At 75.0% G+C, this 56,387-nt stretch carries 52 protein-coding genes (2 of these 52 cut by a window edge); 24 read left to right on the top strand and 28 right to left on the bottom strand.

Annotated features, from left to right (window positions below; translation table 11 throughout):
• From GA0070610_RS19350 to GA0070610_RS19370, 5 genes are all read left to right on the top strand, one after another.
• On the top strand, positions 1-17 hold the end of the coding sequence (locus tag GA0070610_RS19350; RefSeq protein ID WP_089001340.1) for a spermidine synthase. Its footprint begins 841 nt before the window's first position; the window shows 17 of its 858 coding nt (coding positions 842-858); its start codon lies beyond the left edge, outside the window; its stop codon occupies positions 15-17.
• Between the two features lie 108 nt (positions 18-125).
• Positions 126-824, top strand: coding sequence for a sigma-70 family RNA polymerase sigma factor (locus tag GA0070610_RS19355; protein ID WP_089001341.1), 699 nt, complete (start codon positions 126-128; stop codon positions 822-824).
• The gene (locus GA0070610_RS19360; RefSeq protein ID WP_089001342.1) at positions 821-1,600 is read left to right on the top strand and encodes an anti-sigma factor family protein; all 780 of its coding nucleotides are present in this window, start codon (positions 821-823) and stop codon (positions 1,598-1,600) included. Before GA0070610_RS19355 ends, GA0070610_RS19360 begins: the two co-directional genes overlap by 4 nt.
• Positions 1,601-1,811: 211 nt before the next feature.
• Entirely contained in the window at positions 1,812-2,432 is a 621-nt protein-coding gene (locus tag GA0070610_RS19365; protein WP_089001343.1) for a hypothetical protein, read from the top strand.
• Positions 2,433-2,583: 151 nt separating this feature from the next.
• Positions 2,584-3,504, top strand: a complete 921-nt coding sequence (locus GA0070610_RS19370; RefSeq protein ID WP_089003614.1) for a DNA-3-methyladenine glycosylase family protein — start codon at positions 2,584-2,586, stop codon at positions 3,502-3,504.
• 20 nt (positions 3,505-3,524) lie between these two features.
• Here the strand turns inward: GA0070610_RS19370 and GA0070610_RS19375 are convergent, their stop codons facing one another.
• Positions 3,525-4,028, bottom strand: coding sequence for a DUF1990 family protein (locus tag GA0070610_RS19375; protein ID WP_172896555.1), 504 nt, complete (start codon positions 4,026-4,028; stop codon positions 3,525-3,527).
• 85 nt (positions 4,029-4,113) lie between these two features.
• Here GA0070610_RS19375 and GA0070610_RS19380 point away from each other — a divergent pair, with 85 nt between their 5' ends.
• Positions 4,114-4,605, top strand: a complete 492-nt coding sequence (locus GA0070610_RS19380) for a GNAT family N-acetyltransferase (protein WP_392567333.1) — start codon at positions 4,114-4,116, stop codon at positions 4,603-4,605.
• Here GA0070610_RS19380 and GA0070610_RS19385 read toward each other — a convergent pair.
• Together GA0070610_RS19385 and GA0070610_RS19390 are read right to left on the bottom strand one after the other, a co-directional pair.
• Positions 4,580-5,002 (bottom strand): SRPBCC family protein, encoded by a 423-nt coding sequence (locus GA0070610_RS19385; RefSeq protein WP_089001346.1) that lies wholly within the window; start codon positions 5,000-5,002, stop codon positions 4,580-4,582. The genes GA0070610_RS19380 and GA0070610_RS19385 overlap by 26 nt on opposite strands.
• A 146-nt stretch (positions 5,003-5,148) precedes the next feature.
• Positions 5,149-5,361: a hypothetical protein gene (locus tag GA0070610_RS19390; RefSeq protein WP_089001347.1), complete on the bottom strand. Its 213-nt coding sequence runs from the start codon at positions 5,359-5,361 to the stop codon at positions 5,149-5,151.
• A gap of 135 nt (positions 5,362-5,496) precedes the next feature.
• Between GA0070610_RS19390 and GA0070610_RS19395 the strand changes: the two genes are divergently transcribed.
• Both GA0070610_RS19395 and GA0070610_RS19400 read left to right on the top strand, forming a co-directional pair.
• On the top strand, positions 5,497-6,609 hold the full coding sequence (locus GA0070610_RS19395) for an ATP-dependent DNA ligase (RefSeq protein WP_089003615.1): 1,113 nt from the start codon (positions 5,497-5,499) through the stop codon (positions 6,607-6,609).
• A gap of 33 nt (positions 6,610-6,642) precedes the next feature.
• Complete coding sequence (locus GA0070610_RS19400) at positions 6,643-8,232, top strand: alpha/beta hydrolase (protein WP_089001348.1); 1,590 nt, start codon at positions 6,643-6,645, stop codon at positions 8,230-8,232.
• On the opposite strand, the gene GA0070610_RS19405 is transcribed toward GA0070610_RS19400, so the two are convergent.
• A complete protein-coding gene (locus GA0070610_RS19405) occupies positions 8,159-8,671 on the bottom strand; it encodes an ion channel (RefSeq protein ID WP_089001349.1) in 513 nt (170 codons plus the stop codon). The genes GA0070610_RS19400 and GA0070610_RS19405 overlap by 74 nt on opposite strands.
• Positions 8,672-8,745: 74 nt before the next feature.
• On the opposite strand from GA0070610_RS19405, the gene GA0070610_RS19410 reads away from it, so the two are divergent.
• Positions 8,746-9,198, top strand: coding sequence for a GNAT family N-acetyltransferase (locus tag GA0070610_RS19410; protein WP_089001350.1), 453 nt, complete (start codon positions 8,746-8,748; stop codon positions 9,196-9,198).
• Positions 9,199-9,333: 135 nt separating this feature from the next.
• Here the strand turns inward: GA0070610_RS19410 and GA0070610_RS19415 are convergent, their stop codons facing one another.
• The 4 genes from GA0070610_RS19415 to GA0070610_RS19430 form a co-directional block, all read right to left on the bottom strand.
• A complete protein-coding gene (locus GA0070610_RS19415; RefSeq protein ID WP_089003616.1) occupies positions 9,334-10,047 on the bottom strand; it encodes an ABC transporter ATP-binding protein in 714 nt (237 codons plus the stop codon).
• Positions 10,048-10,112: 65 nt separating this feature from the next.
• Positions 10,113-11,111, bottom strand: a complete 999-nt coding sequence (locus GA0070610_RS19420) for an ABC transporter ATP-binding protein (protein ID WP_089001351.1) — start codon at positions 11,109-11,111, stop codon at positions 10,113-10,115.
• 2 nt (positions 11,112-11,113) lie between these two features.
• On the bottom strand, positions 11,114-13,822 hold the full coding sequence (locus tag GA0070610_RS19425; protein WP_172896556.1) for an ABC transporter permease: 2,709 nt from the start codon (positions 13,820-13,822) through the stop codon (positions 11,114-11,116).
• 40 nt (positions 13,823-13,862) lie between these two features.
• Positions 13,863-17,054 carry an ABC transporter permease gene (locus GA0070610_RS19430; protein ID WP_089001352.1) on the bottom strand — a complete coding sequence of 1,064 codons (3,192 nt, stop codon included), beginning with the start codon at positions 17,052-17,054 and terminating at the stop codon, positions 13,863-13,865.
• 169 nt (positions 17,055-17,223) lie between these two features.
• Here GA0070610_RS19430 and GA0070610_RS19435 point away from each other — a divergent pair, with 169 nt between their 5' ends.
• The gene (locus GA0070610_RS19435) at positions 17,224-17,517 is read left to right on the top strand and encodes a hypothetical protein (RefSeq protein WP_089001353.1); all 294 of its coding nucleotides are present in this window, start codon (positions 17,224-17,226) and stop codon (positions 17,515-17,517) included.
• A gap of 69 nt (positions 17,518-17,586) precedes the next feature.
• Here GA0070610_RS19435 and ligD read toward each other — a convergent pair whose 3' ends face one another.
• Positions 17,587-18,612, bottom strand: a complete 1,026-nt coding sequence (ligD, locus tag GA0070610_RS19440) for a non-homologous end-joining DNA ligase (RefSeq protein ID WP_089001354.1) — start codon at positions 18,610-18,612, stop codon at positions 17,587-17,589.
• A gap of 47 nt (positions 18,613-18,659) precedes the next feature.
• On the opposite strand from ligD, the gene msrB reads away from it, so the two are divergent.
• Entirely contained in the window at positions 18,660-19,073 is a 414-nt protein-coding gene (gene msrB / locus GA0070610_RS19445) for a peptide-methionine (R)-S-oxide reductase MsrB (RefSeq protein ID WP_089001355.1), read from the top strand.
• A 53-nt stretch (positions 19,074-19,126) separates the two neighbouring features.
• On the opposite strand, the gene GA0070610_RS19450 is transcribed toward msrB, so the two are convergent.
• The 3 genes from GA0070610_RS19450 to GA0070610_RS19460 form a co-directional block, all read right to left on the bottom strand.
• The gene (locus GA0070610_RS19450) at positions 19,127-19,696 is read right to left on the bottom strand and encodes a DUF305 domain-containing protein (protein ID WP_089001356.1); all 570 of its coding nucleotides are present in this window, start codon (positions 19,694-19,696) and stop codon (positions 19,127-19,129) included.
• A 68-nt stretch (positions 19,697-19,764) separates the two neighbouring features.
• On the bottom strand, positions 19,765-20,511 hold the full coding sequence (locus tag GA0070610_RS19455) for a lytic polysaccharide monooxygenase (RefSeq protein ID WP_089001357.1): 747 nt from the start codon (positions 20,509-20,511) through the stop codon (positions 19,765-19,767).
• Positions 20,512-20,631: 120 nt separating this feature from the next.
• Positions 20,632-20,907 (bottom strand): isoamylase early set domain-containing protein, encoded by a 276-nt coding sequence (locus tag GA0070610_RS19460; RefSeq protein WP_089001358.1) that lies wholly within the window; start codon positions 20,905-20,907, stop codon positions 20,632-20,634.
• Between the two features lie 161 nt (positions 20,908-21,068).
• Here GA0070610_RS19460 and GA0070610_RS19465 point away from each other — a divergent pair, with 161 nt between their 5' ends.
• The 3 genes from GA0070610_RS19465 (at position 21,069) to GA0070610_RS19475 (ending at position 23,054) form a co-directional block, all read left to right on the top strand.
• Entirely contained in the window at positions 21,069-21,329 is a 261-nt protein-coding gene (locus GA0070610_RS19465; protein WP_089001359.1) for a Prokaryotic metallothionein, read from the top strand.
• A gap of 64 nt (positions 21,330-21,393) precedes the next feature.
• Positions 21,394-21,852 carry a GNAT family N-acetyltransferase gene (locus GA0070610_RS19470; protein ID WP_089001360.1) on the top strand — a complete coding sequence of 153 codons (459 nt, stop codon included), beginning with the start codon at positions 21,394-21,396 and terminating at the stop codon, positions 21,850-21,852.
• Between the two features lie 110 nt (positions 21,853-21,962).
• Positions 21,963-23,054: a lytic polysaccharide monooxygenase auxiliary activity family 9 protein gene (locus GA0070610_RS19475; protein WP_089001361.1), complete on the top strand. Its 1,092-nt coding sequence runs from the start codon at positions 21,963-21,965 to the stop codon at positions 23,052-23,054.
• Positions 23,055-23,123: 69 nt separating this feature from the next.
• On the opposite strand, the gene hemQ is transcribed toward GA0070610_RS19475, so the two are convergent.
• From hemQ to hemE, 3 genes are read right to left on the bottom strand one after another with little or no spacing between them, the layout of a single operon-like run.
• On the bottom strand, positions 23,124-23,825 hold the full coding sequence (gene hemQ, locus GA0070610_RS19480; protein WP_089001362.1) for a hydrogen peroxide-dependent heme synthase: 702 nt from the start codon (positions 23,823-23,825) through the stop codon (positions 23,124-23,126).
• A complete protein-coding gene (hemG, locus tag GA0070610_RS19485; RefSeq protein WP_089001363.1) occupies positions 23,822-25,231 on the bottom strand; it encodes a protoporphyrinogen oxidase in 1,410 nt (469 codons plus the stop codon). Before hemG ends, hemQ begins: the two co-directional genes overlap by 4 nt.
• 5 nt (positions 25,232-25,236) lie before the next feature.
• Positions 25,237-26,334 carry a uroporphyrinogen decarboxylase gene (gene hemE, locus GA0070610_RS19490; RefSeq protein WP_089001364.1) on the bottom strand — a complete coding sequence of 366 codons (1,098 nt, stop codon included), beginning with the start codon at positions 26,332-26,334 and terminating at the stop codon, positions 25,237-25,239.
• A 180-nt stretch (positions 26,335-26,514) separates the two neighbouring features.
• Here hemE and GA0070610_RS19495 point away from each other — a divergent pair, with 180 nt between their 5' ends.
• Positions 26,515-27,087, top strand: coding sequence for a DUF3000 domain-containing protein (locus GA0070610_RS19495; RefSeq protein WP_089001365.1), 573 nt, complete (start codon positions 26,515-26,517; stop codon positions 27,085-27,087).
• 17 nt (positions 27,088-27,104) lie between these two features.
• Here GA0070610_RS19495 and GA0070610_RS19500 read toward each other — a convergent pair whose 3' ends face one another.
• A complete protein-coding gene (locus GA0070610_RS19500) occupies positions 27,105-27,944 on the bottom strand; it encodes a hypothetical protein (RefSeq protein ID WP_089001366.1) in 840 nt (279 codons plus the stop codon).
• A 75-nt stretch (positions 27,945-28,019) separates the two neighbouring features.
• The gene (locus tag GA0070610_RS19505) at positions 28,020-29,216 is read right to left on the bottom strand and encodes a S1C family serine protease (protein ID WP_089001367.1); all 1,197 of its coding nucleotides are present in this window, start codon (positions 29,214-29,216) and stop codon (positions 28,020-28,022) included.
• A gap of 206 nt (positions 29,217-29,422) precedes the next feature.
• Between GA0070610_RS19505 and GA0070610_RS19510 the strand changes: the two genes are divergently transcribed.
• The 4 genes from GA0070610_RS19510 (at position 29,423) to GA0070610_RS19525 (ending at position 35,434) form a co-directional block, all read left to right on the top strand.
• Positions 29,423-30,751, top strand: coding sequence for a ribonuclease D (locus GA0070610_RS19510; RefSeq protein ID WP_089001368.1), 1,329 nt, complete (start codon positions 29,423-29,425; stop codon positions 30,749-30,751).
• A gap of 244 nt (positions 30,752-30,995) precedes the next feature.
• Complete coding sequence (locus GA0070610_RS19515; RefSeq protein ID WP_089001369.1) at positions 30,996-32,192, top strand: thiolase family protein; 1,197 nt, start codon at positions 30,996-30,998, stop codon at positions 32,190-32,192.
• Positions 32,189-34,258, top strand: a complete 2,070-nt coding sequence (locus tag GA0070610_RS19520) for a 3-hydroxyacyl-CoA dehydrogenase NAD-binding domain-containing protein (RefSeq protein WP_089001370.1) — start codon at positions 32,189-32,191, stop codon at positions 34,256-34,258. Before GA0070610_RS19515 ends, GA0070610_RS19520 begins: the two co-directional genes overlap by 4 nt.
• Before the next feature lie 159 nt (positions 34,259-34,417).
• Complete coding sequence (locus GA0070610_RS19525; RefSeq protein ID WP_157747188.1) at positions 34,418-35,434, top strand: hypothetical protein; 1,017 nt, start codon at positions 34,418-34,420, stop codon at positions 35,432-35,434.
• A gap of 53 nt (positions 35,435-35,487) precedes the next feature.
• Here GA0070610_RS19525 and GA0070610_RS19530 read toward each other — a convergent pair whose 3' ends face one another.
• The 4 genes from GA0070610_RS19530 to GA0070610_RS19545 all read right to left on the bottom strand — a co-directional run bounded on the left by GA0070610_RS19530 (position 35,488) and on the right by GA0070610_RS19545 (position 38,458).
• A complete protein-coding gene (locus GA0070610_RS19530; protein ID WP_089001372.1) occupies positions 35,488-35,874 on the bottom strand; it encodes a VOC family protein in 387 nt (128 codons plus the stop codon).
• Positions 35,871-36,278: a VOC family protein gene (locus GA0070610_RS19535; protein ID WP_089001373.1), complete on the bottom strand. Its 408-nt coding sequence runs from the start codon at positions 36,276-36,278 to the stop codon at positions 35,871-35,873. Before GA0070610_RS19535 ends, GA0070610_RS19530 begins: the two co-directional genes overlap by 4 nt.
• Before the next feature lie 208 nt (positions 36,279-36,486).
• A complete protein-coding gene (locus GA0070610_RS19540; RefSeq protein ID WP_089003618.1) occupies positions 36,487-37,656 on the bottom strand; it encodes a sensor histidine kinase in 1,170 nt (389 codons plus the stop codon).
• Positions 37,657-37,789: 133 nt separating this feature from the next.
• Positions 37,790-38,458, bottom strand: coding sequence for a response regulator transcription factor (locus GA0070610_RS19545; protein ID WP_089001374.1), 669 nt, complete (start codon positions 38,456-38,458; stop codon positions 37,790-37,792).
• A gap of 151 nt (positions 38,459-38,609) precedes the next feature.
• On the opposite strand from GA0070610_RS19545, the gene GA0070610_RS19550 reads away from it, so the two are divergent.
• A complete protein-coding gene (locus tag GA0070610_RS19550; RefSeq protein WP_231925743.1) occupies positions 38,610-39,818 on the top strand; it encodes a peptidase C39 family protein in 1,209 nt (402 codons plus the stop codon).
• A 40-nt stretch (positions 39,819-39,858) separates the two neighbouring features.
• On the opposite strand, the gene GA0070610_RS19555 is transcribed toward GA0070610_RS19550, so the two are convergent.
• A complete protein-coding gene (locus GA0070610_RS19555; RefSeq protein ID WP_089001376.1) occupies positions 39,859-41,145 on the bottom strand; it encodes an outer membrane protein assembly factor BamB family protein in 1,287 nt (428 codons plus the stop codon).
• A gap of 106 nt (positions 41,146-41,251) precedes the next feature.
• On the opposite strand from GA0070610_RS19555, the gene GA0070610_RS19560 reads away from it, so the two are divergent.
• Positions 41,252-43,123, top strand: a complete 1,872-nt coding sequence (locus GA0070610_RS19560) for a hypothetical protein (protein ID WP_089001377.1) — start codon at positions 41,252-41,254, stop codon at positions 43,121-43,123.
• Positions 43,124-43,132: 9 nt separating this feature from the next.
• On the opposite strand, the gene GA0070610_RS19565 is transcribed toward GA0070610_RS19560, so the two are convergent.
• On the bottom strand, positions 43,133-44,950 hold the full coding sequence (locus GA0070610_RS19565) for a hypothetical protein (protein ID WP_231925744.1): 1,818 nt from the start codon (positions 44,948-44,950) through the stop codon (positions 43,133-43,135).
• On the bottom strand, positions 44,950-46,899 hold the full coding sequence (locus tag GA0070610_RS19570) for a glycosyltransferase family protein (protein WP_089001378.1): 1,950 nt from the start codon (positions 46,897-46,899) through the stop codon (positions 44,950-44,952). The genes GA0070610_RS19565 and GA0070610_RS19570 overlap by 1 nt, the downstream gene beginning before the upstream one ends.
• Positions 46,900-47,088: 189 nt before the next feature.
• Between GA0070610_RS19570 and GA0070610_RS19575 the strand changes: the two genes are divergently transcribed.
• Complete coding sequence (locus tag GA0070610_RS19575; RefSeq protein ID WP_089001379.1) at positions 47,089-48,282, top strand: hypothetical protein; 1,194 nt, start codon at positions 47,089-47,091, stop codon at positions 48,280-48,282.
• A 69-nt stretch (positions 48,283-48,351) separates the two neighbouring features.
• Here GA0070610_RS19575 and dxs read toward each other — a convergent pair whose 3' ends face one another.
• The 4 genes from dxs to GA0070610_RS19595 form a co-directional block, all read right to left on the bottom strand.
• The gene (dxs, locus tag GA0070610_RS19580; RefSeq protein WP_089001380.1) at positions 48,352-50,304 is read right to left on the bottom strand and encodes a 1-deoxy-D-xylulose-5-phosphate synthase; all 1,953 of its coding nucleotides are present in this window, start codon (positions 50,302-50,304) and stop codon (positions 48,352-48,354) included.
• Positions 50,305-50,421: 117 nt separating this feature from the next.
• Positions 50,422-51,591, bottom strand: coding sequence for an anhydro-N-acetylmuramic acid kinase (locus GA0070610_RS19585; RefSeq protein ID WP_089001381.1), 1,170 nt, complete (start codon positions 51,589-51,591; stop codon positions 50,422-50,424).
• A 9-nt stretch (positions 51,592-51,600) separates the two neighbouring features.
• Complete coding sequence (locus GA0070610_RS19590; RefSeq protein ID WP_089001382.1) at positions 51,601-52,854, bottom strand: class I SAM-dependent RNA methyltransferase; 1,254 nt, start codon at positions 52,852-52,854, stop codon at positions 51,601-51,603.
• Complete coding sequence (locus tag GA0070610_RS19595; RefSeq protein ID WP_089001383.1) at positions 52,851-54,926, bottom strand: APC family permease; 2,076 nt, start codon at positions 54,924-54,926, stop codon at positions 52,851-52,853. The genes GA0070610_RS19590 and GA0070610_RS19595 overlap by 4 nt, the downstream gene beginning before the upstream one ends.
• A 162-nt stretch (positions 54,927-55,088) precedes the next feature.
• On the opposite strand from GA0070610_RS19595, the gene GA0070610_RS19600 reads away from it, so the two are divergent.
• Positions 55,089-55,754: a potassium channel family protein gene (locus GA0070610_RS19600; protein ID WP_089001384.1), complete on the top strand. Its 666-nt coding sequence runs from the start codon at positions 55,089-55,091 to the stop codon at positions 55,752-55,754.
• A 2-nt stretch (positions 55,755-55,756) separates the two neighbouring features.
• Positions 55,757-56,387, top strand: partial view of a potassium channel family protein gene (locus tag GA0070610_RS19605; protein WP_089001385.1) — the 5' portion only. 59 nt of this gene lie beyond the right edge of the window; 631 of the gene's 690 nt are visible here — the first part of the coding sequence; the start codon lies at positions 55,757-55,759; its stop codon lies off the right edge, out of view.

The following is a 56,387-nucleotide window of genomic DNA, read 5'->3' on the forward strand; positions in this document are numbered from 1 at the left end:
TCTCCGTGGGTCGGTGAGCGGAATCTTTTCCGCGCGCCGTTGATCCGTTCGCCCCGTGGCCGCGTACCACCGGGCGGCCGTGCCCGCGGGGCACGGCCGATGTCATCGGACACCCGGAGGTCTGCATGCATGCGGTGGCGGCGGCCGGTTGGCCCGGCGACGGGGCGCGGGGGGACTGGATGTCCGCGCGGTCCCAGTCCCGGCCGGGCACGGCGGCACGCCGGGTCGACGCCCGCGAGGCGCCTCGCCAGAATGGGCCGGTGACGCCGAGATCCGCCCCCGGACGCCACCAGGCGGCACCGTCCACCGAGGCGGGTCACTCGGACCGGCTGATCCGGCTGCTCTACGCCGAGCACGCCGGGCCGTTGCTGGCGTTCGTCATGCGGCTCACCGGCGGCGACCGGCAGCGGGCGGAGGACATCGTCCAGGAGACGCTGCTGCGGGCGTGGCGCAACGCGCACCGGCTCGGCGCGCAGGGGCAGGGCTCGCTGCGGCCGTGGCTGGTCACGGTGGCCCGCCGCATCGCCATCGACGAGCACCGCAGCGAGCAGGCCCGGCCGGCCGAGACGTACGACCGGGACCTGACCGCGTTCGCCGAGGCGGACAGCACCGACCGGGTCCTGCGCACGATGACGGTGGCGGACGCGCTGCGTACGCTGAGCCAGTCGCACCGGGAGATCCTGGTGGCCACGTACTTCCGGGGTCGGACGGTGCCGGAGGCGGCCGAGGAGCTGCGCCTGCCGCTCGGCACCGCGAAGTCGCGGGTCTACTACGCGCTGCGCGCGCTGCGCACGGCTCTGCAGGAACGGGGGGTGACGGAATGAGCCGGGCGGACCACATGGACGTCGCGGCGTACGCGCTCGGCGTGCTGGACGAGCACGACACGCAGCGGTTCGAGGAGCACCTCGCCGCCTGCTGGGCGTGCGCCGCCGAGCTGGAGACGATGGTGCCCGTCGTCGGCCTGCTCTCCGACATCGACGGCGAGACGATGGCCGCGCTGGAGCAGACCCGGACCGATCCGGCCCTGCTGGACCGGACGCTGGTCGCGGTCCGCGCCCACCGGCGGCGCAACCGGGTCCGGCAGCTGCTGGCCACGGCCGCCGCGGTGCTGGTCCTGGGCGGGCTGACGGGGCTCGGTTTCGCCCGGATCGCCGGTGACGGCGCGCCCGAGGTGGTGGCCGAGCCGACCGCGACCGCGCTGGTCGCTCCGCCGACGGCCAGCCGCTCCAGCGACCCGAACGACCCGGACATCGGCGGTACGCTGCCGGAGGGCGACCCGGTCAACGTCGTCGACCCGACCACCGGCGTCGAGGCGACGTTCTTCGTCGTGTCGAAGGACTTCGGCACGGGCGTGGACTTCATCCTCGCGAAGCTGCCCGGGCCCCGGACGTGCCGGCTCGTCGTGGTGCGGCAGAACAACAGCACCGAGGTGATCTCCAGCTGGTCGGTGCCCGGCACCGGGTACGGCACCAACGCGCGCGCCGACAAGCTGAGCCTGTCGGCGTCGACGTCGACGCGCCTCGGCGACATCAAGCAGATCCAGGTGCAGTCGGTGGACGCCGGCGGGGTGGCGAGCCCGCTGGTCACGGTGCAGCTGTAGCGACCGCCACGACGACCGGCGCCGGCCAGCACGACGACCGGCGCCGGTCCCGCGTGCCGTCGCGGCACGAGGAACTGCCCTCGTGGCGGGAAACGGATTTCCGGCCCGTTCGGTTCAACAGTTTCCGGTGACATCGACCACGATCGCGCGTTCAACCTTGACAACGCCCCCTCCGTATCAATCGGTGAACCGCCATAACCGAGGAGGGCACGTGGCACAGATGAAGCGAACCGTCATCGTCGCGAGCGCGATGGTCGCATTGACGGCCTGCGCTCCCGCGGGTTACGAGGGGGCGAACTCGGGCGCGGCCGAGCCGGTCGCCGTGACCGCCGCCGAGCCCAGCGCGGCCGTCGAGCCCGAGGCGTCGCCGTCCCCCACCGCCGCGCCGTCCGACGCGGAGCTGACCGACGAGCTCAACGGCAGGAAGGTCGCCCGGATGGGCAGCGTGGTCACCGACCAGGACGGTTGGATCCTCTACCGCTTCGACAAGGACACCAACGACCCGCCCTCGTCGAACTGCGTCGACAAGTGCGCCCAGGTGTGGCCGCCGGCGCTGACCGACGGCGCCCCGGACCTCAACGGCGTCTCCGACGACAAGGTCGGCACCGTCACCCGGCAGGACGGCACCCGGCAGATCACCCTCGACGGCTGGCCGCTCTACCGCTACGTCGGCGACAAGAAGCCCGGCCAGTGGAAGGGCCAGGGCGTCGGGGGCACCTGGTTCGTGGTCGCCCCGGACGGCAAGAAGAACCTGAGCTGCCTGCCGACGGGCACCCCGAAGCCGGTCGCCCCGCCGACGGACGAGAAGGCCGACTCGAACTACTCGTACTGACCTGCACGGGACCCGGTCGCGGCCTCGGCGGGGCGCGACCGGTCCCCGTGCCGCGCGGTCGACGCGGTGGACCGGCCGGGCCGCCGGTGACGAGGCAGGACGCGTCGGCCGTGTCGCCGGTCACGGGGCCGGGACGTGACAGCATGTGCGGGTGACCGGGACCGAACCCACCGCGCGTCGGGAGCTGCGCCCGCCCACCGGGTACCGGCTGGCCGCCTCGGTGCGGGCGCTGACCTTCAGCCCGTACGACCCCTGCGCGCGCGTCGCGGCCGGCACCTTCTGGTGGGCCACCCGGACCCCGGAGGGGCCGGCCACCCTCGCCCTGCGGCCGTCGGGTGGCGCCCTGCTGGCCGAGGGCTACGGCCCGGGGGCCGACCGGGTGGTGCAGCGGGCGGACGCGATCGCGGGGCTGCGCGACGACGTCAGCGGGTTCGCGGCGCTCGCCGCGACCCACCCCGTGGTGGCGCGGCTCGCGGCCCAGCACCGGGGGCTGCGGATGCCGGCCACCGGGCAGGTCTTCCCCCGGCTGCTGCGGGCGGTCTTCGAGCAGAAGGTCACCGGCAAGGAGGCGTACCGCGCGTACGCGGCGACGATGCGGCACTTCGCCGAGGCGGCACCCGGGCCGATGCAGCCGCTGCTGCTCCCGCCGGACCCGGCGGCGGTGGCCGCCACCCCGTACTGGGTGTTCCACCCGTTCGGCGTGGAGCAGCGCCGGGCCGAGACGCTGCGCCGTGCGGCGGCCGTCGCGGACCGGCTGGAGCGCTGCGCGGACTCCGCCGAGGCCACCCGCCGGCTCACCGCCATCGCCGGCATCGGAGCCTGGACGGCCGCCGAGGTGGTGCGGATCGCGTACGGGGACCCGGACGCGGTCAGCGTCGGCGACTTCCACGTGCCGAACACGGTGGCGTGGGCGCTGGCGGGCGAGCCGCGCGGCGACGACGCCCGGATGCTGGCCCTGCTGGAGCCGTTCCGGGGTCACCGGGGGCGGGTCTGCGTACTGCTGGCGGCCGGTGGCGTCCAGGCGCCGAAGTACGGTCCACGGATGCCGATCCGCTCCTTCGCCCGCTTCTGAGGCGGGACGGCGGCGCGGGGTCAGCGCCGGGCGCAGAGCCGGCGCAGGGTGCGCCCGAGCCACCAGGCGTACGCCCGCTGGAAGGCCCGACCGGCGGGCCCGGCGGCGCGCATGACCCAGCGGTCCGGCCGGCTGAACGCGAGCACCTCGAACCAGACGTGGCCGGCGGCGTCGCGGCTGACCACGAACGCCTCCTCGCCGCGCGCCGGATGCCCGGGCAGCGTGCCGTAGCCGAAGCCGACCCGCCGCCCGTCCTCGACGGCCCAGACCACCTGGCAGGGCGCGGCCAGCCGCAGCGGGCCGACGCCCAGACCGGAGACCACCCGGACCCCGGGCGCGGCCCGCTCGGCGTCGGCGTCCATCCGGATGCCGGCCGCCCGGTGCAGCCGCCAGCCGAGCACGGCGTCCCCGGCGGTGGCGAAGCAGGAGTCGGGCAGCCGGACCCGGTGCCGCACGTGCCGCCAGCCGGGCGGCAGCTCGCCGGTCTCGGTGGCGCCCACGTGCGGATAGGTCAGTGCCGGCACGACGTACCCCCACGACTCGACGGAACCACCGCCAGCGTACGGGCGGTGCGGGCGGCCCGGTGGCCTGTGGTTGGCTGTCGAGGTGATCACCGAGCCGCGCATCGCCCCCGCCGACGTCGCCGACGCCGGCGAGATCCTCACCGTGCAGCGCGCCGCGTTCCTCACCGAGGCACAGCACTACGCGGACCCGTTCCTGCCCCCGCTGACCGAGACCCTGGACGAGGTGCGGGCCGCGCTGGCGGGGCCGGCGACGGTGCTCACCGCCCGGCTCGGCGACCGGTTGGTCGGTTCCGTCCGGGCGCACGTCGACGGCGACACCGCGCACGTGGGTCGGCTCTCCGTCGCCCCCGACCAGCAGGGCCGGGGCGTCGGCGGGCGGCTGCTGCGCGCCGTGGAGGCGGCCTGTGCCGCCCGGGTACGCCGCTTCGCGCTCCTCACGGGCGCCGACAGCGCACAGAACCTGCGGCTGTACCAGCGGCACGGCTACCGGGTCGTCGGGCACCGGCCGGACGCGAACGGCATCCGGCTCGCCCTGCTGGAGAAGACGCGGGTCAGTCCCGCTCGCAGCGACGCCTGAGCCCGTCGGCCTCCTGTCGCAGGTAGCGGCGCATCAGGTCGCCGTAGAGCCAGCCGACGGGCCCGGCCAGCGGCCCGGTCTGCGTGATGGCCAGCTCGACGCGGCTGCGCCCGCCGGGCAGCGGCAGCACCCGGTGCTCGCCGAGGGTGCGCACCCCCGGGCTGCCCGACACCCAGGAGAACGACCGCCCCTCCGTCAGCTCGGTGACCCGCCACACCGCCGGTCGCAGCTTCGGCTGCTCCAGCCGGGCGGTGGCGCCCACCGCGAGCGGCCCGGCCTCCCCCCGTCGCGCCCGGCGCACCGAGGGCGTCCACTCCGGCCACCGCTCGACGTCCACCAGCACCGCCCAGACCCGTCCGGCCTCGGCGGCCACCTCCGTACCGGCCTCGAACCGCATCGTGCCCCCTCCCCGTGGCGGCGCCCGACCGGCACCCGCTGCCCGTCCCGACGACGCTGCCCCACCGATCGTGACAGCGGCGGGCACCGGCCGGCGTGCCGGGCCGGCGGATCGCCGGGTGTCCGCCGGGCTCGCCCGCCGCCGGGTCAGGCGGCCTCGCGCAGGTCGGCCAGCCCGAGGGGGGTACGCCGGCGCAGCAGCTCCGCCAGCTCTTCGACGGAGCCGACCTCGCCGAGCACGTCCTTGCCCCCGCCGAACTGGCGGGGGTAGCGGCGCACCAGGCGGTACCGGTAGCGGCCCCGGATCAGCTCGACGCTCACCCGCCACCGCCCGCAGCACCCGCAGACCCACTCCGACACCCCGCGAAAGTAGCTCTGAGCTGCGGTTTCCTGATTCGCCCGGTGCGGCACGAGCGGTGCGGTGCGGGACACGCCGCCCACGTACCGACCGTGATCTGCCTCACCACTGTCGGTGTGGTCTGGTTGACTGTCGCCGTGAAGCTGCCGATCAGTCCGCCGGTCGAGCCGATGCTGGCCAAGAGTGTCCCGCGGGTCCCCACCGCGCCCGGGATGACCTACGAGCCGAAGTGGGACGGCTTCCGGTGCATCGTGTTCCGCGACGGCGACGAGGTGGAGCTGGCCAGCCGGGGCGGCAAGTCCATGACCCGCTACTTCCCCGAGGTGGTCGAGCAGGCCCGCCGCCAGCTGCCCGAGCGGTGCGCGGTCGACGGCGAGCTGATCGTCATCCGGCGCGACGGCCCGGGCGGGCAGCCCCGGCTCGACTTCGAGCTGCTGGCCCAGCGCGTGCACCCGGCCGCGTCGCGGGTGAAGCTGCTGGCCGAGACCACGCCGGCCGACTTCGTCGCCTTCGACCTGCTCGCCCTCGACGACGAGACGCTGCTCGGCGAGCCCTATCCCCGGCGTCGGGCCCGGTTGGAGTCGGCGCTGGCCGGGGTCCGCCCGCCGGTGCACGTCACCCAGGTCACGACCGACGTCGACACCGCGCACCGCTGGTTCGACGTCTTCGAGGGCGCCGGCCTGGACGGCCTGATCGCCAAGCCGGCCGACCTGCCCTACGAGCCGGGCAAGCGGCTCATGTTCAAGGTCAAGCACGCCCGTACGGCCGACGTGGTGGTGGCCGGCTTCCGCTGGCACAAGTCGGGCCCCGTGATCGGTTCGCTCCTGCTCGGCCTCTACGACGACGACGGGGTCCTGCACCACGTCGGGGTGAGCGCCTCGTTCACCATGGCCCGCCGGGCGGAGCTGCTGGAGGAGCTGGAGCCCTACCGCGAGGTGGGCGCCGACCACCCGTGGGTGCACGGCGACCACGAACGCGGCCAGCGCCTCCCCGGCGGGGTGAGCCGCTGGACAGGCACCCGCAACCTCGAGTGGGAACCGCTGCGCCCCGAGTTGGTGGTCGAGGTCGGCTACGACGCCATGGAGGGCGACCGGTTCCGGCACACCGCCCGGTTCGTCCGCTGGCGGCCCGACCGTGATCCCCGCTCCTGCCGCTACGACCAGCTCGACCGGCCCGTACGGTTCGATGTGGACCAGGTGCTGCGCGGCGATCCCACGGCGACCGTGGGGCCCGCCACCGGTCCGGCGTAGCCTGGCCGTCGACCCGACCACGGAGGCTCGCTCGTGACCCGCACCCCCGCCCGGACCCGCCGGTTCCGGCTCACCCTCGCCGGGCTGGCCGCCGCCGCGCTGGTCGCGGCCGGTTGCACCCTGCCGGCGATCGCACCCCGGACGGAGGCCGGCGGCGAGGCCGCCGCGCCCGGCACCGCGCCCACCTGGCGGGCCTGTCCCGAGGTGGCCGAGGAGCTGGTCGGGCGCGGTGCGTCGAACATGCGCTACGAGTGCGCGCGGATCAAGGTGCCCCGCAACTGGGGCACGGGCGCGGCCGGCGGGGCGACCGCCGGCCCGGGCGCCGGGCAGACCTTCGAGATCGCGCTGCTGCGGGCCCGGTCGACCAAGCAGCGCGACCGGATCGGCTCGCTGGTCGTCAACCCGGGCGGGCCGGGCGGCTCCGGCGTGGACACCGCCGTCTACCTCTCCTTCGGCCCGGCGTTCGGCGGTCTGCCCGCCTCGATCACCGACCGGTTCGACATCGTCGGCTTCGACCCGCGCGGGGTGTCCCGCTCCAGCCCGGTGGAGTGCATCCCCGACAAGGACCTCGACGCCAGCTTCGGCTACGACCCCGACCCGCGCAGCCAGGAGTCGTTCGACGGGTTCGTGGCGCTCAGCCAACGGATCGGGCGTGGCTGCGGCGACCGTTACGGCGACCAGCTGCCGCTCTACGGCACCGAGCAGGCCGCCCGCGACATGGACGCGGTCCGCGCCGCCGTCGGCGACGACAAGCTGACCTACCTCGGCTACTCCTACGGCACCCTGCTCGGCGCCACCTACGCCCAGCTCTACCCGCAGCGGGTGCGGGCGCTGGTCCTCGACGGCGCGGTCGACCCCCGGCAGGGCCTGGTCGCCGGCTCGGAGGGCCAGGCCAAGGGCTTCGAGCGGGCCTTCGGCAACTTCACCACCTGGTGCGCGGCCAACGCCGGGCGCTGCCCGATCGCCCCGGACGCCCGGGCCGCGGTCACCTCGGCGATCGACAAGGCGCGGGTGTCGCCGGTACGCGGGGACGACGGCCGGGAGGCCACCGCGGGCTGGGTCTTCTACGCGATCATCTCGTCGCTCTACACCGAGTCGGGGTGGCAGGAGCTGGCCGGCGCCATCGACAAGCTGGAGGGCGGCGACCCGGCAGACGTGTTCCGCCTCGCCGACGCGTACGCCGACCGGGACTCCGACGGGCGCTACTCGAACATGTTCGACGCCAACCTGGCGGTCAACTGCGCCGACGAGGAGGAGAAGCCGAGCCACGAGCGGATCCGGCAGCTCCAGTCGCAGTGGCGGGCGAAGTACCCGCTGTTCGGGCCGGCCCTGGCCGTCGGCCTGCTCTCCTGCACCGAGTGGCCCGGCGGTCGCGACCCGTACCCGACGGGCCCGGCCACCGGGGCGCCGCCGATCCTGGTGGTGGGCACCACGGGCGATCCCGCGACGCCGTACGAGCAGACCCCGGCGCTGGCCGCGATGCTGGGCGTGGGCCGGGTGCTCACCTGGGAGGGCGAGGGGCACACCGCGTACCCGCAGACCTCCTGCATCACCGAGGCCGTCGACGCCTATCTGATCGACCTGACCGTGCCCAGGGAGGGGCTGCGCTGCCCGGCCCGCTGACCGGCCGCTCCGGCGGCAGGTCGGGCAGGTCGATGCCCTGCCGGGCGGCGATCTCCTCCAGCAGCGCCCGCATCCGGCGTACGTCGGCCTTGAGCTGCTCCTGCTCCTCGTGCTCGAAGGCGTCGTCGTCGACGATGAGCTGGCTGGCGAAGTGCGCCGTGATCAACGGGATGACCAGCAGCACCATGGTGGAGATGAGCAGCGCGGCGAGGGTGCGGCCCTGCCAGCTCACGGGTGAGATGTCGCCGTAGCCGACGGTGGACGCCGTCACCACCGCCCACCAGACGGCGTCCGCCGGGCTGCGGTTCTCCACGCGGCCGTAGATCACGCCGGCCACCACGATCATCAAAAGGTACGAGATGATCAGCGTCCGGGGCGAGTTGGCGAACCAGACCAGCCCCCGGTAGATCAGCCGGAACGGCAGCAGCAGGGCGTCCATGGACAGTCATGTTGCCTGGCCCGGGCAAGCGCCGCCCGTCCATCGGTCCGGCTCGCTGTGCCACGCTGGGCGGCATGAGTGATGTGATCTTCCGCGAGGCCGTCCGGGCCGACCTGCCGGCCGTGGTCGCCCTGCTCGCCGACGACGTGCTCGGCAGGACCCGCGACTTCACGGAGGTCGACGCCGCGTACGAGAAGGCGTTCGCCGACATCGACGCCGACCCGCGCAACCAGCTGATCGTGGCCGACGCGGACGGCGAGTTGCTCGGCTGCATGCAGCTCACCTACATCCCCGGCCTGGGCCGGCACGGCGCCGAGCGACAGTTGATCGAGGCGGTCCGGGTCCGCTCCGACCTGCGCGGGCGGGGCGTCGGCGGGCAGATGATCAACTGGGCGATCGACCAGGCGAAGCAGCGTGGTTGCGCCCTGGTCCAGCTCACCACCGACAAGACCCGCCACGACGCCCACCGCTTCTACCTCAACCTGGGCTTCCTCCCCACCCACGAGGGCCTGAAGCTCCCCCTCTGACATCCCACCCCACCACCTGCCCCGCCCCGCCCCGCAGCGTCGATGATGCAGTTGCGGCGCCCCGCATAGGGACGCGGCGGCTCGAACCCCCACCACGACTGCATGATCCACCTCGCTGGGGGGGGTGGGGTGGGGCTAGGTGGGGAGGAGGTGGCCGTCGCGGAGGGTGAGGACGCGGTCGGCGAGGTCGATCAGGGCCGGATCGTGGGTGGCGACCAGCGCGGTCATGCCCCGGGCGTGCACCACCGCCCGGAGCAGGTCCATGATCGACCGGCCCGTCTCGGAGTCGAGCTGACCGGTGGGCTCGTCGGCGATCAGCAGGTCCGGCTCGTTGGCCAGGGCCCGCGCCACCGCCACCCGCTGCTGCTGCCCGCCGGAGAGCTCGTACGGGCGCTGGCCCGCGTGCCCGCCGAGGCCGACCAGCTCCAGCAGCACCGCCACGCGCTCCTCCCGCTCGGCCGCCGGGACCCGCGCCAACCGCAGCGGTACGCCCACGTTCTCGGCGGCGGACAGGATCGGCACCAGTCCGAACGTCTGGAACACGAAGCCGACGGTGCCCCGGCGAAGCTCCAGCAGCTCCTTCTCGCCGGCGCCGGTGACGTCGTGCCCGGCCACCACCACCCGGCCCGAGTCGGGGCGGTCCAGCCCGCCGACCAGGTTCAGCAGGGTCGTCTTGCCCGCCCCGGAGCGGCCCCGCACCGCGACCAGCTCGCCCCGCCCGGCGGAGAACGAGACGTCCCGTACGGCATGCACGGCGTGCTCGCCCCGACCGAACGTGCGGTTGACCCCCTCGGCCCGGACCACCTCGTCGGTGACCGTGGCACCCGCCGCCCCACCGGCACTCCCCATGCCAGCCGCCCGGTTGGCACCGCCCACGCCCGCCGCCGTTCCGGCCGGTCGTCCGTCCCGTTCGCTCACTGCCCCGCCTCCCGCTCCTCCTGCGCCCGGTCGCCCGGCCGCACCTCCACGTGGTCCGGCTCCAGGTTGAGCCGCACCCGGTCGCGCAGCGACAACGCGTCCACGAACGGCGCCGGCAGCTGCAACCGGCCGCTGCGGTCCAGCACGGCGTACTCCTCGCTGACCAGTTCGGTGCTGCCGTCCGCGCCGATGCGCGCGGTCCGGCGTACCTCGGAGGCGGTCCGGCCGTCGCGGATCGCGACGGTCCGGCGGACCTGGGTGGCCACGGCGTGGTCGTGGGTGACCACCACGATCGTGACGCCGAGTTCGGCGTTGATGGTGCGCAGCGCCCCGAAGACCTCGGCCCCGGTCGCCTCGTCCAACTCGCCGGTCGGCTCGTCGGCGAAGAGCACCTCGGGGTCGTTCGCCACGGCCACCGCGACCGCGCAGCGCTGCTGCTCGCCGCCGCTGAGCTGCCCGGGCCGCCGGTCGGCGCAGTAGCCGACCCCGATAAGGTCGAGCAGTTCCCGGGCCCGCTCGCGGTGGGCCCGCCGGCCGCCCCGCCGCCCGGCCAGCCGCATCGGCAGCTCGACGTTCTCCAGCGCGGTCAGGTACGGCAGCAGGTTGCGGCCGGTCTGCTGCCAGACGAAGCCGACCATGCTCCGCCGGTAGCTCAGTCGCCGCCGCGCGGAGAGGTTGAGCAGGTCGTACTCGCCGACGCGGGCGATGCCGGCGGTGGGCGTGTCCAGCCCGGAGAGGATGTTCAGCAGCGTCGACTTTCCGGACCCGGAGGCGCCCACGATCGCCACCAGCTCGCCCCGGTCGATGACCAGGTCGAGCCCTTGCAGGGCGACCACCTCCACCCCCTCGGTCTTGAAGATCCGCACCAGCCCGTCGCAGACGATGTGCCCGCGCAGCCGGTCCCGGCCGCCGGCCCGCTCCGCCGCCCGCTGGGCGGCCCGCTGTTGCAGGGTGGCGAGGTCCGGCGCGGCGGTGCTCTCCGCGGTAGCGGTCATGGTCAGTTCTCCTCTCCGAGCCGGAGCACCTCGCCGAGGCGCATCCGACGGTTGTTCAGGGCCTCGACGGCGACCGCGAAGCCGAGGGCGAGCGCCCCGAGGGCGACGACGGCGGCCACCAGGCCGGGCTCGAACGCCACCCGGACCTGGACGCCGTCGGTGAAGGCGGACAGTCCGAGCACCGGGTTGAGCAGCAGCGGCAGGGCCGTGCCGACCAGCGCTCCGGTCAGCACCGAGACGCCCACCAGTGGCGCCAGCTCCACCAGCAGCAGCCCGCGCCACTGACGTCGGGACAACCCGAGGGTGCGCAGCCGGGACAGCACCTGGCCACGTTCGCGGGCGCCGGCGAGCACCGTGAAGGCGATCGCGAGCAGCCCCAGCGCCGTCCCGCCGGCCGCGCCGGCGGTGAAGCCGAAGGCGAGTACGCCGTTCGCGCCGCCCTCGCCCACCTGGCGGCGGGTGTCCGCGTACGTCAGCACCTCCACGCCGCGCGGGGGCTCCCGGCCGGCGACCGTCCCGCCCGTCTGGAAGCGGGACTGTCCCGCGTCGCCGGCCCGGCGCAGCGCCTCGGCGTCCAGGTCGTCGCCGGCCACCAGGAAGCCGGTCGGCACGGCGGCGTAGTCGCGGCGGGGCAGGGCCTGCCAGGGCAGGACGACGAACCGGGCGCTGTCGGCGCGCAACAGCGGGAAGCTCTCCGCCCGCTCGGCCACCCGGAACTCGTACCGCTGGCCCTGGGCGCTGACGAAGGCGGAGCCGGTCAGGCCGGCGTCGGCCAGTTCGGCGGCGACCGTCGGGGAGACCACGGCGGGCAACGGGCCGGTGCCGCCGGCGGGGGCGAGCAGCGCCGCCGGCACCGTCATGTCGACGTCGGCCTCCCGGGCCATCCGGGCCAGGGCCGGGCCGTCGACCATGAGCACGGTCACCCCGCCGAGCCGGGTCTCGGTGCCGATCGCGTCCTTCGCGAGGCGCTGGCCGGCCTCGCGCAGCACCGGGCTCGCGGCGCGTACCCCCGGCAGCCGCTCCAGTTCGGCGCCCGTGTCCGCGGCGATGCGCTCCCCCAGGATCAGGGCGTCGGCCGGCACCACCCGGCTGGCGGCCCGGTCCCGGCTCGCCTCGATCGCGGCGGCCGTCACCGCGCAGAACGCCGCCGTCGCGATGGCGAGCACGACGACCACCAGCGGTACGGCGACGACCGACCGGCCGGCCCGCGCGGTGCCCAGGAACGCGACGCTGCCCCGGGCGCGGGCCGCGAGCCGGCTGACCAGCCGCAGCGGCCACGGGTACACCCGCATCGCGACCAGCGCCGCGGCGACGGCCAGCAGCACCGGCACCGAGACCAGCAGCGGGTCGACCTCGCCGGGGGTGAGGCCGCGGCGGCGCAGCAGCACGACCGCGAGGCCCGCGAGGACCAGCAGTCCCGCCTCCACCGTGAGCCGGCGCGCGGAGGGGCGCGCGCGGACCAGGTCGCGCCGCCCGCCGCCGGTGGACGCCGCGAGGGTGGCCACGGGCAGCGCCGCCGCCACCAGGACGGCCGCGGCGAGGGCGTACCACCGGGTCTCCCCCGGCGCCCCGGGGACGAGGCCGCCGACCAGCCAGCCGAGTACGGCGGCGGGCGGCACCACGAGCAGCGCCTCCGCCAGGCTGCGGCCCGCGCTCGTGGTTCTCGCCCCGCCCCGGGCGCGCAGCAGGGTGAACTCCGCCCGGCGCCGGCGCACCAGCAGCCCGGCGGCCAGCACGACGAGCCCGGCCAGCGTGGCCAGTACGCCCGCCGCGATCACCCCGAGCACCGTCCGGGCGCTGTCCACCTCGGCGGAGAACTGCCGCAGCGGGATGTCCAGCCCCTGGACGATGTCGCGGCCCGCCGCCTCCCGGGTCATCTGCTGGAGGCCATCGATCACCTGGTCCAGCTCGCGGATGTCGATGCCGTCGGCGCCCAGGCGGTAGCGCCAGCTGAACGCCAGCGGCCAGCCGGCGACGGCCTGACGGTTCAGCGCGCCGGCGTCGACGACCCCGACGGCGATGAAGGGATCGCCGTCCCAGGGCGGCTCGCCGATCCGCAGCAGCGGCGGCAGCCCGTCCCAGATCCCGTCGGAGTCGTCGCGGGGCTCGAAGAGACCGACCACGTGGACTGGGGCGCGGGGCGGGGCAGCGGGCGAGACGGGTCCCGGCGCGGCGAGGGTGAGCCGGCTGCCGACCCGCAGGTTCAGCTCGCGGGCCACGCGGGAGGCCAGCGCCACCTGCACCGGCTGGCCCTTCGGCGCGTCGGCCGGCCAGCGCCCCTCGACCAGCGTGCCGGCCTCCTCCATCCCGGGTACGGCCCGCAGACCGAGGTCGACCAGGAGGTTCTTCGCCGCCAGGTCCGGACCGACCACCCGGCTGGGCCTGGTCTCCGCGGTGAACCACCGCCGTTCGACCATCCGGCGTACGACCGGCGGCATCCCGGCCTCCACCGTCGCAAGGTCGCCCTGGCGCGCGGCCACCGGGGAGCCGCCCTCGCTCGTCGGAACGAGCGGGCCGGTCGAGTACGTCACGTCCCGCTGCTGCGGCGGCACGGCGTCCAGGTGCGTCCGCAGGCCCTCCTGGGCGTGCCCGTTGACGATCCTGGGCACCCCGCTGATCACCAGCGTGGTGACCAGCGTCAGGGTCGCGAGGAGCAGGAACTGCCCCCCGTACGCCCGCACCCGGCGCGCGACCGCCCCGATGCTCACCACGCCCCGACTCCGATCCCGCTCGTCCCTACGCTCCACCCGGTCACCGGTCTCCCCCGATCCGCAGCTGCGCCACGGCCACCCGCTGCCGGATGCCGAGGGCGATGAACGCGCTGAAGGCGAGTGCCGCCAGCAGCAGGCCGAGCGCGGTCAGGCCGATGGGCAGCCAGGGCAGCACGAAGGCGGCCTCCGGCACCGGCCGGCCGGCGGACGGCGTGAGGATGACCAGCGGGGCCATGGTCGCGCCGACCGCGGCACCCAGCAGCAGGCCCACGCCGACGCCGATCCCGGCCAGGAAGGTCTGCTCGGCCAGCAGCGCCCGGGCCAGCAGCCGAGGGCTGGCGCCGAGCGTGTGCAGCACGGCGAACTCCCCCAGCCGGTGCCGGGCGGTCGCCCAGACGTCGACGATCAGCCCGACGAGGGCCAGCAGCACCGATCCGAGCGCGGCGGCGAGCAGCCCGGTGCGGGCCCCCTGCCAGTACGGGTCGTCGGCGGCCCGCTCCGCCACCTCCCGCCGGTCGAGCAGCGTGGTGCCGGCCAACCCGGCCGCCGCGCGGGCCGCCTCGGCGTGGCCGTCGCCGTCGGTGCTCAGCCACCAATCCGCGACCGGTCGGACGCCGCCTCGGTCCCGGATCAGCCACTGCGCCGCCGCCGGCAGGTCCAGCAGCACGCCCGCGCCGGCCGTGGACGGCACCTCGTCCAGCTCGCCGACCAGCGTGACCGGCACCGTCGCGCCGGACAGCACGAGGTCGACCGTGTCGCCGGTGCGCAGGCTCAACGCGTCGCGCACGGCCGGGGTCATCAGCGCCGGCACCGGCCGGTTCTCGCCGGCCGGCACCACGGCGAACCGGCTCGGCGGCTGGAACGCGAACCGGCCGCCCGCCCGGTAGTCGACCTCCCGCTCGGCGCTCAGGCCGGTGGTCGTGACCGCCGCACCGGCCGCCTCGCCCTGCCCGTCGACGGCCGCCCAATCGCCGTCCAGCGACGCCGGCCGGGCCGCGCCGTCGGCGCCGACCAGCCGCAGGTCCGACAGCTCCACGCGGTACGCCCGCCCACGCGCGCTCCCGCCGTCGACCTCGAAGCCGGCCAGTCGCACGGGGCCCTCCCCGTCGGGAACGGCGACCGTGAACGGCGCCGGCCGCCCGTCGCTGCCGCTGCTGCCCGCCGGCAGCCGGAAGGCCTGCCCGTCCGCCCGGGTCAGCAGCACCCAGAGGCCGATCTGGTGCGGCGTCACGGCGGCGCGCACGGGCGTACGCACCGTGCCGGTGAGCGATCGGGTGCCGGCGGGCAGCTCCAGGCCGGTCGGCGCGGCGCGCGCCCGGGCCAGCCGGTCCAGCAGCGCCGGGGCCGGCTCGTCGGCCAGCCGTTCGTTGAGCCGAAGCACACCGGCCGCGCTCGCGGCGTCGAGGCTCACCACCGTCGTCGGCAGGTCGCCGCGGCCGAGGCGGATCTCGTCCCGCCAGGCCGGCAGCGCCGCGCCGACGCCGGGCAGCGCGCCGAGCTGGGCGGCCCGCCCGTCCGGTGCCGCGCCGGTGCGCTCGACCACCCGCAGGTCGGCACCGACGCTGTGGTCGGCCTGGTCGGCCTGCGACCGTTCGCCGGTGGTCACCAGCGACCAGGCCAGGGTGCTGCCGCCGACGGCGAGGGCGAGCAGCAGCACCGGGCCGGCGTGCGGGCGCCGGCCCGCCTGCCACATGCCGAACATGGTCGCGGTCCACGGTTTGCGGTCGACGAACCGCTCGGCGAAGCGGGTCGCGGGCGGCAGCAGCCGCAACGCCACGACCGCGCCGGCCAGCACGCCCAGCGTCGGCGCGGCGACCAGCAGCGGGTCCACCCCGAGCCGGCCGGCCGCCCCGGCGACCGGCGACGAGTACTGGCGCAGCTGGGTCCAGGCCAGCACCGCGAAGCCGACCAGCACCAGGTCGACGCTGGCGCGTTGCACGCTCGCGGCGCGGGTGGGACGGGACCGGGCCGCCATGTCGGCGACGTACGTGCCGGCCCCCCGCAGCGTCGGGACGACCATCGCCACCAGGCAGCCGGCGGCGGTGGCGGCAGCGGCGGCCCAGACGAGCGTGGTGTTGCCGGGGGAGAGCGTCAGCGGCGCGGCGCCGCCGGTGCCCACGTGCCGCAGCGCCTCGCCGGCGATCAGGGGTCCCAGCACGCCGGCGGGCAGGACGACCAGGGCGGCCTCCCGGGCCGCCAGGCCGGCGAGTTGCCGCCGCGCGGCGCCCCGGGCCCGCAGCAGGGCGGTCTGGCTGCGCCGGTCCTCGTGCAGCAGGGCGGCGACCAGCACCAGCGCGTACCCGCCGAGGACGACGATCAGCAGCAGCGGGGTGGCCAGCGAGGAGCGGCCCACCAGGTCGGCCCGGGTGACCCGGTCGAGGAGCCGGTCGACGGCCGTGACGGTCTGCCCGGAGGAGCCCAGCCCGGCGGCCTCGGGCACCTCGGCGAGGGCCGTGTCCAGCGCCTGCCGCACGTCGGGCAGCCGACCGGCGCCCGCCACCGCCACGAGGTCCGGCTCCACGATCCAGGACGCCGAGACCGGGCCCGGGTAGGTGGCGACGAAGTCCGCCGGGTCCAGCACGAACGGCCCGTACGAGGTGTCGGCCTCGACGGCGCCGGCCCCCACTCCCGGCGCCAGCCGCCAGTACGCCTCGGCGGGGTCGCGGGGCCGCCAGGTGCCGACGAGAACGACCCTGCTGGCCTCGTCGGAGCGACGGTCCAGCATCGGCACCTGGTCGCCGACGGCCATCCCGAGCACGGCGGCCACCTTCTCGGGCAGCGTGACCTGCAACGGCGTGGCTCCCGGGGCGGGCCAGGCGCCGCTGGTCAGCTCGGCGTGGGCGGCCAGGTCGTCGAGGGTCGCCAGGCTGGCGAAGACCGGGTCGTCGCCGTCGCGGACGACGGAACCGAGGTCGCCGGTCAGCTCGCGGCCACCGCCGTACCGGGCGGCCCCGACGGTGATCGGCACCCCGCCGAGACGGGCGGCGAACCCGTCGCGGATCGCCCGGTCCCTGGTGGCGAACTCGGCGGCGTCCCGGCCGCCCGTGCCGCTCACCAGGAGGCTGCGCTCCTCGAACGACGCGCCGCTGAGCAGGGCGCGCTGGCCCGCCTCGACCGCCCGCCGGTTGTAGTCGGACAGGCCGGTGACCAGTGCGACCGCCACCAGGGCCGCGACCACCGCGGCGAGCAGCAGCCCGCGTGCCTCGCGGGCCCGCCTCCACACCAGCTTCATCCGACGCCCTCCCCTGGCCCGGGGTCGGGCCGACGATCAGGGAGAGCGGCGACGGGCCGGGAAAGGTTCGCGCCCGTTACTTGATCGTTATCCGGGCGCGTGGCAGGGTCGCCGCGCGGGCGGACCGGGCGACGGCGGCGCGGTGGTGTGGATGTGCTTCCATCACCGGATGGAGATCACCCTCGCCCTCCTGATGGTTGTCGTCGTCGCGCTGCTGGCCGCCCAGTTGCCGGGCAGGACCGAGCAGGCGCGGACCGCGTACCGGCTGGCCGAGATCGAGCGCCGGCTCCGGCTGGTGATGGACCACCTGGGCGTGGTGGACCCCTCGCCCGTGCCGCCGGAGGTGCAGCAGCACCTGGCCCGGGGCGACAGGATCAAGGCGATCGCCGCGTACCGCAAGGCGACCGGCGCGGACCTGCTCTCGGCGAAGCAGGCGGTGGAGGCGTACGAGGGCCGGCGGTGACGGCGCGTGCCACCGGGCGGGTGGCGCCGGGCGGGCGTCGGGTGACGACGCCGTGCCGGGGCGCGGCGGTCAGCGGGGGCGGTCGCGGTCCTTCGAGGGCTGCACGCGCTTCGGCTCGCCGGGCATCTTCGGGTGGTCCGGCGGGTAGGGCATGTCGCCCTGGCCGGCGGCGGCGTCCCGGTCGGCCCACTCCAGCAGCGGGGTGATGTCCCACCCGGTGTCGTCGATGCCGGCGTGCGGGTCGCCGCACTCGGCCAGCCGGGCCGGGACGGTGCGCAGGTCGAAGTCGTCGGGGTCGACGTCGGGCAGCTCGTCCCAGGTGACGGGGGTGGACACGGTGGCCCGGGCGTTGGCCCGCAGCGAGTACGCGCAGGCGATCGTGCGGTCGCGGGCCATCTGGTTGTAGTCGACGAAGACGCGCTCGCCCCGCTGCTCCTTCCACCAGGCGGTGGTCACCAGCTCCGGCCGGCGCCGCTCCAGCTCGCGGGCCAGCGCGATGGTGGCCCGCCGCACCTCGGTGAACGTCCAGCGCGGCGCGATGCGCAGGTAGACGTGCACGCCCCGGCCGCCGGAGGTCTTCGGCCAGCCGGTGACGCCCAGCTCGTCGAGCAGCCCCCGCAGCTCACCGGCGGCGGTCGCCGCGTCGGCGAAGTCCGTGCCGGGCTGCGGGTCGAGGTCGATGCGCAGCTCGTCGGGGCGGTCGACGTCGGCGGCGCGCACCGGCCACGGGTGGAACACGATGGTGCCCATCTGGGCGGCCCACGCCACGTGGGCCAGGTCGGCCGGGCAGAGCTCGGCGGCGCTGCGACCGCTCGGGAAGCTGATGGTGGCGGTGCGCACCCACGGCGGCACGCCCCGCGCGGGCACCCGCTTCTGGAAGAACGCCTCACCCTCGACGCCCTCGGGGAAGCGCTGCAACGTGGTCGGTCGATCGCGCAGCGCGCGCATGATGCCGTCGCCCACCGCGAGGTAGTAGTGGAAGACGTCGCCCTTGGTGAAGCCGCGCTGCGGGAAGATCACCCGGTCGGGGCTGGTCAGCCGGACGTCGCGCCCGGCCACCTCGATCTGCTCGGCTGCGGCCTTCGTGCCACCCATTGCGCGACCATATGCCACACCCCCGACGTCCGACGTACCGTTGGCGGGTGAGTCTTGACGAGAGTGAACTGCCCCGTACCGAGGAAGAGTGGCGGGTCCGGCTCAGCCCGGAGGAGTTCCGGGTGCTGCGGGAGGCCGGCACCGAGCGCCCGTGGACGGGCGAGTACGTCGACACGAAGACACCGGGCACCTACCACTGCCGGGCGTGCGGCGCGCAGCTCTACCCCAGCGACACGAAGTTCGACTCGCACTGCGGGTGGCCCAGCTTCGACGACGCCATCCCGGGTGCGGTCAAGGAGATCGAGGACCGCAGCCTGGGGATGAGCCGCACCGAGATCCGCTGCGCCCGCTGCGACAGCCATCTCGGGCACGTGTTCCGGGGCGAGGGCTTCACCCCGAAGGACACCCGGCACTGCGTCAACTCCGTCTCCATCCGCCTGGAGCCGCGCACCGACGCCTGAGGACGTACGCCCCGGGTGTCCCCGGCGGGCGGCCGGGCCGCCGCCCGCCGGGGTCACGGCCGGGCCGGCGTCAGCCCGGCCATCAGCGAGACCTCGGCCGTACGCGAGCGTTCGACGCGCCCGGCGAGGTCGCGTACGCGCGGATCGGCGCCGACCGTCTGCTGCGCCCGGGCCAGGTCGGCGGCCGCCTCCTGGTGCGGGGCGAGCAGGTCGAGCAGGACGCGGTCGACCTCCCCGTCCGGGGCGGTCCGCAGGCGTGCCATGTCCTCGGCCGCGATCCCGTGCCCGTCGTGGTCGTGCCGACGGGCGGCCTCGGCGGCCTCCGGCCCGGCGTCGCGCAGCCAGCCGCGCATCGTGGCGAGTTCGTCGGTCTCGGTGACCTCGATGGCGGCGACGAGGGTGCGCAGCTTCCGGTCGGTGATCCGGTCGCGGCTGATCCGCACCATCTCCAGCGTCTGCTCGGTGTGCGCCGCCAGCGTGGCGAGGAAGACCACGTCGAGGCCGTTCAGCCCGGTCCCGGCGCTCGCCGCGGGACCCGTCGGCGCGGGGGCGGGCGGCGCCGGGGCGCAGGCGGGGACCAGCAGCAGGGCGGTGAGCAGGACGACCGTGCGCAGCCGTCGCATGGCGTACTCCGATCCACAGAGGGGTGACGGGTGCGGCGGGCGCCGGTGGGCGGGCCGCACCCGTGCGGTCAGACCTGGGTCCAGAGCGCCGGCACGTACGGCGGTTCCCAGCCGGGGATCGCGGTGTGCGCCTGCCGGCAGCGGTACGTCAGCCCGCCGTAGGTGACCCGGTCCCCGACCTGGTAGGCCCGGCCCGCCGTCCAGCTGCCGCCCGGGGCGGGCGGGGTGGTCGGGGCGGCGGTGGGGGTCGGGGTGGGCGACGGGGCCGGCGGCGTCGGGCTCGCGGTGGGCGACGGGTTGCCGCCCCCGCCGACCTGGAGGTCGACGCAGGAGTAGAACGCGTTGGCGGTGTCGGCGATGTTCCACACGGCGAGGACCTTCTGCCGCCCGGAGTAGCCGCCCAGGTCGACGGTGTGCGAGACGCTCGCCCCGGGCTGCTGCCCGCCGCCGCTGAAGACGGCCACCCGGGTCCCGCCGATGAAGTACTCCCAGTTGCTGGTGGCGTGCCGGGCGGTGTTGGTCCAGGTGAAGGTGACGGAGCTGCCGACCGAGGTGGCGGGCCAGCCCCGGCTGTCGTCGTTCAGCACGGCGAACTGGTCGATCCCCGCGTGGCAGCTGCGCAGCCCCTTGGGCCCCTCGACGCTCTGCGGCTCGTACTTGATCTGCCCGCAGTCGGGGACCCGGCCCTGCGCGCAGAGCGCCTGGCGGCTCGGCGGGCCGGAGACGTAGCCGTGGGCCTGGGCGGGCGCCGCGACGGCCAGTGCGGAGACGACGGCGCCCGTCGCCACGAGCGGGATCGTGATTCTTCGGCGCATGGTGGCAGCTCCTTCGGACTTAAGCCTGGTGAGGTGCCCTCCAACATAAATTAAACCTTGTTAACAGTAAAGACTCCTGTCGATAGGAACATCGAACCAAGCGAGCAGTAGCGTGACCGGTCAGAGCAACAGCAGGCTGCCCCGCTCGTCCACCCGGTCGGCGGACTCGTCGTCCAGCCACACCCCGCCGGTGGCGAGGTAGCGGAAGCGGTGCTCCCCCGGGCCGAGCCGCACCGTGACCGTCCGGGTGCCGTCGCGGCGTGGGACGAGCTCGTGCCGCCCCGGCTCCCAGCCGTTGAAGGAGCCCACCACGCTGACCGGGCCGGGCGGGGCGTCGCGGGGCAGGCTGAAGGTCACCCGCACCTGGTTGCCGAAGAGCTTGTTCCGCTTGATCATGTCGTGTTCCTCCGGGGTCGTACGCGGTCACCGGGTACAACGCCCGACACGCCGGGGGCGACACGCCGCCGGACCCGGGTGACCTGGGCGGTTTCGCCCGTCCGGCGACGCGCGGTGCCGCAGGCTGGGACAAAGGTGTCCGCGTTTCGGGGGGTTCTGTCGTGGCGACGTGCGAGGTCTGCGGTAACGAGTACTGGATGGCGTTCGAGGTGCGGACCGTCAGCGGCGACGTGCACACCTTCGACTGTTTCGAGTGCGCCGCGCACAAGTTGGCGCCGATCTGCGAGCACTGCCAGGTCAAGATCGTCGGGCACGGGGTGGAGGTGTCCGGCCGGTTCTTCTGCTGCGCGCACTGCGCCCGCGCCGAGGAGGGCACCCAGGGCGCCGAGATCCGCGACGCGGTCGGCGCCCGCCCCGCCTGAGCGCGGAACCGGGTCGGACGACGGCCGGGGCGGCGGGCCCGGGGGCGCGGCCTACCATCGCAAAGTGCCGCAGACCCCCGTGACGAGGGCCGCCTCGTTCGCCGACCTCGACACCCGCACCTTCCACGACCTGCTCCGGCTCCGGATCGACGTGTTCGTGGTGGAGCAGGAGTGCCCGTACCCGGAACTCGACGGACGCGACGTCGAGCCGGGGACCCGGCACCTCTGGCTCGACGACGGCGGCGCGCCCCTGGCGTACCTGCGGATCCTCGCCGACCCGGGCGGCGTGGCGCGGATCGGTCGGGTGGTGGTGGCGCCGCGGGCGCGCGGCGGCGGCCACGCGGGCCGACTGATGGCCGCGGCGCTGGAGCTGGTCGGCGACCGGCCCTGCGTGCTGGAGGCCCAGTCCCACCTGGTCGGCCTCTACGCCCGTCACGGCTTCGCCGTCGCCGGCCCCGAGTACGTCGAGGACGGCATCCCGCACACCCCCATGCGACGCGAAGGCATTGACCAGAGCCGATAGATATGGGAGCCTCCGGGCAGAGCCGTCGCGGAAGCCACGCAGCGCGCACGGGAGGGGCAACTCCCGCGCCGTCCGGGCGTCGTCGTCCGACCTCTCCCCCCGGGGGCTCCATGTCCACTCAACTTCGATCATCCCGCCTGGCGTGGCTGCTCGCCGTCGCGGCGACCGCCGTGCTGCTGCTGACCACCGCCCTGGCCAACCCCGTGTCGGCGCACGGCTCCGTGGTGGACCCGGCGTCACGCAACTACGGCTGCTGGCAGCGCTGGGGCAGCGACTTCCAGAATCCCCGGATGGCCACCGAGGACCCGATGTGCTGGCAGGCCTGGCAGGCCAACCCGAACGCCATGTGGAACTGGAACGGCCTGTTCCGCGAGGGCGTCGCCGGCAACCACCAGGCCGCCATCCCCAACGGGCAGCTCTGCTCCGGCGGCCGCACCGAGGGCGGCCGCTACAACGCCCTCGACACGGTCGGCGCCTGGAAGACCGCCCCGGTCTCCAGCAACTTCCGGGTCCGCCTGTACGACCAGGCCAGTCACGGCGCCGACTACATCCGGGTGTACGTGACGAAGCAGGGCTTCGACGCGCTCACCGAGCCGCTGGGCTGGGACGACCTGGAACTGGTCGGCCAGATCGGCAACACCCCGGCGTCGGGGTGGAAGCCGGAGCCCACCGGCGTGTCCATCGAGATCCCGGCGAACGCGCCGGGACGGACGGGGCGGCACGTCGTCTACACCATCTGGCAGGCCAGCCACCTGGACCAGTCGTACTACCTGTGCAGCGACGTCGACTTCTCCGGCGGGCCGACCACCCCGCCACCGACGACGCCGCCGCCGACCACTCCCCCGCCCACGACCCCGCCGCCCACCACCCCGCCGCCGCCGACGACCCCGCCGCCGGCCGGGGCCTGCACGGCCGCCTACCGGGTCGTCGGGCAGTGGGGCGGAGGCTTCCAGGGTGAGGTGACGGTGACCGCCGGCGGCGGCGCCGTCAAGGGCTGGTCCGTGACCTGGACCTACGCCGACGGCCAGCAGGTCACGTCGGCGTGGAACGCGACCGTGACCACCAGCGGCACGCGGGTCGTCGCCCGCAACTCGGCCCACAACGGGGCGCTGGCCCCCGGGGCGAGCACCACCTTCGGGTTCCTCGGCTCGTGGTCCGGCACCAACGGCACCCCGACGCCCACCTGCACGACCGTCGTCTGATCCGCACCGGGACCCCGGCCGGGGTCGCGTCCCACTCCCTCCGGGACGCGACCCCGGCCGGCCCGCGCGTCAGACCAGGCAGTTGACGATGTCGGCGACCGACCGACGGCGGCCGGTGTAGAACGGGATCTCCTCCCGGACGTGCCGGCGGGCGCCGGAGCCCCGCAGGTCGCGCATCAGGTCGACGATGCGGTGCAGCTCGTCGGCCTCGAACGCCAGCATCCACTCGTAGTCGCCGAGCGCGAACGAGGCGACCGTGTTGGCCCGCACGTCCGGGTAGCCGCGGGCCATCTTGCCGTGCTCGGCGAGCAGTTCGCGCCGCTCGGCGTCCGGCAGCAGGTACCACTCGTAGGAGCGGACGAACGGGTAGACGCAGACGTACGGGCGCGCCTCCTCGCCGGCCAGGAACGCCGGGATGTGGCTCTTGTTGAACTCCGCCGGCCGGTGCAGGGCCATCTGCGACCAGACCGGCGTGAGCGCCCGGCCCAGCGTGGTGCGACGGAACCGCAGGTACGCGTCCTGGAGGTCGTCGCTGGAGGCGGAGTGCCACCAGATCATCAGGTCGGCGTCGGCGCGCAGCCCCGAGACGTCGTACGTGCCGCGCACCACCACGTCCTTGCCGGCCAGCTCCGCGAAGAGGGCCTCGACCTCGCCGGTGACGTTCTCACGCAGCGACGGCAGCGGGCTGCTGGCCCGGTACACCGACCACATCGTGTAGCGGATGCTGTCGTTGAGTTCCCGCAGCCGGGCCGCGTTGGTCTGCTCGGTCATGTCCCCGATCCTCCCAGTGCTGTGATGATCTCCTCGGCTGCCGTCTCGCCGGAGCGGACGCACACCGGGATGCCGACCCCGTCGTACCCGGCGCCGGCCAGGACCAGCGTCGGATGGCCCGCCCGCAGCGCCGCCCGCGCGGCGGCCACCCGGTCGCCGTGGCCCGGGGTGTACTGCGGCAGCGACCCGCCCCAGCGCTGCACGTGGCCGGCGACCGGCGCGGGCAGCGGCACGCCGAGCACCGCCGACAGCTCCCGGTGCACGGTGGCGGCCAGGTCCTCGTCGGTGCGCTGCACCTGCCGTTCCTCGCCGTAGCGGCCCACGGAGGCGCGGACCAGCGCCAGCCCGTCGGTGCGGCGCAGGTGGCCCCACTTGGTGGTGAAGAAGGTCGACGCCTTGATCAGCAGGCCCTCGGTGCTCGGCACCAGGAAGCCGGACAGCTCCGGCAGCTCCGGCTCGGGCAGCGCCAGGGTGACCAGCGCGACGCTGGCGTAGTCCAGCCCGCCGACGCCTTCGGCCACCCGCGGCACCCAGCCGGCGAGCAGCCGGGCCGCCGGGCGGGCCGGCACGGCCAGCACCACGGCGTCGACGTCGACCAGCTCCGCGTCCCGGGTGGAGCCGACGGTCAACCGCCACCCGGGGCCGGCCGGCGTCAGCTCGCGGACCGCCGCGCCCCGCCGGACCGCCGCCCCGCTGGCCGCCGCCGCGGCCTCGACCAGGGTGCTGAGCCCGCCGGCCAGGGTGCCGAAGACCGGCGCCCCGGGCGCGCGGGGGGCCGCCGCCTGCGCGGCGCGCACCGCGCCGACCAGGGTGTGTTCCACCCGGGCGGCCCGGGCCAGCGCCGGCATCGTGGTCACCAGGGACAGGTTGTCGGCCCGGCCGGCGTAGACGCCGCCGAGCATCGGGTCGACCAGCCGGTCGACCACCTCGTCGCCGAACCGGGCCCGCACCAGCGCGCCGACGGAGACGTCGTCGTCCGCGCCGAGCAGCGGGCGGCCGGCGTCGGGGTCGGCGTCCGCCGCCGGGCGCGCCACCGTGGTCACCCGCTCCAGGTCCCCGGGTACGCCCACCAGCGTGCCGCCCGGGATCGGGCGCAGCCCGCCGTCGACGACGAGCGCGGCCTGCCCGACGGTGGGGTGCACGATCCGCTCGCCGAGGCCGAGCCGGCGGACCAGGGCCACGGCGGCGGACTCGCCCCCGGCCGGGTCGCGCATCAGGAACGACTCGGCGCCGAACTCCACCGGTGAGCCGGCCAGCTCGCCGGTGCGCAGCTTGCCGCCGAGCCGACCGGACTGCTCGTACACCGTGATCTCGGTGCCGGCGGGGGCCCGCTCGCGCAACCGGACCGCGGCGGCCAGCCCGGCGATCCCGCCGCCGACCACCGCCACCCGCCACGGCGCCCGCATGCCGCTCAGCCCCGGTCGCCCGACTGGGCGGACAGCTCGTGCACCAGGGCGACCACCCGGGTCAGCACGTCGGGGTCGGTCTCCGGCAGCACCCCGTGCCCCAGGTTGAACACGTGCCCGGGGGCGGCCCGGCCCTGCTCCAGGATCCGCCGCACCTCGGCCTCGACGACCGGCCACGGCGCGAACAGCACACACGGGTCGAGGTTGCCCTGCACCGCCCGGTCCGGCCCGATCCGCCCGGTCGCCACGTCCAGCGGCGTACGCCAGTCGACGCCCACCACGTCGGCGCCGGCCTCGCCCATCGCGGTGAGCAGCTCGCCGGTGCCCACGCCGAAGTGGATCCGGGGCACGCCCGCGTCGGCCAGCCCGGCCAGCACGCCCGCCGAGTGCGGCAGCACGAAGCGGCGGTAGTCGGCCTCCGACAGCGCGCCGGCCCACGAGTCGAACAGCTGCACGGCGGAGACCCCGGCGGCCACCTGGACCCGCAGGAACGCCAGCGTCACCTCGGCCAGCCGGCCGCAGAGCGCGTGCCACAGCTCCGGCTGGCCGTACATGAGGGCCTTGGTCTTCGCGTGGGTACGCGACGGCCCGCCCTCGACCAGGTAGCTGGCCAGCGTGAACGGCGCCCCGGCGAACCCGATCAGCGGGGTGTCGCCCAGCTCGGCGACGAGCATCCGCACCGCCTCGTCCACGTAGGAGACGTCGTCGCGGGTGATCGGTCGGATCCGTTCCACGTCGGTCAGGGTGCGTACGGGCTCGGCGACCACCGGGCCGGTGCCGGGCACGATGTCGAGGTCCACCCCGGCGGCGGCGACCGGCACCACGATGTCGCTGAAGAGGATCGCGGCGTCCACCGCGTGCCGGCGTACCGGCTGGAGGGTGATCTCGGTGACCAGGTCGGGGCGGCGGCAGGACTCCAGCATCCCCACGTTGGCCCTGATCGCACGGTACTCCGGCAGCGACCGGCCGGCCTGGCGCATGAACCAGACGGGGGTGTGCGGGCCGGGCTGGCGACGACAGGCCCGGACGAAGGGCGAGTCGGCCGGACCGCCGGGACGGGGGTCTTCGTCTCGGGCGTCGGCGCCCGTCGTCGTGGTGCTCATCGCGGCCATCGTGCCACGCGGGACGCGGCCGGCAGCGGGCACTGCCGCCTTTTGTGACCCGGTCGGCCCGTTGGGGAGCGGGTATCGAGGGACCCCTGTCCCAGACGGTAGGGGTCGCGGCGTGGGCGGCCTCGGCGCGCCTCTCGGGCGGGCGGGCGGCTTGCGGCATAGGCTGCCGGCATGGCCCCCCCGATCGCGCTTCCGGAGACCTTCGCCCGCGCGGTCACCGGGCTGCGGTCCGCGGCGCCCCGGTCGGAGATCGTGCTGGAGGAGGTCGGCGCCCCGCAGCGACTCGCCCCGTACGCCTTCGCGCTCTCCGCCACCGTCGGACGCGACGGCGACGAGGTGGCCTCCGGGCGGCTGATCCTGCTGCACGATCCGGCCGGCCACGAGGCGTGGCAGGGCACCCTGCGGCTGGTCACCTACGTGACGGCGGAGCTGGAGGTCGACCTGGCCGCCGATCCGCTGCTGCCGGGGGTGGGCTGGACGTGGCTGACCGACGCCCTGGAGGCGCAGGACGCGCGGCACCGGGCGATCGGCGGCACGATCACGCAGACCCTGTCGACCCGGTTCGGTGACCTGGCCGGCCCGCCGGCGGCCGGCGACATCGAGATCCGCGCCTCCTGGACGCCGGTCGACGACGACCTCGGCCCGCACCTGCTGGCGTGGTGCGCGCTGCTGGCCTCCACCGCCGGGCTTCCCCCGCCCGGGGTGACCGCGCTGCCGGAGCGTCGCCCCGCCGGCGCGGCCTGACCCCGGTTCGGGTCACCTCACAGATACTTCTCGGCCTCGTTGCAGACCTTGTCCATGCCCTGGATGGCCTTGTCGTAGGCCGGCTTGTTGCCGTTCGCCGCCGCGGCGAGCGCGGTGGTGAGCTTGTCGAGGCAGCTCGCGATGACCTTCTTCTGCCGGGCCTGCTCGTCCCGGTCGTTGCGGGTGCCCGTGAGGTCCTGCTCGGTGTCGCCGAGCTTGTCCCGGACCGCCTGGAGATCGGTCTTGAGCTTCTCGATCTCCTTGCCGTTCGCCGCGATGGTGCCGTCGCGCTGGCTGACCTCGCTGGCCATCTTCTTCTCGGTCCGGTCCAGCTCGTTCGTGGTCGACACGAACAGGCCGGTCATCACCCCGCCCAGGACGAAGAGCAGCCCGGCCACGACCGCCAGGATCAGCACCTTGTGGCTCTTGCCGGGGCCACCTGGCGCGGGGGCGCCGAAGGGCGGGGCGGAGCCGGGCGGCGTGGACATCGGCTGCCCGAAGGCCGGACCGGAGGCCGGGGGGACCGACATCGGCTGCCCGAAGGCCGGCCCGCCGGAGGCCTGCCCGGCGTGGGGCGACGCGCTGCCGGGGCCGTAGCCGGGCGACGCCGGCGGCGCGGACTGCGGGTAGCCAGAGGGCCCGGCCGGCGGCGCGGACTGCGGGTAGCCGGCGGACGGGGCCGGGTTGTACTGCTGCGGGGGCGCGGCGTACTGCTGGCCGGCGTCCGGCTGTTCGGGCGAGTACTGGCGCGGGCTGCCGTAGGTGGTGCCGTGCGGGGCGCCGCCCGACGGCGGCTGACCGGGCGCGGCCGGCGGGTACGGCGGGTAGCCCTCCGGCCCGGTCGGTGGCTGGGACATTCGTTCTTCCTCCACGTGTGCTGGTCCGGGGGCGTGCTCCGCCGGGCCGAGGGGGTGGGTCGGACGCTGACGGGGTCAGCAGATCTTGAAGCCGTCGCAGGCCACCTTGATGGGTACGGCGAGGCCGATCCCCTCGGCGTTACGGGCCTTGGCGGTGGCGATGCCGACGACCTGCTTGCTGCCGTTGATGACCGGGCCGCCGGAGTTGCCGGGATTGATCGGGGCGTCGAACTGGATGACCGGGCCCTCGCCGCCGCCGGCCTGACGGAAGGCGCTCACGACGCCGGTGGTGACGCTGTCCTCCAGGCCGAGCGGCGCGCCGACGACCACGATCTGCTGCCCGGACTTCACGGCGGCGGGCGCCGCGACCAGGCCGGTGAACTTGCCGTTGGTGCGCAGGTGGGCCACGTCGTTCGCCTCGTCGACCCGGACGATGGTCGCCGGGAAGCGCTGGTCGGTGCGCTCCAGGAAGACCTCGCGCTCGCCGGTCTGCCAGAGCGCGTCCACCACGTGGTAGTTGGTGAACAGGTTGGTGCCCCCGCCCGCGGCCGGCTTGCCGATCGCGAACGCGGTGCCGGTGGAGTTGCCGGCCCGGACCCGGAACACGCTGGGCAGCACGGCGCTGGCGACGGCCTCCGGGTTGAACGCGGCGCCGGCCTGCTTCTCCAGCGCCCCCGCCCGGGACTCCAGGCCGTCGAGCCGGGTGCTGTCGGCCGCCTGCCCCGCCGCCACCTTGCTGTCGGTGTCGCCCAGCCGGTTCGAGAGGCGGTTGATCTGGTACGCCTGCACGCCCGTCACCACGGCGAGCAGGCCGGCGAGCACGAGCGCGGCGACGGTGAGCCCGCGCCCCCTCGTCGCCGGGGCGGGGTACGGCTGGCCCGGTCCGGGACCCTGGGGGTGGCCCGGGGCGGCGACGCCCGACGGCACCGACCCGGACGCGGGGGGCCAGGCGGGCCCCGGCGGGTTCCCGGGCGGCGTCGACGGGCCCGGGATCGTGGACGGCGCGCCGCCCTGCCGCCAGCCACCGGCGGCGGGCGTGGCGGCCGGGGCGGGCGCGTTGGCCGGAGCCGCGCCCCACTGGCCCGGCTGTGCCGGCGGCGACCAGGCGGGCCGGGCGGGCGAGGGCTGCCCGGGGGCCCCCGGCGGCAGGTACGCGGGGGCGGCCGGCTCGATCCGGGGCGGCAGGGGCCCGGGACGAGCCGTCCCCGGCGGGAACCCGCCGTCGCCCGGTCCCGCCGGGCCCGTGTCCGCCGACCCGTAGCCAGCAGTCATTCGCCTTGCCCTCCCCGTAGACGCCCCGCTCCGTTCCGGGACCTGATGATGCCCTACCCGCGCAACGGCTCGATGGACCGTACCTGCGCCAACGGTCTTTGTCTTCCCCTATGTCCGGCTCCCGCGGGGACGCGTGGCGGTCGTCCCGTCGACACACACCGGACCGGCTTCACCCACCGCGTCGCGTCGCGCACTAGGGTTGTCAGGTGACCGACGAACCACCCCTGCGCCGTCGGCCCGCCGAAAGCCGTACGGGAAACGATGCGCCCCACCCGCCGTCGGCCCGACCGGAGCCGGAGGCCGCGGGGACCGAACCGACCGCCGACGGGCCCGTGCCGCTGACCGCTCCGCGCGAGGGCACACCCCAGCCGGCCGCCACGCCCGACGAGCTTGCCGAGGTCGTGGCCCGCTTCGCGGCGGGCAGCGGCCCCGTCGCCCTGGACGCCGAACGCGCCTCGGGCTACCGCTACAGCCAGCGCGCCTACCTGGTGCAGCTGCGCCGGGCCGGTTCCGGCACGGCGCTGATCGACCCGTTGCCGCTGCCCGACCTGAGCACCCTCGACACGGTGATCGGCGAGGCCGAGTGGGTGCTCCACGCGGCCAGCCAGGACCTGGCCTGCCTGGCCGAGCTGGGGCTGCGCCCGCGCCGGCTGTTCGACACCGAACTGGCCGCCCGGCTGGCCGGATTCGAGCGGGTCGGCCTGGCCGCGCTGACCGAGCAGCTACTCGGGTTCAGCCTGGAGAAGCACCACTCGGCAGCCGACTGGTCGAGCCGCCCGCTGCCGGAGTCCTGGCTGACCTACGCGGCGCTCGACGTGGAGATGCTGGTCGACCTGCGCGACGCGCTCGACGAGGAGCTGACCCGGCAGGGCAAGTCCGCGTGGGCGGCGGAGGAGTTCGCCGCGCTGGTGCGCACCGGGGCCCGCCCGCCGCGGGCACGCGCCGAGCCGTGGCGTCGCACGTCCGGCATCCACCGGGTGCGCGGGGCACGGGCCCAGGCCCGCGTCCGTTCCCTCTGGTACGCGCGGGACCAGATCGCCGCCCGGCGCGACGCCGCTCCCGGGCGGGTGCTGCCGGACTCGGCCATCGTCGCGGCGGCGGAGCTGGATCCGAAGGACGAGAAGACCCTGCTCACCCTGCCCGGCTTCGGCGGCCGCTCGGTGCGTCGACTGGCCCGCACCTGGCTGGCCGCGCTGGACGACGCGCGGCAGTTGCCCGACGACGCGCTGCCGGCCGCCCCGACGGTCGAGGGTCCCCCGCCGCCGCACCGCTGGGCCGAGCGGGACCCGGTGGCGGCGGCCCGGCTGGCCCGCTGCCGGGAGGTGGTGGTCCGCGTCGCCGGCGCGCACCAGCTGCCGCCCGAGAACCTGATCGCCCCCGACTCGATCCGCCGGCTGGCCTGGGTGCCCCCGGAGGAGGTCACGGAGGCGACGGTCGCCGAGACCCTCCGAGGCCTCAACGCCCGCGAATGGCAGATCACCCTCCTCCTCCCCGCCCTCGCCGAGGCCCTCACAGACCCACCCCCCACTCCCTGACCCTCCCTCCCCCCTTGATCATGGAGTTGTTGTCGCCCAACCCGGTGTGTCGGCACGACAACTCCATGATCAACGAGCCGGTCGCTGGCAAGGTGGTGTGGGGTGGGCCACACGGGGGCGGGTGCCGGCGATGGTTACTGGCGAGTAGCATCCGGGGGAACACGCCCGTGCCGGCGACCTTCGTTCCGTCCGTGGTGCCGCCCGTCGGCGCGGCGGCCGGATCGTGGTCGAAGAGGAGGCTCAAGTGCCCCGTGAAGTCCGGGATGTCGTCTTCGTCGACGGCGTCCGTACCCCGTTCGGCAAGGCGGGTGGCATGTACGCCAACACCCGCGCCGACGACCTGGTGATCCGCTGCATCCGCGAGCTGCTGCGCCGTAACCCGCAGCTGCCGCCGGAGCGGGTCGAGGAGGTCGCGATCGCCGCCACCACCCAGATCGGCGACCAGGGCCTGACCATCGGCCGGACCGCCGCCCTGCTGGCGGGCCTGCCCAAGACCGTCCCCGGCTTCGCGATCGACCGCATGTGCGCCGGCGCCATGACCGCGGTGACCACCGTCGCCAGCGGCATCGCCATGGGCGCCTACGACGTCGCCATCGCCGGCGGCGTCGAGCACATGGGCCGCCACCCGATGGGCGAGGGCGTCGACCCCAACCCGCGGATCGTCGCCGAGAAGCTGGTCGACCCGTCCGCGCTGGTCATGGGCGCGACCGCGGAGAACCTGCACGACCGGGTCCCGCACATCACCAAGGAGCGCACCGACGCGTTCGCGCTCGCCTCGCAGCAGAAGACCGCCAAGGCGTACGCCAACGGCAAGCTCCAGGACGACCTCGTGTCGGTGGCGGTCCGCGACGAGGAGAACGCCTGGGGCATGGCCACGGTCGACGAGGCCCCCCGGGACACCTCGCTGGAGAAGCTCGCCACCCTGAAGACCCCGTTCCGCCCGCACGGCAAGGTCACCGCCGGCAACGCGGCCGGCCTGAACGACGGCGCCACGGCCAGCCTGCTCGCCTCCGAGGACGTCGCCCGCGAGCTGGGCCTGCCGGTCGCCATGCGGCTGGTGTCGTTCGGCTTCGTCGGCGTCGAGCCCGAGGTGATGGGCGTCGGCCCGATCCCGTCGACCGAGAAGGCGCTGCGCCTCGCCGGCCTAACCATCGACGACATCGGCCTGTTCGAGCTGAACGAGGCGTTCGCCGTGCAGGTGCTCGCCTTCCTCGACCACTTCGGCATCGCCGACGACGACCCCCGGGTCAACCCGTGGGGCGGCGCGATCGCCATCGGTCACCCGCTCGCCTCCTCGGGCGTGCGGCTGATGACCCAGCTCGCCCGGCAGTTCGCCGAGCACCCCGAGGTCCGCTACGGCGTCACCGCCATGTGCATCGGCATCGGCATGGGCGGCACCGTGATCTGGGAGAACCCCCACTGGGAGGGTGGAGACAAGTGAGCGCGCTCGCCGCTACGAACGAGGTCGTCACCAGGGCGCTGCTGCGCCAGGTGAACGTACCGGGGCTGGACCGGCCGGCCGCCCTGATCACCCTCGACAACGGCTTCGACCACACCAAGCCGAACAGCTTCGGCCCGGGCGGCCTGACCAGCCTGGACGAGGCGATCACCGCCGCCCTCGCCGCGAACCCGGCGTTCGTCGCGGTCACCGGCAAGCCGTACGTCTTCTGCGTGGGCGCGGACATCACCAGCCTCCCGCAGCTCGCCGACCGCGAGCAGGCGCTGGAGATCGGCCGGCTCGGCCACCGGGTCTTCGCCCGGCTCAGGGACAGCGAGATCCCGACCTTCGCCTTCGTCAACGGCGCGGCGATGGGCGGCGGCCTGGAGCTGGCCCTGCACTGCCACTACCGGACGCTCTCCGGTGGCGCGGCGGCGCTGGCCCTGCCCGAGGTCTCGCTCGGCCTGATCCCCGGCTGGGGCGGCACCCAGCTGCTGCCGAACCTGATCGGCATCCCGGCGGCGACGCAGGTGATCATCCAGAACCCGCTGATGCAGAACAAGATGCTCAAGCCGAAGCAGGCCGCCGAGATGGGCATCGCGGACGTCCTGCTGGAGCCGGCGGACTTCCTGGAGCGGTCCCTGGAGTGGGCCGCCGGCGTGGTCCGGGGCGAGGTCACCGTGACCCGGCCCGAGGTCGACAAGGACATGTGGGCGGGCGTGCTCTACTTCGCCCGGCAGACCCTCGACGCGCGGCTGCACGGCGCGGTCCCGGCGGCGTACAAGGCGCTGGACCTGCTGGAGACGGCGAAGGACGCCGACTTCGCCACCGGCACCGCCGCCGAGGACGAGGCCCTCGCGGACCTGGTCTTCTCCGAGGAACTGCGCAGCGGCCTCTACGCCTTCGACCTGGTGCAGCGGCGGGCCAAGCGGCCGGCCGGCGCGCCGGACAAGGGCCTGGCCCGCCCGGTCACCAAGGTGGGCATCGTCGGCGCCGGCCTGATGGCCAGCCAGCTCGCCCTGCTCTTCGCCCGCCGCCTCCAGGTGCCGGTCGTCATGACCGACCTGGACCAGGCCCGCGTCGACAAGGGCGTCGGCTACGTGCACACCCAGATCGAGAAGGCCGTCAGCAAGGGCCGGATGGACAAGGGCACGGCCGCCAAGCTGTACGGCCTGGTCAGCGGCTCGGTCGACAAGGGCGTCTTCGCCGACGCCGACTTCGTCATCGAGGCCGTCTTCGAGGACCTGGGCGTCAAGAAGCAGGTCTGGGCGGAGCTGGAGAAGATCGTCAAGCCGGAGGCGGTGCTCGCCACCAACACCTCCAGCCTGTCGATCACCGCGATGGCCGAGGAGCTGGAGCACCCCGAGCGGGTGGTCGGCTTCCACTTCTTCAACCCGGTCGCGGTGCTGCCGCTGCTGGAGATCGTCCGGGGCGAGCGCACCGACGACGCCACGCTCGCCACCGCGTTCGCGGTCGGCAAGCAGCTGAAGAAGTCGAGCGTGCTGGTGAAGGACGCCCCGGCGTTCGTGGTCAACCGGCTGCTCACCCGGTTCCTGGGCGCCGTGTTCGCGGCCGTCGACGCCGGCACCCCGCTGGAGGTGGCGAACAGGGCGCTGGACCCGCTGGGCCTGCCGATGCGCCCGCTGGCCCTGCTCCAGCTCGTCGGGCCGGCCGTCGCGTACCACGTGGGCGGCACCCTGCACGCCGCGTTCCCGGACCGCTTCGGCGTCAGCGAGAACCTCAAGCGGATCGCCGACTCGGGCCAGCCGATCGTCGTCGACGACCAGATCAACGACGAGGTCGCCAAGCTGCTCGTGGTCGGCGACCAGCCGCTCACCGAGGAGCAGGTACGCCAGAACGCGCTCGACGCGCTGGCGCAGGAGATCCGGCTGATGCTCGACGAGGGCGTCGTCGCCGAGGCGCAGGACATCGACCTGTGCATGATCCTCGGCGCGGGTTGGCCGTTCCACCTGGGTGGCGTCACGCCGTACCTGGACCGGACCGGCACCTCCGAGCGGGTCACCGGCCGCCGGTTCCTGCCGCACGGGGTGGCCAGCCTGCCCGCCTGATCCGCACCGCCCCCCGCGTTCGCGGTGGTTGCCCCGTCCAGCTTGGATGGTGGTGGCCACCGCGATCGTCGTTGCGGCCGATGCGGTCGGGATCGGGACAGCGGTACCGTGCCGTGGCTGGCTACGATCACCCGTTCGCAGACTCGCCTGGAGCTGATCATGTCCCAACCGCCGGTCGATCCCTGGTCCGGGCAGCCGGAGCACGACACGCACTACGACTTCCACCCGCCGCGGCCGGACGGCTACCCGGCACCGCCCGACGGCGGCTGGACTCCCCCGCCCGGCGGCCAGCACCCGTCCGGCGGCCAGCCCTCGCCGGGCGCGGGGTGGCCCGCCACCCCGCACCCCGGTCCCGCGCCGACCCAGCCGTACCCCGGCCCGCCGCCGGCCCAGCCGCACCCCACCCAGCCCTACGGCGGCTACCCCGTCACGCCCCAGGCCGGCTTCCCCACCAGACCGTACGCGGGCTACGCGCCGCCGGCGCAGGGCGCGGGCCGGCCGGCGAGGCCCCACCAGCTGATGCTGACCCTGGGCCTGGTCGGGCTGCTGGTGCTCTGCATCGGCGGCGGCGGCATCGCCTACCTCGCCTACGAGGACGACCAGGGCGCCGACCCCCGGCCCACGCCGAGCGCGTCCCCGACCGCGGCGGCGTCGAGCGCCACCCCGAGCGCCGCCACGTCGTCCGAGGCCGCACCGTCACCGGAGTCCAGCGACCCCCCGCAGATCCGGGTCGTCACGCCGGAGACCCTCGCGGGCCGCCCGAAGAGCACCGAGCCGACCCTGCGCAAGGCCGCCGACGACATGGTCCGCGAGCTGCGTGCCTCGGTACGCGGCGAGACCGGCGTAGCCGGTGCCTTCTACGGCAGCGCCGACGAGCGGAACATGGTCATGGTGATCGCCGCCGCGAGCTTCGTGCTCAATCCCGAGCGGGAGCTCGACGACACGATCAAGGGCATCTCCAAGAACCTCGCCGTCACGAAGATGACCACCATCGCCCCGGGACCGCAGGGCGGCCTGGCCAAGTGCGGCGACGGCGAGTCCGCCGGCGTCCCCCTGGGCGTCTGCGCGTGGGCCGACCACGGCAGCGTCGGCATGATCGTGATGTTCTTCTCCTCCGCGGCCGCCTCGGCGGCGGAGTTCGTCGCCATCCGCGGCCAGATCGAGCAGAAGTACTGAGCCGTACGGCAGCGCGCGGGGACCCGCCCACGACGTGGACGGGCCCCCTCGCGTCAGCCCGCCGTGGCGGCCCGCTCGGCGGCGCTGCGCAGGACGCAGAACTCGTTGCCCTCCGGGTCGGCGAGCACCACCCAGCCCGAGCCGTCGGCGCGGCGCTGGTCGGCGACCTGGGTCGCACCGAGGGCCAGCAGGCGTGCCACCTCCTCGTCCCGGGTACGGTCCGCCGGCTCCAGGTCGAGGTGGAGGCGGTTCTTCACCGTCCTGCCCTCGGGCACCGCCACGAAGAGCACCTCCGGGCCACCCGGCGGCAGCAGCATGGCCTCCGGGTCGCCGGGGAAGTCGTCCGGCTGGCGGGGGCAGTCGAAGACCTGCGCCCAGAAGCCGGCAAGCGCGTACGTGTCGCGGCAGTCGATGCTGACGTTGTGGATCCGTGCGCTCACGGGTGTTCCTCCTCGATGGTCGTACCCGCCCACTCCGCCGCGCCGCGCAGGACGCAGAACTCGTTGCCCTCCGGGTCGGCGAGCACCACCCAGCCCGAGCCGTCGGCGCGCCGGCGGTCGCTCACCGGGACCGCACCGAGGCCGAGCACCCGCTCGACCTCCTGATCCCGGGTCCGGCCGGTCGGTCGCAGGCAGACGTGCACCCGGTTCTTGACCGTCCTGGCCTCGGGAACCCGCTGGAAGAAGACGTGCGGGGTGGTGTCGTCCGGGGGCAGCAGCACCGCCTCCGGATCGCCCGGGGCGTCGTCGGCGTGCCGGGCGTACCCGAGCACCGCCGACCAGAAGCCGGCGAGGGCGTAGGTGTCGTGGCAGTCGAAACTGATGTTCTGGATCCGTGGATACACGGGTTCCTCCGCTAGGGATGGAGGCGCCCCGCGTGCGTGGGAGTCAGCCGGCGAGACGGGGCGCGGAAGTCATGACGGTGGACATCGACGCACCCCCCTCCGATCCTCGTGCTGACGCCATGATCCTTCCACCGGGCCGGCGCCCGCCGCAACCCCCCGCAGCGCGAGCCGCACCCCCGCAGCGCGGGCCCTAACCCCCGCCGGCCCGTCAGCGGCGGGCCGCCGGCTCCTCGGCGGTGATCGCCGGTGCGGCCTCCGCCGCCGGCAGGGTCACCGTGACCTCCAACCCCCCGCCGGCCTGAGCGATCACCTTCACGGTGCCGCCGTGCGCGTCGCAGACCGCCCGGACGATGGAGAGCCCGAGACCGGAGCCGCGTGCGCCGGTACGCTCCCGGCCGCCGCGCCGGAACGGCTCGAACAGGCCGGGCACGTCGGCCTGGTCCACCTCGAAGCCGGTGTTGCCCACCACCAGCCACGACCGGCACCCGTCCGACCCCGTACGCACCCAGAGCCGGCCGTGCAGATGGTTGTAGCGGATCGCGTTCTCGATCAGGTTGCCCGCCAGCCGGTCGAGCAGCCCGGGATCGCCGACGACCGGCGCGGACTCCAGCGAGGTCTGCACCCGTAGCTTGATCCGCTCCACCTCCCGGCGTACCGCCGACAGGGCGTTGGCGGTGCCGGCGGCGAGGTCGCACTCGGTGCGCCGGCCCAGCCGGCGGCCCGCCTGGGCCTCGCTGCGGGCGAGCACCAGCAGGGCGTCGACCAGCCCGTTGGCCCGCTCGGAGGCGTCCCGGACCACCATGGCCATCCGGCGGTACTCGACCGTGTCCGCCTCGTCGTCGCTGAGCGTCACGTCGATCTCGGTGCGCATCACCGCGAGCGGGGTCCGCAGCTCGTGCGAGGCGTTCGCCACGAACCGCTTCTGCGCCTCGAACGCGGCGGCTATGCGGTCCAGCATCTCGTCGAAGGTCTCCGCCAGCTCCGCGACCTCGTCGTCGGCGCCCGAGTAGCCGATGCGCTGGTCCAGCGTCGTCTCGCCGAGCCGGCGGGCGGTGGCGGTGACCTGGTGCAGCGGGCGCAGCGCCCGCCCGGCGACCGCGTACGCGCCGGCCACCCCGACGACGCTGATCGCCAGCAGCGCCACCAGCCCCTTGACCAGCAGCTCCCCGCTGGCGGCGTCGACCAGCTGACGCTGCCACTGCGCGGCGTCCATCGACCGGCCGTCGGCCAGCACCACCGTGGTGCCGGGCAGCAGCTCGTCGGTCGGTCGCAGCGCGTCGCGGACCAGCAGCCAGGCCAGCAGCACCAGGATCGCGCCCGCGCCGACCAGCAGCACCCCGTTGAGCAGGGTCAACCGCAGCCGCAGCGTGGGCCGCAGCCGGGCCCGCCGGCTCGTGGCGTCGGCCCTCTTCCGCGACCGCCCAGCCTTCAGCGCCGGCTCACTCCTCGCGCTCACCGTGCCACCTTCGTTCGCGACTGCGGGGCTCGCAAGACCGGCTCGCTCCTCGCGCTCATGCCGGCGTCTCCGCCGTGCGGTAACCCGCGCCGACCACCGTCTCGATCAACGGCGGGTCGCCGAGCTTCTTGCGCAGCGTCATCACGGTGACCCGGACGATCGTCGTGAACGGGTCCGTGTTGGCGTCCCAGACCCGTTCCAGCAGCTCCTCGCTGGAGACCACCGCGCCGCGCGCCTTGAGCAGCTCGCAGAGCACGCCGAACTCCTTGTTGGTCAGGTCGACCGGCTGGCCGCCCCGGGTCGCCACCCGGCGGGCCGGGTCGAGGACCAGGTCGGCGAGTTCGAGCACCGGCGGCGCGGCCGGGGTGGCCCGGCGGCCGAGGGCCTGCACCCGGGCCACCAGCTCGTCGAAGGCGAACGGCTTCGGCAGGTAGTCGTCGGCCCCGAGCTGCAACCCCTCCACCCGGTCGGCGACGGTGCCGCTGGCCGTCAGCATCAGCACCCGGGTCAGGGTGCCGGAGGCGGCCAGCTCCGCGCAGATCTGGTCGCCGTGCACGCCGGGCAGGTCCCGGTCCAGCACCACCACGTCGTACCGGGTGACGAACGCCATCTCGTGGCCGCTGTCGCCGTCGTAGGCGACGTCCACCGCCATGCCCCGCTTGCGCAGCCCCCGCGCGATCGCGTCGGCGAGGTTGCGCTCGTCCTCGACCACCAGTACCCGCATCCCGGCCTCCTCGCGCCCCTGACCACTGACAACCTAGTGGCGGTAGCCAAACCGGTCCGCACCCGCCGTCCCCGGCCCACCCCGTTGCAGAAAACCTTCGTCGTACGCGATGCTCTCGGCACCAAGCTTCGTGCGACGGACGGGGAGACGCATGACCGACGCGGCGCCGACGATCCGGCGGGACGTCACCTACCGGGGCTTCCGCCTCCCCGACGACGCCGCGCTGGGCGAGACGTCCGGGCTGCGCGCGGGCGGGCGCGGCCTCGAACTGGCCGACCCTGCCGACCGGCTCGAACACACCGACGCCGACGGCCGCACCCGCCGGTACGCAGCCGGCAGCTGGACGTCCCCGCCGGTGCCGGTCGGCTTCGCCGTACGCGACGTGGTGCCCTCGTGGACCGGCGACACCCCCGGCGACTGCTGGCTGCGCGTGGAGCTGCGCGGCTGGCACGACGACGCCCCGGCCACCGGGTGGTACGTCCTCGCCGACTGGGCCGCCGACGACCACGCGCTCCGCCGGACGACCGTGCCGGGGCAGCGCGACGCCGACGCCCGGGTGGACACCGACACCCTGCTGGTGACGGACGCGACGGTCACCGGCTGGCAGGTGCGGGTGACCCTGCTCCGGCCGGAGGACGCCGACGCGACCCCGGTGCTGCGCGCGGTCGGGGCGGTCGCCGCCGGCCCCCGCCCGACGGCGACGACCGGACCGTCCCGCCCGGCCAGGGAGGACGCCCCGCCCACGGGCTGGGGCACCGTGCTGGACGTGCCGCGCTACTCGCAGCGGCTGCACGCCGGCAGCCACCCGCAGTGGGGCGGCGGCGGAGACTCCTGGTGCAGCCCCACCTGCACCTCGATGGTGCTGGCCTTCTGGGGTGCCGCCCCGGCCCCGACCCGGTACGCGTGGGTGGCCCCGGCCGGCCCCCGCCCGGTGGTCGTGCACGCCGCACGGCACTGCTACGACCACGCCTACGCCGGGGCCGGCAACTGGGCGTTCAACACCGCGTACGCGGGCCTGCACGGCGTGGACGCCTTCGTCACCCGACTGCGCTCGCTGACCGAGGCGGAGGCGTTCGTGGCCGCCGGCATCCCGCTGATCGTCTCCGCCGCGTTCACCGCCGGTCAGGTGCCCGGGCTGGACTACGACACCGCCGGGCACCTGATGGTGCTGGTGGGCTTCACCGACACGGGTGCTCCGGTGCTCAACGACCCGTACGCGCCGGACGACGACGCGGTGCGCCGGATCGTCGACCGGGACCGCTTCGAGGCCGCCTGGCAGGGCGGCAGCGGCGGGGTGGCGTACGTGCTCCGGCCGCCCGGCGTGCCGCTGCCCCCGGCGCCGGAGCAGCCCAACTGGTGACCCCGGCGCCGCAGCCGGCACACCGTGCCGGAGGGCGGGCTCAGCCGGGATAGCGCCAGACGCCCAGCTCGCCGGTGCGCAGCCGGCACACCACCGTGTCGGCCCGGCTGCGGCAGTTGCCGGAGGCCTCCCGGAGCACGTCCAGCACCCCGGCCCGACCGGCGGCGACGTCCAGCTCGGCCACCACCAGCCCGCCGCCGGCGACGGTCGGCCGCACGGTCAGGAGCCGCTCGTCGGGATACCAGGGCAGCAGCTGCCAGCTGCCCAGGTCGGCCACCTGCCGACCGGTCGCCGCGTCGAGCACGCCCAACCGGTCCCCGAGGGGCCCGGGCGCGACCGCCAGGAGCCGGTCGCCCCGGGTCGCCAGCACCCCGAACCACCGCTCGCCGGTCCACCGCTGCGCGCCGGTCGCCGGGTCGAGCGCGACGAACCTGTTCCCTCCGGGCGCGCACAGCAGCTCGCCGCACTCGTTGACGTGCTCCACCATGGGCACGCGCGCCTCCCACCGCCGCCGCAGCCCGTCCAGCCCGTAGGCGGTCACCACGCCCTGCGGCGGCCGGACGACCAGCAGCAGGTCGTGCGCCACCACCGCGTGCCCGGACGCCTCGCCGAGGCCCAGGTCCGCCGCGTGCACCAGCGCGCCGGAGCGGGGGTCGCGCACCTCGACACGGCCCGTGGCGGGGGCCAGCACGATCCGCTCGACGCGCCCGCCGCGCAGGGTGTACGTCGCGGCCTCGGGCGGCGTCGGCACCGACCACAGCGCCCTGCCGGAGGCCGGATCCACCGACCGTACGGTGCCGCCCTGCGCCCCGCCGGTCTGCATCAGCAGGATCCCGGTCGGGTCGGACCAGGGATGGCCGGGCTGCCGCCAGCGTTCGCGGCCGGTCCCGTCGTCGAGGGCCACCGTCTGCCCGTCGTCCTGGTCCCCGGTGATGGAGAACAGCACCGTCCCCGGCCCCGTCTGGACATGCCAGAACCGGCCCGCCGCCACGAGCCGGGTACGCCAGAGCGGGTCGGGCGGGCCGGCCTCGGCCGGCGCGCGTTCGGGCAGGGCGTACGCGCGCACCTCGACGGTCCCCTGGGGCTCTCCCTCGGCCGGTTCGACGACGTAGAGCCGGTCGCCGTGCGGGAACGCCTCCGCCCCGAGGCGGGCCGGAACGACGAGCGCGACCCGTGCCGACACCGGCGCGGCCGCCGCCACGGTGGCCAGGAGGAACGCGAGCGCCAGCGCGACCCGCAGCGGACTGCCGACGGCGCGGGGCGGGCGGGGCGGCGGCGCCTCCCGCTCCGGCTCGTCGCGCACCTCGCCGAGGTCGATGACCGTCACGTGCCGTCCTCCCCGTCACACCGTGGCCTCCGGCGGGCCGGCAAATCGGCCGTGGGGGCACCGGCCCGGCAAAAGCGACGCCGCCGCGCCTGTACGATGGCGCGTCGTGGCTGTGCCGGTGGTAGACCCCTCGCTGAACTCCGTCTCCGAGCCCGTCGCGGCCGAGCCGACGCGCCGGCCGCGGCGTAGGCCCTCCCGCGCCGACGTACTGGCCATCGGAGCCTATGTCCTGCTCGGCGTTCTCGTGTGCCTGAACTACTGGGCGGACGTGCACAACCGGGTGTCGTCGCACCTGCCCACCGACCACAGCTGGTTCGAGTGGCTCTTCTCGCACGGCGCCTACTCGGTGCGGCACCTGGAGAACCCGCTGTTCACCGAGCGGCAGAACGCCCCGGACGGGGTGAACATGATGGCGAACACCTCGCTGCTCGGGGTGACGCTGCCGCTGGCGCCGCTGACCATGCTCCTCGGCCCGCAGGTCATGTACGCGCTCTACCTGGGCGGCGCGCTGGCCGCGACCGCCGGCACGTCGTACTGGATGCTGTCGCGGCACCTGGTGCGCTCCCGCGCGGCGGCCTTCGTCGGCGGCGCGTTCCTCGGCTTCGCCCCGGGCATCGTGCACCACGCCAACGGCCAGCCCAACTTCGTGTCGAACTTCCTGCTGCCGCTGATCGTGGTGCGGGTGCTCCGGCTCGGCGAGCCCGGCCGGTGGCGGCGCAACGGCATCGTGCTCGGCCTGCTGGTGGCGTACCAGATCTTCATCAACGAGGAGATGCTGCTGCTCACCGCGTTGGCCTGCCTGGTCGTCGTGCTCGCGTACGCGATCATGCGCCCGGGGCGGACGCGGGCGGTGGCCGGCACCTTCGCCGCCGCGCTCGGCGTCGGCGGCGGGTTGGCGCTGCTGCTGACGGCCTACCCGATCTGGTTCCAGTTCAACGGCCCGCAGTCCTACCGAGGGTTGCAGGGCGGGGTGTTCCACAGCTGGGGCGAGGACCTGGCCGCCTTCGTCACCTTCGCGCGGGACACCGTGGCCGGCGACGAGGCCGTGGAGAAGACCATCGGGCTCACCGAGCAGAACACCTGGTTCGGCTGGCCGCTGGTGCTGCTGTCGGTGGTGGCCCTGGCGCTGCTGGTCCGCCGCTCGCTCGCCGCCCGGATCCTCGCCGTGCTGGTGGTGGTCTTCACGGTGGCCTCGATCGGCCCGAAGGTGCGGATCAACGGCGTGGAGACGGAGACGGACGGTCCCTGGGCCTACGTCTCCGACGACCTGCCGCTGGTCGAGATGATGATGCCGACCCGGCTGGCCCTGGTGGCGGCGGCGGCGCTCGGCGTGCTGCTCGCCCTGGCCTGGGACACCGTCGCCCGCAGTGGCCGCCCGCCGGTGCCGGCCCCCCGCGCCGGTGCCGACGGCGACGACAGCGCGGCCGGTGCCGACGCCGCCGGGCCGCGGCGGCGCTGGCTGCGCCCGGTCGGGTACGCGGCCGTCGCGCTCGCCGTGCTGCCGCTGTTCCCGCGCCCGCTGCCGGCGCAGCCCGTCGAGCCGCCGCCGCACTTCATCACCGCCGGCGGCTGGCGCCCGTACGTGCCGGACGGCCGGACGCTGGTGCCGGTGCCGATCCCGAGCAACGTGCACGGCCTGCCCACGCTGCGCTGGAGCGCCCTGACGCAGCACGCGTTCCCGATCCCGGGCGGCTACTTCATCGGGCCGAACGAGCGGGGCGAGGGCGTCTTCGGCGCGCCGAACCGGCCGACCAGCACCCTGATCTACTCCACGATGGACTCCAACGCCGTCCCCGCGCTGACGGAGGAGAACCGTCGCCAGGCCGTCGAGGACCTGCGCTTCTGGCGGGCGTCCGTGGTCGTCCTCGGCGCGCATCCCCGCGAGGCGGTCCTGCGTGAGCTGATGACCGCGCTGATCGGCCCGCCGCAGCGCGTGGACGACGTGTGGCTCTGGGACGTCCGCCCGATCGTCGGCTGAGCCGGGTCGTCAGCCCACCAGCGGGCGGACGTCCCACACGTGGGCGCCGGCCACCTCCCGGCCCGGGCCGAGCAGCGCGTCGACCGTACGGCGCACCGGGTGGCCGTGGTGCAGGCCACCCTGGACCACCAGGGCGGCGCGCCAGTGGCGCAGGTCCTCGACCGCCTGCCGGCGGTGCTCGTCGGTGATCACCGGCACCTCGCCGGTCTCGGCGACCCGGCGCAGCAGCGCGGCGGTGGGGCGGTCCGGGGCGCCCCACCGGGCGGTCGGATCGTCGGCGGCCCGGGGGCCGATGAAGTAGCCGCCCGGAGCCGGGAAGGCCAGCCCGGTGCGGGCCGACCAGAGCATCGCCGGGCTGACCCCGGCGCCGGTCACCGGCGGCACCGGGACCAGGGTCCGACCCGGCGGCACGTGGGCCCGCCAGCCGCCCTCGGCCACGAACGCCGGCACGGGCCAGGCCGGCACGGTCCGGATCGGGGTGGGGATCAGCGGCAGCAGCGCGGCGGCCACCGCCCCGCCCCAGAGCAGCCGCACCGGCACGGCACCCACCCGGGCCTCGGCCCCGGCCTCGGGGCGCAGCCGGCCCACCCCGGCCTCAGGGCGCAGCCGGTCCAGGGAGAGGGCGAGCAGGATGCCCAGCACCGGGACGCAGACCAGCGGGAAGCGCGCCGGCACCGCGTGGTCGAGCAGCGGCAGCTCGGCGACCAGCCGGTACGGCCCGGGGATGCCGGTGGAGGTGCCGTCCAGGCGGACCTGCTCGCCCAGCGAGAGCAGCGCGAAGAGCAGCCCGCAGGCGGCCAACGCGCGCACCAGCGGCCGGCGCCACAGCCAGATCACGATCACCACGGCGAGCACCAGCAGCCCGGGGCCGAAGAAGGAGTTCTCCTCGGTGGGGTTCGGCGCGAGCAGGCCGGGCAGGTGGTCGTCGCCGAGCACCGTCTGCCGTGCCGAGGCGGTGAAGGACGCGGCGTCGAGCTGGTAGCCGTACGCGTGGAAGGGCATCCCCCGGTAGTGGCCGGGGCCGAAGAACTGGAACCACAGCGGGTACGCCAGCAGCGGCAGCGCGACCGCCACCCCGATCGCGAGCCGGCCCAGCAGCACCGGTGCCAGCCGGCGTGCCGTCGCCCGATCGGCCGCCGCGTACGCCAACGCGAAGGTGCCGGCGGCGAGGACCAGGAAGAACGCCACCTCCTCGCCGAGGAAGACCTGGTACGCCACCAGCAGCCCGAGCAGCGTGCCGTGCCGCCGCACCCGGCGCGGGTCGGGGTGGAACACCAGCGCCAGGATCATCGGCACGAGGAACTGCGCCGCCATGTGCAGGTGCGCCCCGGCCTGCGCGACCATGCCGGGGGCGAAGCCGCAGAAGAGCCCGCCGACGGCCGCCGCGGCCCGGGAGTCGACCAGCCGGTGGCGCAGCAGCGCGTACCAGGCGGTCGCGGTGCCGGCGAGGCAGCAGACCACGGCCACCAGGAACGCGACCTGCGAGCCGAAGAGCAGGGTGACCGGCGTCAGCGGCACCCCCAGGCCCAGTACGGAGGTGTTGGCCATCAGGTTCACCCCGTCCGGGGCGTTCAGCTCCGCGCTGTACAGCGGGTTCTCCAGGCGGGTCACCGCCCGGGCCGCGCGGGCCAGCATCCACTCGAAGAGGATCTGGTCGCCGGCCTGGTGGAACAGCCGCCCGGGGCGGCCCCACTGGCCGACGGTCAGCAGCACCGCCAGGGCGAGGTAGCCGGCGACGACCAGCGCGTCCGGCGCGCGTACCGGCAGCCGGCGGGACCGCCGGGCGGGTGTCGCCTCGGCGGTGCCGGTCGCCGCCGGGGCGGCCATCAGGTCGGTCGGTCCGTCAGCGCCCGGACGTCCCAGACCCAGACGTCCAGCTCCCGGCGGCCGGGGCCGACCAGCTGCTCGACGGTGCGCCGCAGCTGCTCGGAGTGGTGCTGGCCGACCGGGAGCACGAGGATGGCCGCCCGCCAGTGCCGCAGCTCGTCGAGGGAACGGCGGCGCTGCCGGTCGTCCAGCTTCGGGATGCGGCCGGTCGAGGCGACGTCCTCCAGCAGCTGCCCGACGCCGCTGGGCCGGCCGCCGAAGCGGCCGGGGTCGCCGGTGTTGCCGTTGCGCGGCGCCAGGAAGTAGCCGCCGGGGATCTTGAAGTCGAGGTTGGTGGAGGCGGCCCAGCGCATGCCGTGGGTGTGTCCCATGTTCGGCACCGGGATCGGCACCAGGGTCTGGTCCGCACCGACGTAGCCGCGCCACCGGTCGGCGGTGATGAAGTCCGGCACCGGCGGGCGGGAGGTCACCTTCAGCGGCATCGGCGCGATCGGCAGCAGCGCGAGGACGAGGCCGGCCACGGTGAGCGTACGCAGCGTCCGCCGCTCCAGCGGCAGCGCCCGGGAGCGCTCGACGGCCAGCGCCAGCAGGATGCCCACCACCACGCTGGTGATCAGGCCGAAGCGGGTGGGCACCACCGCGTCGAGCAGCGGCAGCCGGACCAGCCACTCCCAGGGCCCGGTGAACAGCTCGCGGTCCCACCAGGACACCCGCTCACCGAGGGAGAGCACCGCGAAGAACGCCCCGGTCGCGGCGAGCGCCCGCACGAGCATCTCCCGGCGCAGCCAGGCCACGATGCCGACGGCGATCAGGGCGAGGCTCCAGCCGAAGAAGGCGTTCTCCTCGGAGTAGTTCGGCGCGAGGTTGACGTTGGCGCGTTCGTCGCCGCCGATCGTCGGCGAGCCGGGCGCGAAGAAGGCCGCGATGTCGTTGCCGTAGTCGCGGACCGCGTCGCTCAGGCCGTGGTACGCCATCGGCCCCGCGAACTGGACGTAGAGCGGGTACGCCAGCAGCGACCCGGCGAGCACGGTGCAGATCGCGAGGGCCTTGGCCAGGGGCCGCCAGGCCGTCGACCAGAGCGCGGGCCGCTGGGCGAGCACGGCGAGCAGGAAGACCCCGCAGGCGAGCGCCGTGAAGAGCAGGATCTCCTCGTTGATGAACGCCTGGGCGGTGACCATCAGGGCGAGCAGCACGCCGTCGCGCCACGGTCGCCGGGACCGGGTGATGACCAGCACCCGCCAGACGATGAACGGCAGCAGGAACTGCGAGATGATGTTGGGATGCCAGTTGGCGTGCGACAGCATCGCCGGCGAGAACCCGCAGAACCAGCCGCCGACGGCCGCCGCCAGCGGGCTGCGCACGACGTGCCGGGAGAGCACGAAGTACCAGGCCGAGGCGGTGCCGGCGAGCGCGAGCGTGACCAGCACCACGAAGGTCACGGCCGGCCCGAAGAGCAGCGTCACCGGCACCATCGGGATGCCCAGCGCGAGGATGGCCGTGTTGGCCATCAGGTTGACCCCGTCGGGGTAGTTGAACTGCTCGGTGAAGAACGGGAACTCGCCGTGCAGCACGACGCGTACCGAGTGGGCGAGGAAGAACTGCACCTGGGCGGGGTCGCTGCTGTAGAGCGAGGCCACCCGGCCGGCCGGGTCCACCCAGATCTGGCTGGTCACCCACACCGCGGCGAGCAGGAACAGGCCGAAGACCGTGAGGTCCTGCCGCCGCCGGCCCCACCGTCGGGGCCGGGCCGCGACGTCCGCCCCGCCGGCCTCGCCGGAGGGGGCGGCGGCGTCGGTCGTCGCGGCGGCCACGCCGGGATCGGCGTCGCGGGCGGCCCCGACCGGCGTACGGTCACCGGGGCCCACGGGCGGCGCCACGGGTTCGGACGCGGGGGCCTCGGCGGCGTCGGATTCCGACCAGGATTCGGCGCGGGTCTCGGCAGGCGTCACAGTCGGCGGAGTCTACCCGAGCGGGACATTCACCCTGAAACCACGGCACTGTCCTCTGTGGTTCGTGTCGGGCAGGGGCCCCGACCTGCGCGCGGACGGCCGGCGAGGTGGCGCGTCCCGGTGATCCGACATCTCGTACTATGGCGCTTTCCGTTGAACGACGGCTGAGGCGATCGAGGGGGCGTACAGGTGGCTCCAGTCCGCCGGCGCGGCATCACGGCCACCGCACTGCTGACCCTGCTGCTCACCGCGACGGCCTGCGGTCCGGTGGCCGACCGGCAGCCGGGCGACCTGCGGGCCGGCTACGACAGCCTGGACGGCGACCTCACGGTCTGGCCGCCACGCGGCACGCTCGCGGGCGACGACACCGTCCGGTCGGCCGTGACCGGGGCGGTACGCGACTGGCGTTCACCGGCCGACGACCGGGTGCACCTGCCCACGTCCGGAATCCTCTGGTCCGGCGAGGTCGACGGCGCGCCGCTGGCGCTGGTGGCCGCCGACGTGCCCGGCGAGAGCGCCTCCTGGCTGCTCCAGGTCACCGCCGAGGGCGGCCGGTACGCGGTCACCCGCGCCGCCGAGTACACGGACCCCGGCTACCTCGTCTACTCCGACGTGCTGCCCGTGCACACCTCCGACGGGCGGCGCTACCTCACGTCGGGCCGGGTGCAGCGGCTGCTCGGGCCGGACGGGCGCGCCCTGCGGGACACCGACGGCCTCACCGAGCCGGTGAACGTGCCGGCCTGCCGGGCGGTGCCGGTGACCGCCACGCTCAAGGCCACCCGGGCGCTGCCCCGGGGCCGGGCCGCCGACCGGCTGCTGGACCTCGGCACCGGCACCACCGACCCGCGCTACCCGCTCGTACGCGACGAGAGCGGCTCCGGCAAGCGGGCCCTCACCGGCCTGGACACCTGCGTGCTCGCCGGCGAGGAGGGCCCGTTCGGCAGCCTCCCCCGGCGCATCGGCGACCGGGACGCGCCGCGCTCGGTGCCGTCGTCGTGGCCGATGACCAAGCTGACCGTACGCACCCTGGGCGAGGTCGCCCTCGGCGGCGGCGAGCCGGCGGAGCTGGAGCAGCTGACCTGGGAGACGGCCGACGGCACGATGAGCGCCGTGGTCTACCGGCCCGCCGACGGGGGCGCCCCGGTGGTCTCCCCCGCCGACCGGTCCCACCCGTTGCAGACGTACAAGCTGCCGGTGCCGGGTCAGCCGCTGGCCGTGCTGAGCTGGCGGCCGACCGCCGACAGCTCGCTGGCGACGCCGCCGGACACGCTGCGGCTGGTGGACCGGCCGGGGCTGGTCGTGGTGCCGATGCCGACCCGCTCGGAGACGTTCAGCCTCGCCGAGGCGGAGAAGACGCACTACCGCTCGCTCGGCAGCCGCTGAACCGGCACGCGAAACGCCGACGGCGGGCGTCCCGGTCGCCCGGGGCACCCGCCGTCGGCGGTCGGCAGCTCAGTTCTGCGCGGTCGCGTCGTCGGCGGTGATCACCGGCTCGACCGGCTCGACGTCCAGCCGGGAGATCCAGCCGGTGACGTCGCGGGCCACGTCCTGCGCGGTCAGGCCGAGGTCGGCGAGGATCTGGGCGCGGGTGCCGTGCGGGTGCCAGTCGGCCGGTACGCCCAGGTCCTTCAGCGGCACCCGGACGTCGGCGTCCCGCATCGCCTGGGCGAGGGCGTCGCCGACGCCACCGACGCGGACGCCGTCCTCGACGGTGACCACGAGCCGGTGCCCGGCGGCCAGCTCGACCAGCTCGGCCGGGACCGGGCGGACCCAGCGGGGGTCGACCACGGTGACCCCGAAGCCCTGCCCGGCGACCCGGGTGGCGACCTCCATGCCGAGGTGCCCGAACGAGCCGACCGCGACCAGCAGCACGTCCTTGCGCGCCGACTCGGCCAGCACGTCGACCGTGCCGACGCGGCGCACGGCCGGCAGGTCGGCGGCGACGGTGCCGGTCGGGAAGCGGACGATGGTCGGGCCGTCGTCGACGGCCACCGCCTCGCGCAGCTCCTCGCGCAGGGTGGCGGCGTCGCGGGGCGCGGCGATCCGCAGGCCCGGCACGACCCCGAAGACGGACATGTCCCACATGCCGTAGTGGCTGGGCCCGTCCGGGCCGGTGATGCCCGCCCGGTCCAGTACGAACGTCACCGGCAGCCGGTGCATGGCCACGTCCAGCAGGACCTGGTCGAAGGCGCGGTTGAGGAACGTCGCGTAGACCGCCACCACGGGGTGCAGCCCGCCGAGCGCCAGGCCGGCGGCCGAGGTGGCCGCGTGCTGCTCGGCGATGCCCACGTCGTAGACCCGGTCGGGGTGCTTGCGGGCCAGCTTGGCGATGCCGGTCGGCTCGGCCATCGCGGCGGTGATGCCCACCACGTCGGGCCGCTCGTCGGCGATCGCGACCAGCTCGTCGGCGAAGACGTGGGTCCACTTCACCGACGGGGCGGCGACCAGCTTGCCGGTCTCGATGTCGAAGGCGCTGCCCGGGCCGTGCAGGCAGTCGGCCTCGTCCTCCTCGGCCGGGCGGTAGCCGTAGCCCTTGCGGGTGACGGCGTGCACGATCACCGGGCCGCCGAAGTTCTTCGCCGCCCGCAGCGCCGACTCGACCGCGGCCACGTCGTGCCCGTCGACCGGGCCGACGTACTTGATGCCGAGGTCCTCGAACATGGCCTGTGGGGCGACCGCGTCCTTGATGCCCCGCTTGACCGCGTGCAGCACCTCGTACATCGGCCTGCCGACCAGCGGCGTCGAGCCGAGCGCCTCCTTGACGGTGTCGAGGACCTTCTCGTAGCCGGGGTTGAGCCGCAGCGAGGAGAGGTGGTCGGCGAGGCCGCCGATGGTCGGCGCGTAGGACCGGCCGTTGTCGTTGACCACGATCACCAGCGGGTTGCGGGCGGTGGCGATGTTGTTGAGCGCCTCCCAGCACATGCCGCCGGTGAGCGCGCCGTCGCCCACCACGGCGACCACGCTGCGCTGCTCGCCCCGCAGGGCGTACGCCTTGGCCAGGCCGTCGGCGTAGGACAGGGCGGTGGAGGCGTGCGAGTTCTCGATGAGGTCGTGCTCGCTCTCGGCCTGGCTCGGGTAGCCGGAGAGGCCGCCGCGCTGGCGCAGCCGGTCGAAGCCGGCCTGCCGGCCGGTGAGGATCTTGTGCACGTACGCCTGGTGGCCGGTGTCGAACAGGAGCCGGTCGCGCGGGGAGTCGAAGACCCGGTGCATGGCCAGGGTGAGCTCCACCACGCCCAGGTTGGGACCGACGTGCCCGCCGGTGCGCGAGACCTTGGCGATCAGGAAGTCCCGGATCTCGGCGGCGAGGACGTCCAACTCCTCGGCGGACATCCGCTTGACGTCCTGCGGACCCCGGACGGTGGCCAGCAGCCCGGTGTGGTGGACCGTGCCCTCTTCAACGCTCATGACGCAAGAGTCTATCGGCCGTCCGGTACTCCGCAGCCTGGCCCGGACGCCCGCCCACCCGCCGGGGGCGCTGAGCGCCAGGTCAGGTGTCGGATGGATCGCGGGCACCCGGGGCGGTCAGGCCACGATCCGCAGCCGCCGGGGCGCCGCCACGGACGGGACGCCCCGGTACGCCGGGCCGGAGGGGGTCCAGGAGCCCAGCACGCTGGCCCGGGCGGCGCCGGTCACCGAGGGCAGCGCGCCGGGCAGCCCGTGCCAGGAGAGCCAGCCCAGCAGCGCGAACGCGTACGCCTCCTTGGCCTGCGCGGGCACCCCCAGCTCGTCGGTGGTACGCAGCCGCCAGCGCCCCGCCCCGAGGGCGGCCAGCCGGTCGGTCAGCGTCGGGTTGCGCACGCCGCCGCCGGCCGCGACCACCTCCGTCACGCCGTGCCGGTCGCACTCGGCGGCCACCACCCGGGCGGTCAGCTCGGTCAGGGTGGCGAGCACGTCGTCGGCCGGCACCGCCTCGCCGAGGGCGGCCAGCCGGGCGTCCAGGTAGTCGGCGTGGAACAGCTCCTTGCCGGTCGACTTGGGCGGCGGCGCCGCGTAATACGGCTCGGCGAGCAGCAGCTCCAGCAGGCCGGGGTGCACCCGACCGGCCGCCGCGCGGGCGCCGTCGAGGTCGCAGGGGCGGTCGAGGAACCGCCGGGCCGCCGCGTCGAGCAGCGCGTTGGCGGGCCCGACGTCGTACCCGAGCACCGGCGCGCCCGGCGCGAGGACCGTGAGGTTGGCGATGCCGCCCAGGTTGAGCGCGGCGCGCGGGGCCGCGCCGTCGGCCGGGTCGAGCAGCAGCGCGTCGAACGCCGGGACCAGGGGCGCGCCCTGCCCGCCGGCGGCGACGTCCGCCGAGCGCAGGTCGCTGAGCACGGGTACGCCGACGCGGGCGGCCACCCGGGCCACCGCGCCCAGTTGCAGGGTGCCCCGGGCGCGCCCGCCGTCGACCCAGTGGAAGACCGTCTGCCCGGGCGAGACCACCGCGTCGACCGCGCCGCCGGCCAGCTCGACGCCGAGCGCCGCCGCCTCGGCGAAGACCTCGCCGAGGCGGTTGTCCAGCCGACAGACCGCCTCGATCGTGGTGCTCCCGGGCGGCAGCAGCGCTCCGATGCCGGCGCGCAGCCCGTCGTCGTAGTCCAGGCCGCGCTGGCCCAGCGGGCGCAGCAGCAGCGTGTCGCCGTCGAGGGTGAACTCGGCGGCGGCCACGTCCACCCCGTCGTAGGAGGTCCCCGACATCAGCCCGACGATCTTCATCGCGCCAGGCTAGCGGGCGGCTCCGTCGGGCGGCAGGAGCAGGCCGACCAGCTCGACGTGCTGGGTCATCGGGAACAGGTCGAAGCCGCGCAGCGCGGCCAGCCGCCAGCCCTGCTGCGCGAAGGTGCGCACGTCGCGGGCGAAGGCGGCCGGGTCGCAGGCCACGTACGCGACCGCGCGCGGCCCGGCGGCCACCACGTCGCGCACCACCCGGGCGCCCGCACCGGAGCGCGGCGGGTCGAGCACCACCACGTCGACCGGCCCGGTGATCCGGCGGCGGGCCAGCGCGGTCTCCACCCGGGCCGGTACGACCTCCACCCCGGCCAGGTCGCGCAGGTTCTCGCGGGCGGCGGCGACGCCCTGCGCCGCCGACTCGACCAGGGTGACGCGGCCCGTCTCGCCCACCCGACCGGCGAGCGCGGCGGCGAAGAGCCCCGCCCCGCCGTAGAGGTCCCAGGCCCGCTCCCCCGGACGCGGGTCGACCAGCTCCAGCACGGCGTCGACGAGGGTGTCGGCGGCGGCCGGGTGGACCTGCCAGAACGACGACACCGGCAGCGTCCACTCCCGGCCCGCCGCCACCTCGCGCACGCGTTCCGGGCCGCTCACCGGGTGGGGCACCCCGTCGGCGACGGCGGTCACCGCCACGTCCCCGCCGGTGGAGGCGACCGTCTCGACGGTGTCCGCGTCCGGCCAGCGCGCCCCGGTCGGGGCCAGCACGGGCAGCTCCCGGATCGCCGGGTGGGCGATCAGGCAGCGGTCGATCGGGACCACCTCGTGCGAGCGGTGCTTGAGCAGGCCGGCCCGGCCCGCCCCGTCGACGGCGTAACGGACCCGGGAGCGCCAGCCGAGCGGCCCGCCGGGCAGCGCCTCGACCCGCACGCCGAGGGCGTCCAGCTCGGCGTCGGTGAGCCCACCGAGGCGGGTGAGCTGCTCGCGCACCACCGCGACCTTCCAGTCGAGCTGCGCGGCCGGGGCGACGTGCTGAAGGTCGCACCCGCCGCAGCGACCCGGCTTCGCGTACGGGCAGGGCTGCTCGACCCGGTCCGGGGAGGCCTCGAGCACGCTCACCGCGTCGGCCCGGACGAACCCCTTGTGCACCTCGGTCACCTCGGCGACCACCCGCTCGCCGGGCAGCGCGTGCCGGACGAAGACGACCTGCCCGTGCACCCGCGCGACGCAGTGCCCGCCCGGCGCGACCGCCCCGACGGTCACCTCGACCCGCTCGGCCTCCTCCAGCCCCCGGCCGTCCTCCTGCGGACTCACCGCTCACCCCCACCACTCGGGCCGCCCTCGCCGGGCGGCGCGGACACGACGGGCGGGACGCTCGGCGGCAGGGTGCCGCGCGGCGCGACCCGGGGACCGCGCGCCGGGCCCCGGGTCAGGGTGGCGTCCAGCCGGTCCAGATCCTTGCCGGCGGTCGAGGCGAGCTGCCACGGCACGCTGGTCACCATCACCCCCGGTTCGAAGAGCAGCCGACCCTTCAGGCGCAGCGCGCTCTGGTTGTGCAGCAGGTTCTCCCACCAGCGCCCCACCACGTACTCCGGGATGAAGACCGTGACCACGTCGCGCGGCGACTCCCGGCGCAGCCCGGCCACGTAGTTCAGGATGGGACGGGTGATCTCCCGGTACGGGGAGTCGACGACGGTCAGCGGCACGGGCAGGTCCCGCCGCTCCCAGTCCGCCTGCAGGTCCCGGGTGTCCTTGTCGTCGACGTTCACGGTCACCGCGGTCAGCGTGTCGGGCCGGGTGGCCCGGGCGTACGCGACGGCCCGCAGGGTCGGCTTGTGCAGCTTGCTGACCAGCACGACGGCGTGGTTGCGGGCCGGCAGCACGGCGCGGCCCTCGTCCGGCGGGGTCAGCTCCGCGGCGACCCGGTCGTAGTGCCGGCGGATGGCCAGCATCAGCGCGTAAATCATCGCCATCGCGGCGATGGCGATCCACGCGCCGAGCAGGAACTTGGTGACGAGCACGATGACCAGCACCGCGCCGGTCATCGCCATGCCGAAGGTGTTGATCGCCCGGGAGCGGAGCATCCGCCGCCGCGCCTGCGGGTCCCGCGCGGTCTTCAGATGCCGGTTCCAGTGCCGGATCATGCCGGCCTGGGAGAGCGTGAACGAGACGAACACGCCGACGATGTAGAGCTGGATGAGCCGGGTCACCTCGGCCTGGAAGCCGACGATCAACACGATCGCGGCGACGGCCAGGAAGACGATGCCGTTGGAGAAGGCCAGCCGGTCGCCGCGGGTGTGCAGTTGCCGGGGCAGGTAGCGGTCCTGGGCGAGGATCGAGCCGAGCACCGGGAAGCCGTTGAACGCGGTGTTCGCGGCCAGGAAGAGGATCAGCGCGGTGACGCCGGCGACCACGAAGAGCAGCACCGAGCCGGAGCCGAAGACCGTCTCGCCGAGCTGGGTGGTGACGGTCTTCTGCACGTACCCGTCGGGGCCGGAGATGATCTGGAGCTTCGGGTCCTCCACGAACTGCAGGCCGGTGAGCCGGGACAGCCAGATGATGCCGACCAGCATGGCCACCGAGATGGTGCCGAGCAGCAGCAGCGTGGTGGCCGCGTTGCGGCTCTTCGGGGCCTTGAACGCCGGCACCCCGTTGGAGATCGCCTCCACGCCCGTCAGCGCCGCGCAGCCGGAGGAGAAGGTGCGCAGCAGCAGGAAGACCAGGGCGAAGCCGGTGACGCTGTGCTCGGCCTGGATCTCCAGGCCGGCGCTGGGCGCGCGCAGGTCGTGGCCGAGCACGAAGACCCGCACCAGGCCGGTGAGCAGCATCCCGACGATCACGATGATGAAGCCGTAGGTGGGGATGGCGAAGGCCGTGCCGGACTCCCGCAGGCCGCGCAGGTTGACCGCGGTGAGCAGCACCACCGCGGTGACGGCGATCAGCACCTTGTGGGTGGCCACGAACGGCACCACCGAGCCCAGGTTCGCCACCCCGGAGGAGACCGAGACGGCGACCGTGAGCACGTAGTCGACCAGCAGCGCGCTGGCCACCGCGACGCCCGCCCGGGGGCCGAGGTTGACCGTGGCCACCTCGTAGTCGCCGCCGCCGGAGGGGTAGGCGTGCACGTTCTGCCGATAGCTGGCGACGACGGTGAGCATCACCACCACGACGGCCAGGGCGATCCACGGCGAGAAGAAGTACGCCGAGGCGCCGGCGATGGAGAGCGTCAGCAGGATCTCGTCGGGCGCGTACGCGACGCTGGAGAGCGCGTCGGAGGCGAACACGGGAAGCGCGATGCGCTTGGGCAGAAGCGTGTGCTTGAGCCGGTCGGACCGGAACGGTCGACCGAGCAGCAGCCGCTTCAGCAGCGAGGTGGGTCTGGCCACAACCGCCAAGCGTACGACCACGCTGGTGGGCGTCGCGGGGTGGTCGATCGCGACCGCGCGGGCGGGCGGAGTACCGTCGGTCCGCGCCCGCGCCGGGAACGTGGCAGGCTCGCAGACGGCACGTTCACCGGCCGGGCGTTGCGCACCTTGAGGAGGGACGCGGTGCATGTCGTGATCATGGGTTGTGGCCGCGTCGGCTCGACCCTCGCCTACAGCCTGGAGTCCCGGGGGCACTCGGTCGCGGTCATCGACCAGGACGCCGACGCCTTCCGCCGCCTCGGCCCCGACTTCGCGGGGATCACCGTCACCGGTGCCGGCTTCGACGGGGAGGTGCTCCGGCAGGCCGGCATCGAGCGGGCGGACGCCTTCGCGGCCGTCTCCAGCGGTGACAACTCCAACATCATCTCGGCCCGGCTCGCCCGGGAGACGTTCGGCGTGTCCCGGGTGGCGGCGCGGATCTACGACCAGCGCCGCGCGCAGGTCTACGAGCGCCTCGGCATCCCCACCGTGGCCACCGTCCGGTGGACCGCCGACCGGATGCTGCGGCACCTGGTGCCGGAGGGCAACGTGGAGATCTTCCGCGACCCGACGAGCACGGTGTCGATCGTCGAGGTGCCCGTGCACAAGGACTGGGTCAGCCGGCCGGTACGCGCCCTCGAGGGGGCGACCGGGGCCCGGGTGGCGTACCTGATCCGCTTCGGCATCGGCACGCTGCCCACCCCGTCCAGCGTCGTCCAGGAGGGCGACCAGGTCTTCATGCTGGTCACCGACGACATCGCGGCGACGGTCACGTCGGTGGCGGCGGCGCCGCCGGAAGGAGGGCTGTGAGCATGCGCATCGCCATCGCCGGTGCGGGCAACGTGGGCCGCTCGATCGCCCAGGAACTGATCGACAACGGCCACCAGGTGATGCTCATCGAGCGCCAGCCCCGGATGCTGCGGCCCGACCGGGTGCCGGCCGCCGACTGGGTGCTGGCCGACGCGTGCGAGCTGGCCAGCCTGGAGGAGGCCGACATCGCCGGCTGCGACGTGGTGGTCGCGGCCACCGGGGACGACAAGGTCAACCTGGTGGTCTCGCTGCTGGCCAAGACCGAGTTCGCGGTGCCCCGGGTGGTGGCCCGGGTCAACCGGGCCGAGAACGAGTGGCTCTTCACCGAGCAGTGGGGCGTCGACGTCGCGGTGAGCAAGCCGCGGGTGATGGCGGCCCTGGTCGAGGAGGCGGTCACCGTCGGCGACCTGGTCCGGCTGATGACCTTCCGGCAGGGCGAGGCGAACCTGGTGGAGATCACCCTGCCACCGGCCGCCCCGTACGTCGGGGAGCCGCTGCGCGCGGTCCCGCTGCCCCGCGACTCGGCGCTGGTGGCGATCCTGCGCGGCAGGCGGGTGCTGGTGCCCACCCCGGACGATTCGCTGGAGGCCGGCGACGAGCTGATCTTCGTGTGCACGGCGGAGGTCGAGGACG

Source organism: Micromonospora echinofusca, assembly GCF_900091445.1.
Classification (GTDB): Bacteria; Actinomycetota; Actinomycetes; order Mycobacteriales; family Micromonosporaceae; genus Micromonospora; species Micromonospora echinofusca.

Bases quoted from the DNA above. Each gene is read 5' to 3' on its own strand.
- GA0070610_RS19355 (WP_089001341.1), top strand. From the start codon at position 126: ATGCATGCGGTGGCGGCGGCCGGTTGGCCCGGCGACGGGGCGCGGGGG.
- GA0070610_RS19360 (WP_089001342.1), top strand. From the start codon at position 821: ATGAGCCGGGCGGACCACATGGACGTCGCGGCGTACGCGCTCGGCGTG.
- GA0070610_RS19385 (WP_089001346.1), bottom strand. From the start codon at position 5,002: ATGCGGTTCGAGGCCGGTACGGAGGTGGCCGCCGAGGCCGGACGGGTC.
- GA0070610_RS19405 (WP_089001349.1), bottom strand. From the start codon at position 8,671: ATGGACGCCCTGCTGCTGCCGTTCCGGCTGATCTACCGGGGGCTGGTC.
- GA0070610_RS19410 (WP_089001350.1), top strand. From the start codon at position 8,746: ATGAGTGATGTGATCTTCCGCGAGGCCGTCCGGGCCGACCTGCCGGCC.
- GA0070610_RS19415 (WP_089003616.1), bottom strand. From the start codon at position 10,047: ATGGGGAGTGCCGGTGGGGCGGCGGGTGCCACGGTCACCGACGAGGTG.
- GA0070610_RS19420 (WP_089001351.1), bottom strand. From the start codon at position 11,111: ATGACCGCTACCGCGGAGAGCACCGCCGCGCCGGACCTCGCCACCCTG.
- GA0070610_RS19430 (WP_089001352.1), bottom strand. From the start codon at position 17,054: ATGAAGCTGGTGTGGAGGCGGGCCCGCGAGGCACGCGGGCTGCTGCTC.
- GA0070610_RS19435 (WP_089001353.1), top strand. From the start codon at position 17,224: ATGGAGATCACCCTCGCCCTCCTGATGGTTGTCGTCGTCGCGCTGCTG.
- ligD (WP_089001354.1), bottom strand. From the start codon at position 18,612: ATGGGTGGCACGAAGGCCGCAGCCGAGCAGATCGAGGTGGCCGGGCGC.
- GA0070610_RS19450 (WP_089001356.1), bottom strand. From the start codon at position 19,696: ATGCGACGGCTGCGCACGGTCGTCCTGCTCACCGCCCTGCTGCTGGTC.
- GA0070610_RS19455 (WP_089001357.1), bottom strand. From the start codon at position 20,511: ATGCGCCGAAGAATCACGATCCCGCTCGTGGCGACGGGCGCCGTCGTC.
- GA0070610_RS19460 (WP_089001358.1), bottom strand. From the start codon at position 20,907: ATGATCAAGCGGAACAAGCTCTTCGGCAACCAGGTGCGGGTGACCTTC.
- GA0070610_RS19475 (WP_089001361.1), top strand. From the start codon at position 21,963: ATGTCCACTCAACTTCGATCATCCCGCCTGGCGTGGCTGCTCGCCGTC.
- hemQ (WP_089001362.1), bottom strand. From the start codon at position 23,825: ATGACCGAGCAGACCAACGCGGCCCGGCTGCGGGAACTCAACGACAGC.
- hemG (WP_089001363.1), bottom strand. From the start codon at position 25,231: ATGCGGGCGCCGTGGCGGGTGGCGGTGGTCGGCGGCGGGATCGCCGGG.
- hemE (WP_089001364.1), bottom strand. From the start codon at position 26,334: ATGAGCACCACGACGACGGGCGCCGACGCCCGAGACGAAGACCCCCGT.
- GA0070610_RS19495 (WP_089001365.1), top strand. From the start codon at position 26,515: ATGGCCCCCCCGATCGCGCTTCCGGAGACCTTCGCCCGCGCGGTCACC.
- GA0070610_RS19500 (WP_089001366.1), bottom strand. From the start codon at position 27,944: ATGTCCCAGCCACCGACCGGGCCGGAGGGCTACCCGCCGTACCCGCCG.
- GA0070610_RS19505 (WP_089001367.1), bottom strand. From the start codon at position 29,216: ATGACTGCTGGCTACGGGTCGGCGGACACGGGCCCGGCGGGACCGGGC.
- GA0070610_RS19525 (WP_157747188.1), top strand. From the start codon at position 34,418: ATGTCCCAACCGCCGGTCGATCCCTGGTCCGGGCAGCCGGAGCACGAC.
- GA0070610_RS19545 (WP_089001374.1), bottom strand. From the start codon at position 38,458: ATGCGGGTACTGGTGGTCGAGGACGAGCGCAACCTCGCCGACGCGATC.
- GA0070610_RS19550 (WP_231925743.1), top strand. From the start codon at position 38,610: ATGACCGACGCGGCGCCGACGATCCGGCGGGACGTCACCTACCGGGGC.
- GA0070610_RS19565 (WP_231925744.1), bottom strand. From the start codon at position 44,950: ATGGCCGCCCCGGCGGCGACCGGCACCGCCGAGGCGACACCCGCCCGG.
- dxs (WP_089001380.1), bottom strand. From the start codon at position 50,304: ATGAGCGTTGAAGAGGGCACGGTCCACCACACCGGGCTGCTGGCCACC.
- GA0070610_RS19585 (WP_089001381.1), bottom strand. From the start codon at position 51,591: ATGAAGATCGTCGGGCTGATGTCGGGGACCTCCTACGACGGGGTGGAC.